Source organism: Mucilaginibacter aquariorum (assembly GCF_024498135.1).
In the GTDB taxonomy this organism is placed as follows: Bacteria; Bacteroidota; Bacteroidia; order Sphingobacteriales; family Sphingobacteriaceae; genus Mucilaginibacter; species Mucilaginibacter aquariorum.
Genome location: NZ_JANHOH010000003.1, coordinates 1 through 57,671 on the forward strand (window position 1 = coordinate 1; position 57,671 = coordinate 57,671).

At 41.0% G+C, this 57,671-nt stretch carries 53 protein-coding genes (1 of these 53 running past the window's edge); 17 read left to right on the forward strand and 36 right to left on the reverse strand.

Going from position 1 to position 57,671, the window contains the following annotated elements; all coding sequences use genetic code 11:
- Positions 1–877 precede the first annotated feature (877 nt).
- Positions 878–1,033 (reverse strand): sigma factor, encoded by a 156-nt coding sequence (locus NPE20_RS15030; protein ID WP_256539497.1) that lies wholly within the window; start codon positions 1,031–1,033, stop codon positions 878–880.
- A 987-nt stretch (positions 1,034–2,020) separates the two neighbouring features.
- Here NPE20_RS15030 and NPE20_RS15035 point away from each other — a divergent pair.
- The 8 genes from NPE20_RS15035 (at position 2,021) to NPE20_RS15070 (ending at position 11,041) form a co-directional block, all read left to right on the forward strand.
- A complete protein-coding gene (locus NPE20_RS15035) occupies positions 2,021–2,629 on the forward strand; it encodes a TetR/AcrR family transcriptional regulator (protein WP_256539498.1) in 609 nt (202 codons plus the stop codon).
- 60 nt (positions 2,630–2,689) lie between these two features.
- A complete protein-coding gene (locus NPE20_RS15040) occupies positions 2,690–4,045 on the forward strand; it encodes a TolC family protein (protein ID WP_256539499.1) in 1,356 nt (451 codons plus the stop codon).
- Between the two features lie 9 nt (positions 4,046–4,054).
- Positions 4,055–5,107, forward strand: coding sequence for an efflux RND transporter periplasmic adaptor subunit (locus tag NPE20_RS15045; protein WP_256539500.1), 1,053 nt, complete (start codon positions 4,055–4,057; stop codon positions 5,105–5,107).
- A 4-nt stretch (positions 5,108–5,111) separates the two neighbouring features.
- Positions 5,112–8,165 (forward strand): efflux RND transporter permease subunit, encoded by a 3,054-nt coding sequence (locus tag NPE20_RS15050; RefSeq protein WP_256539501.1) that lies wholly within the window; start codon positions 5,112–5,114, stop codon positions 8,163–8,165.
- Positions 8,166–8,259: 94 nt separating this feature from the next.
- The gene (locus tag NPE20_RS15055) at positions 8,260–9,036 is read left to right on the forward strand and encodes an SDR family NAD(P)-dependent oxidoreductase (protein ID WP_256539502.1); all 777 of its coding nucleotides are present in this window, start codon (positions 8,260–8,262) and stop codon (positions 9,034–9,036) included.
- A gap of 157 nt (positions 9,037–9,193) precedes the next feature.
- On the forward strand, positions 9,194–9,418 hold the full coding sequence (locus tag NPE20_RS15060; RefSeq protein WP_256539503.1) for a two-component regulator propeller domain-containing protein: 225 nt from the start codon (positions 9,194–9,196) through the stop codon (positions 9,416–9,418).
- A gap of 44 nt (positions 9,419–9,462) precedes the next feature.
- Positions 9,463–10,044, forward strand: coding sequence for a Crp/Fnr family transcriptional regulator (locus NPE20_RS15065; RefSeq protein ID WP_256539504.1), 582 nt, complete (start codon positions 9,463–9,465; stop codon positions 10,042–10,044).
- Positions 10,045–10,162: 118 nt separating this feature from the next.
- Complete coding sequence (locus NPE20_RS15070) at positions 10,163–11,041, forward strand: NmrA/HSCARG family protein (protein ID WP_256539505.1); 879 nt, start codon at positions 10,163–10,165, stop codon at positions 11,039–11,041.
- A gap of 95 nt (positions 11,042–11,136) precedes the next feature.
- On the opposite strand, the gene NPE20_RS15075 is transcribed toward NPE20_RS15070, so the two are convergent.
- The gene (locus NPE20_RS15075) at positions 11,137–11,406 is read right to left on the reverse strand and encodes a beta/alpha barrel domain-containing protein (RefSeq protein WP_256539506.1); all 270 of its coding nucleotides are present in this window, start codon (positions 11,404–11,406) and stop codon (positions 11,137–11,139) included.
- 217 nt (positions 11,407–11,623) lie between these two features.
- Here NPE20_RS15075 and NPE20_RS15080 point away from each other — a divergent pair, with 217 nt between their 5' ends.
- The 6 genes from NPE20_RS15080 to NPE20_RS15105 all read left to right on the forward strand — a co-directional run bounded on the left by NPE20_RS15080 (position 11,624) and on the right by NPE20_RS15105 (position 16,422).
- Positions 11,624–12,160, forward strand: coding sequence for a glycosyl-4,4'-diaponeurosporenoate acyltransferase CrtO family protein (locus tag NPE20_RS15080; RefSeq protein ID WP_256539507.1), 537 nt, complete (start codon positions 11,624–11,626; stop codon positions 12,158–12,160).
- Between the two features lie 261 nt (positions 12,161–12,421).
- Positions 12,422–12,769 (forward strand): DUF2200 domain-containing protein, encoded by a 348-nt coding sequence (locus NPE20_RS15085; protein WP_256539508.1) that lies wholly within the window; start codon positions 12,422–12,424, stop codon positions 12,767–12,769.
- Between the two features lie 245 nt (positions 12,770–13,014).
- The gene (locus NPE20_RS15090) at positions 13,015–13,605 is read left to right on the forward strand and encodes a TetR/AcrR family transcriptional regulator (protein ID WP_256539509.1); all 591 of its coding nucleotides are present in this window, start codon (positions 13,015–13,017) and stop codon (positions 13,603–13,605) included.
- A gap of 189 nt (positions 13,606–13,794) precedes the next feature.
- Positions 13,795–14,607 carry an SDR family NAD(P)-dependent oxidoreductase gene (locus tag NPE20_RS15095; RefSeq protein ID WP_256539510.1) on the forward strand — a complete coding sequence of 271 codons (813 nt, stop codon included), beginning with the start codon at positions 13,795–13,797 and terminating at the stop codon, positions 14,605–14,607.
- Positions 14,608–14,630: 23 nt separating this feature from the next.
- Positions 14,631–15,398, forward strand: coding sequence for an SDR family oxidoreductase (locus NPE20_RS15100; RefSeq protein WP_256539511.1), 768 nt, complete (start codon positions 14,631–14,633; stop codon positions 15,396–15,398).
- Positions 15,399–15,420: 22 nt separating this feature from the next.
- Positions 15,421–16,422 carry an NADP-dependent oxidoreductase gene (locus NPE20_RS15105; RefSeq protein ID WP_256539512.1) on the forward strand — a complete coding sequence of 334 codons (1,002 nt, stop codon included), beginning with the start codon at positions 15,421–15,423 and terminating at the stop codon, positions 16,420–16,422.
- 123 nt (positions 16,423–16,545) lie between these two features.
- On the opposite strand, the gene NPE20_RS15110 is transcribed toward NPE20_RS15105, so the two are convergent.
- The 18 genes from NPE20_RS15110 to NPE20_RS15195 form a co-directional block, all read right to left on the reverse strand.
- Entirely contained in the window at positions 16,546–17,151 is a 606-nt protein-coding gene (locus tag NPE20_RS15110; protein ID WP_256539514.1) for a glycoside hydrolase family 108 protein, read from the reverse strand.
- Positions 17,152–17,313: 162 nt separating this feature from the next.
- Positions 17,314–17,679, reverse strand: a complete 366-nt coding sequence (locus NPE20_RS15115; RefSeq protein WP_256539515.1) for a VOC family protein — start codon at positions 17,677–17,679, stop codon at positions 17,314–17,316.
- A gap of 168 nt (positions 17,680–17,847) precedes the next feature.
- On the reverse strand, positions 17,848–18,897 hold the full coding sequence (locus NPE20_RS15120) for a glycosyltransferase family 4 protein (RefSeq protein WP_256539516.1): 1,050 nt from the start codon (positions 18,895–18,897) through the stop codon (positions 17,848–17,850).
- A 503-nt stretch (positions 18,898–19,400) separates the two neighbouring features.
- Positions 19,401–20,429, reverse strand: a complete 1,029-nt coding sequence (locus NPE20_RS15125) for an LLM class flavin-dependent oxidoreductase (RefSeq protein WP_256539517.1) — start codon at positions 20,427–20,429, stop codon at positions 19,401–19,403.
- Positions 20,430–20,586: 157 nt separating this feature from the next.
- Positions 20,587–21,333, reverse strand: a complete 747-nt coding sequence (locus NPE20_RS15130) for an amidohydrolase family protein (protein ID WP_256539518.1) — start codon at positions 21,331–21,333, stop codon at positions 20,587–20,589.
- Positions 21,327–21,701 carry a hypothetical protein gene (locus tag NPE20_RS15135; RefSeq protein WP_256539519.1) on the reverse strand — a complete coding sequence of 125 codons (375 nt, stop codon included), beginning with the start codon at positions 21,699–21,701 and terminating at the stop codon, positions 21,327–21,329. The genes NPE20_RS15130 and NPE20_RS15135 overlap by 7 nt, the downstream gene beginning before the upstream one ends.
- Before the next feature lie 66 nt (positions 21,702–21,767).
- Positions 21,768–22,526 (reverse strand): DUF481 domain-containing protein, encoded by a 759-nt coding sequence (locus tag NPE20_RS15140; protein WP_256539520.1) that lies wholly within the window; start codon positions 22,524–22,526, stop codon positions 21,768–21,770.
- A gap of 198 nt (positions 22,527–22,724) precedes the next feature.
- Positions 22,725–25,196 carry a glutaminase family protein gene (locus NPE20_RS15145; RefSeq protein WP_256539521.1) on the reverse strand — a complete coding sequence of 824 codons (2,472 nt, stop codon included), beginning with the start codon at positions 25,194–25,196 and terminating at the stop codon, positions 22,725–22,727.
- Positions 25,197–25,212: 16 nt separating this feature from the next.
- A complete protein-coding gene (locus tag NPE20_RS15150) occupies positions 25,213–26,289 on the reverse strand; it encodes a glycoside hydrolase family 76 protein (protein ID WP_256539522.1) in 1,077 nt (358 codons plus the stop codon).
- A gap of 15 nt (positions 26,290–26,304) precedes the next feature.
- Positions 26,305–27,720 (reverse strand): glycoside hydrolase family 125 protein, encoded by a 1,416-nt coding sequence (locus NPE20_RS15155; protein ID WP_256539523.1) that lies wholly within the window; start codon positions 27,718–27,720, stop codon positions 26,305–26,307.
- Between the two features lie 64 nt (positions 27,721–27,784).
- Positions 27,785–28,945: a glycoside hydrolase family 76 protein gene (locus tag NPE20_RS15160; protein ID WP_256539524.1), complete on the reverse strand. Its 1,161-nt coding sequence runs from the start codon at positions 28,943–28,945 to the stop codon at positions 27,785–27,787.
- Positions 28,946–29,013: 68 nt separating this feature from the next.
- Positions 29,014–30,150: a SusE domain-containing protein gene (locus NPE20_RS15165; protein WP_256539525.1), complete on the reverse strand. Its 1,137-nt coding sequence runs from the start codon at positions 30,148–30,150 to the stop codon at positions 29,014–29,016.
- Between the two features lie 40 nt (positions 30,151–30,190).
- Positions 30,191–31,840 carry a RagB/SusD family nutrient uptake outer membrane protein gene (locus NPE20_RS15170; RefSeq protein ID WP_256539526.1) on the reverse strand — a complete coding sequence of 550 codons (1,650 nt, stop codon included), beginning with the start codon at positions 31,838–31,840 and terminating at the stop codon, positions 30,191–30,193.
- A gap of 12 nt (positions 31,841–31,852) precedes the next feature.
- Positions 31,853–35,197: a TonB-dependent receptor gene (locus NPE20_RS15175; RefSeq protein ID WP_256539527.1), complete on the reverse strand. Its 3,345-nt coding sequence runs from the start codon at positions 35,195–35,197 to the stop codon at positions 31,853–31,855.
- Between the two features lie 261 nt (positions 35,198–35,458).
- Positions 35,459–36,409, reverse strand: a complete 951-nt coding sequence (locus tag NPE20_RS15180; protein ID WP_256539528.1) for a FecR family protein — start codon at positions 36,407–36,409, stop codon at positions 35,459–35,461.
- 196 nt (positions 36,410–36,605) lie between these two features.
- The gene (locus tag NPE20_RS15185) at positions 36,606–37,529 is read right to left on the reverse strand and encodes a helix-turn-helix domain-containing protein (RefSeq protein ID WP_256539529.1); all 924 of its coding nucleotides are present in this window, start codon (positions 37,527–37,529) and stop codon (positions 36,606–36,608) included.
- Between the two features lie 72 nt (positions 37,530–37,601).
- Entirely contained in the window at positions 37,602–38,450 is an 849-nt protein-coding gene (locus NPE20_RS15190) for an SDR family NAD(P)-dependent oxidoreductase (RefSeq protein WP_256539530.1), read from the reverse strand.
- A 124-nt stretch (positions 38,451–38,574) separates the two neighbouring features.
- Positions 38,575–39,165, reverse strand: a complete 591-nt coding sequence (locus NPE20_RS15195; protein WP_256539531.1) for an RNA polymerase sigma-70 factor — start codon at positions 39,163–39,165, stop codon at positions 38,575–38,577.
- 178 nt (positions 39,166–39,343) lie between these two features.
- Between NPE20_RS15195 and NPE20_RS15200 the strand changes: the two genes are divergently transcribed.
- Together NPE20_RS15200 and NPE20_RS15205 are read left to right on the forward strand one after the other, a co-directional pair.
- Entirely contained in the window at positions 39,344–40,891 is a 1,548-nt protein-coding gene (locus NPE20_RS15200; protein ID WP_256539532.1) for an MFS transporter, read from the forward strand.
- A 97-nt stretch (positions 40,892–40,988) separates the two neighbouring features.
- Complete coding sequence (locus tag NPE20_RS15205) at positions 40,989–41,921, forward strand: hydroxypyruvate isomerase family protein (protein ID WP_256539533.1); 933 nt, start codon at positions 40,989–40,991, stop codon at positions 41,919–41,921.
- A 5-nt stretch (positions 41,922–41,926) separates the two neighbouring features.
- On the opposite strand, the gene NPE20_RS15210 is transcribed toward NPE20_RS15205, so the two are convergent.
- The 10 genes from NPE20_RS15210 to NPE20_RS15255 all read right to left on the reverse strand — a co-directional run bounded on the left by NPE20_RS15210 (position 41,927) and on the right by NPE20_RS15255 (position 52,973).
- Positions 41,927–43,126 (reverse strand): hypothetical protein, encoded by a 1,200-nt coding sequence (locus tag NPE20_RS15210; protein ID WP_256539534.1) that lies wholly within the window; start codon positions 43,124–43,126, stop codon positions 41,927–41,929.
- 74 nt (positions 43,127–43,200) lie between these two features.
- Positions 43,201–44,001 (reverse strand): helix-turn-helix domain-containing protein, encoded by an 801-nt coding sequence (locus NPE20_RS15215; protein WP_256539535.1) that lies wholly within the window; start codon positions 43,999–44,001, stop codon positions 43,201–43,203.
- Positions 44,002–44,007: 6 nt separating this feature from the next.
- Entirely contained in the window at positions 44,008–45,252 is a 1,245-nt protein-coding gene (locus NPE20_RS15220; RefSeq protein WP_256539536.1) for an RNA polymerase sigma factor, read from the reverse strand.
- Between the two features lie 67 nt (positions 45,253–45,319).
- Positions 45,320–45,661 carry a YciI family protein gene (locus NPE20_RS15225; RefSeq protein ID WP_256539537.1) on the reverse strand — a complete coding sequence of 114 codons (342 nt, stop codon included), beginning with the start codon at positions 45,659–45,661 and terminating at the stop codon, positions 45,320–45,322.
- A gap of 81 nt (positions 45,662–45,742) precedes the next feature.
- Positions 45,743–46,624 carry an oxidoreductase gene (locus NPE20_RS15230; RefSeq protein WP_256539538.1) on the reverse strand — a complete coding sequence of 294 codons (882 nt, stop codon included), beginning with the start codon at positions 46,622–46,624 and terminating at the stop codon, positions 45,743–45,745.
- A gap of 89 nt (positions 46,625–46,713) precedes the next feature.
- Positions 46,714–47,778 carry a polysaccharide deacetylase family protein gene (locus tag NPE20_RS15235; protein WP_256539539.1) on the reverse strand — a complete coding sequence of 355 codons (1,065 nt, stop codon included), beginning with the start codon at positions 47,776–47,778 and terminating at the stop codon, positions 46,714–46,716.
- A gap of 10 nt (positions 47,779–47,788) precedes the next feature.
- A complete protein-coding gene (locus tag NPE20_RS15240; RefSeq protein ID WP_256539540.1) occupies positions 47,789–49,138 on the reverse strand; it encodes a glycoside hydrolase family 140 protein in 1,350 nt (449 codons plus the stop codon).
- A gap of 7 nt (positions 49,139–49,145) precedes the next feature.
- Positions 49,146–51,305, reverse strand: a complete 2,160-nt coding sequence (locus NPE20_RS15245) for an outer membrane protein assembly factor BamB family protein (protein ID WP_256539541.1) — start codon at positions 51,303–51,305, stop codon at positions 49,146–49,148.
- 153 nt (positions 51,306–51,458) lie between these two features.
- Complete coding sequence (locus NPE20_RS15250; RefSeq protein WP_256539542.1) at positions 51,459–51,890, reverse strand: GNAT family N-acetyltransferase; 432 nt, start codon at positions 51,888–51,890, stop codon at positions 51,459–51,461.
- A gap of 222 nt (positions 51,891–52,112) precedes the next feature.
- The gene (locus tag NPE20_RS15255; RefSeq protein ID WP_256539543.1) at positions 52,113–52,973 is read right to left on the reverse strand and encodes a helix-turn-helix domain-containing protein; all 861 of its coding nucleotides are present in this window, start codon (positions 52,971–52,973) and stop codon (positions 52,113–52,115) included.
- 127 nt (positions 52,974–53,100) lie between these two features.
- On the opposite strand from NPE20_RS15255, the gene NPE20_RS15260 reads away from it, so the two are divergent.
- Positions 53,101–54,069: a phytanoyl-CoA dioxygenase family protein gene (locus tag NPE20_RS15260; protein ID WP_256539544.1), complete on the forward strand. Its 969-nt coding sequence runs from the start codon at positions 53,101–53,103 to the stop codon at positions 54,067–54,069.
- Between the two features lie 43 nt (positions 54,070–54,112).
- On the opposite strand, the gene NPE20_RS15265 is transcribed toward NPE20_RS15260, so the two are convergent.
- The 6 genes from NPE20_RS15265 to NPE20_RS15290 all read right to left on the reverse strand — a co-directional run.
- Positions 54,113–54,538 (reverse strand): MarR family winged helix-turn-helix transcriptional regulator, encoded by a 426-nt coding sequence (locus tag NPE20_RS15265; protein ID WP_256539545.1) that lies wholly within the window; start codon positions 54,536–54,538, stop codon positions 54,113–54,115.
- A gap of 71 nt (positions 54,539–54,609) precedes the next feature.
- Entirely contained in the window at positions 54,610–55,143 is a 534-nt protein-coding gene (locus NPE20_RS15270; protein ID WP_256539546.1) for a DUF4199 domain-containing protein, read from the reverse strand.
- A 115-nt stretch (positions 55,144–55,258) separates the two neighbouring features.
- Positions 55,259–55,729: a helix-turn-helix transcriptional regulator gene (locus tag NPE20_RS26860; protein ID WP_290427205.1), complete on the reverse strand. Its 471-nt coding sequence runs from the start codon at positions 55,727–55,729 to the stop codon at positions 55,259–55,261.
- Positions 55,730–55,788: 59 nt separating this feature from the next.
- Positions 55,789–56,694, reverse strand: a complete 906-nt coding sequence (locus NPE20_RS15280; protein WP_256539547.1) for an NAD(P)/FAD-dependent oxidoreductase — start codon at positions 56,692–56,694, stop codon at positions 55,789–55,791.
- A gap of 158 nt (positions 56,695–56,852) precedes the next feature.
- A complete protein-coding gene (locus tag NPE20_RS15285; RefSeq protein WP_256539548.1) occupies positions 56,853–57,392 on the reverse strand; it encodes an ATP-binding protein in 540 nt (179 codons plus the stop codon).
- Positions 57,393–57,396: 4 nt separating this feature from the next.
- On the reverse strand, positions 57,397–57,671 hold the 3' portion of the coding sequence (locus NPE20_RS15290) for an STAS domain-containing protein (protein WP_256539549.1). The gene runs 64 nt beyond the window's last position; only the last 275 of its 339 coding nucleotides appear in the window; the start codon falls outside the window, past its right edge; the stop codon is at positions 57,397–57,399.

A 57,671-nucleotide genomic window follows, 5' to 3' on the forward strand; every position in this document is an offset into this window, starting at 1 on the left:
AAGCGCTTGTTACAGATATGGTACAGTCTGACCTGCATTTAGCAAAAAAGGACGAGCACATGAAAAAGGGCGGCTTTAAAACATTAAACTATTTTGAATAGTTTAACTCATTTCGGCATTATAATCAACTCATCGTTATCGGGTCTACCGGGACAACTGGTGCGGCAAAATTAATTAGCTCAAAAGTACCTAATGAGGGGTAAAGATGCCTGGGACATATAGTGCCAGATCAGCACCCATACCAGCAATACGATTTATGAGCGTTTCCTTCTATATCGCACTAAACCCCAGCCTCTCGATCATGACGGCTTTTACAATAATGTAATACCATTTTGCAGGGATAATATTGGAAAGCACTGCAGTGCAGCCGGCATATTTTCAATGGGAAACATAAAGCCACTGAACAGGGTGGTGGGCAATAGCATGGCCATTAATGAAATGAGCATGGCCACCTGCTGCGAACTGTTTTAACTGAAATAAAAATACCCAGCGTAAGGCAGGTTATAATAAAAAGTGTACTCTCGGCAAACAACAGAAAGACATTCCCGTTCACCGGCAAATCGAGTACAAAAACACTCAGTAATAAAATAGATGCCACACGTTAATGAGCGACAGCACAAGATAAGGTACTGCTTTTGACGTAATTACCAGCAATGGCTTAAAAGGCGAAACCAGCAGAATTTCCATAGTACGGTTTCCTTTTCCTTTAACGATGGATAACCGATTGTGCCGTTCATATGAGCATAAATAGAGCCCTAGGGCTGAATAGTATTATTCTGTTTATTGCCTTCATATTATTATTAATTGTAAATGAATTTATTGCTTGAAAAGTGGCCTGCGCTTTTCAAGCCTTTGTCTTTATACGGAATACCTTCTGTCATCCATAAGGGCTTAGGTCGTCCTTTACTACAATATCCCCCTTTTTCAGCCATAGGCTAAGCATCACGTCCATCACCAGTTCTTCGGCAATTTCCTCTTCTTTTGTAAAACTAAGCGCGTATCTATATAATTTAGTAAAATAACGACGGAACAAGGCATTAATGCAACTCCGCTGCCTTCTTTACATTGCTTTAAGGGTAAATGATCCGGTAAATCTCCTAAGATATGGGACATTGTTTGCACGCAGTTTTACACGAACAAAATTATACGATGGATATAAGACGTATGTTAACTGTCTATTAAGTGATTATTAAGTAAATAAAGTGATGCAGGGCACTATTGTGAAAACGATGTTCAAAGATGTTTTAGCGTAGGGGTCGGATGTTTAAACACCGTCGATTAAGAGTAATAATGGTACTTGGACTTATCCCATATATAATAGTTATGGCGTTGCTGGTGGCGGTTACGGTTTATCCGTTTATAGCAAACTATGCCTTTACATTACTCTTCATACTCACTGATAATAAGGCGATTCGTTGCAAATCTTCCAAAAATTGGTTCGACCTTTCAATCGTTGAGAGTACGAGTCCGTGGTAAAACGAAAAATCGTTTTACCACGGACTTTTTCATTTTAACTCACTGTTAATCTGAAACATGGATCAATCGAGGAGTTTACTAAACGCGTTCGATGCTCGTTTCCTTCAAGCACCCATTTTTTCAGGAAAGTCGAACTTTTCTTATTTCCTTTAGTAGAGTAATAATTATTTCTACCTCATCATTTACGAGTTTTCGCTATCTCTGGTAGAGTCTTCCTTATTATTGAATGTCACAAAGTAAGCAGGTCAAAAAACTCCTTTCATTATGCGGTTATAGTAATAGTTGTGGCCAGGACAATCGCAAAAATGGCAATCATAAACCATATACATAGACGGTCATCCCCTTTCCGTGATGTGAACTTTATCGTCCAATGTTTTCTGTTTTTAATGTCAGCTTTTAAAATGACACTTGTTATTTTTGTTTTATTGAACACTGTTCTATAAATTTGTATCGGCTTTAAATTATTCTAGGCAATCATGAAAAAAAGGATTGAAATTTAACCACACGAACGACGATCTTATATTTTTATCTTACCATCATTTAAATGAGCATAGCAGAACGAAAACAGGAAGAGAAGCAGGAAATGCATAAGCACATCCTCAATGGGGCGCGTAAAATTTTTTTAGAGAAAGGCTATGAAAAAACCAGCATGCGTAATATTGCCCAGGAGATCAACTATAGTCCGGGCTCGCTATACTTTTATTTCAGGGACAAAAGTGAAATTTTCCACGAATTGCATAAGGAGGGCTTTCGTTTGCTGCTTAACCAGTTAAAAGTACTGGAAAAGGTCGGCGATCCCTTTGAGCGGTTAAAGGCCTCCGGCCGGGTTTTTATTCAGTTTGCGCGGGAGAACAAAGATTATTACAACCTGATGTTTATTGTTGACGAACCTGTAAAAGAATCCCTGCCTGAAGGGTTCCAGATTGGCGAAGAGGCGATCAGTTATATGCAGGGAATGGTAAAGGAATGTCAACAGAAAGGCAAATTCAAGGATATGGACACAGAATATTTTACTTTCCTGATCATTTCCGTGGTACATGGCATCTGCGCACTTTTCTGTAAACACCGCAATACCAGCTTTACTGGTAAAACCGATGACGAGTTGATGGAGAACGGCTATGAGGCTTTTGTGGCTTTACTCGAAAAGAGTTAGCATATTTTTTTAGCAAATATTGAACAGTGTTCAAATTTATAACAACGATTAATTAACATCATGAAAAATCGAACCTTTTATTACTTCGCCCCCATCCTAATGGCAATTTTTGCCACTCAGATGGTGTATGGGCAGGGCAAGCTGGACGCATACATTCAGGAAGGACTTGCCACGAATCAAAGCATCAAACAACAAAACTTTGTGCTTGAAAAAAGTGTGTATGCACTCAAGGAAGCCAAAAGTATGTTCCTGCCGGAGGTTACTTTTTCTACCACTTACACAAAGGCAAACGGAGGGCGTACGATAGATTTCCCGACCGGCGACCTGTTCAACGGCGTTTACGCTACGCTGAACCAGCTGACGGGTACTAACGCTTTTCCGCAGCTGCAAAACCAAAAGATTCTGCTCAATCCGGACAATTTCTATGATGCCAAATTCCGCACGACCCTTCCCATCCTGAATGCGGAACTGATCTATAACAAGCGGATCAAAAAGCAGCAGGTAGACCTGCAAAAAGCCGAGGTATTGCTTTATAAGCGCGAACTGGTCAAAGAGATCAAAACGGCTTATTACAGTTACCAGAAAGCCGTGTATGCGACCGGTATTTACGAATCTTCACTTCGTTTGGTTGAAGAAGGCCAAAGGATCAATACCAAGCTGTACGAAAACAGCAAAGTGAACCGCACCGTCGTGCTCCGAAGCCAGAACGAAGTGTCGAAGATCAATGCTTCGCTCACCGGTTCCAGGAAAACTGCAGAATCGGCCCGCTATTATTTTAACTTCCTGCTGAACCGTCCGCTTACCGATAGTGTCATATTAGATGATATCAAAACACTTCCTGCCAGGGACCAACTGCTTGGAAACAGCGTTACCGGTAGAGAGGAGTTGTCAAAGTTACGAATAGCTAAAGACATTAACGGCAACCTGACCGGGCTGGCCAAATCCTATATCGTACCCAAGTTAGGAACCTTTATCGACCTGGGTTCGCAGGCCTTTGACTGGAAGTTCAACAGTAACAGCCGTTACTACTTGTTTGGAATTTCCCTGGAATGGAACCTTTTCTCTTCCGGAAAAAACAATTACCGGGTAAAACAGGCGATTGCCGACCGGGAGGCTCTGGCATCACAAACCGATTACGTACAACAGCAATTGTTTACGGAATTAAAGGTACGCCAGGCCAGCATGCAAAGCGCCATCGCGCAATACGAGGCAGCACAATCCCAATTAAAAACCAGTCAGATCTATTACGGGGATATGCTGAAGTTATACAAACAAGGCATGGCGATCTACATCGAACTGCTGGATGCCCAGAACCAGTGGATAGATGCGCAGCTTCACGCCAATATTGCTCTTTACGACACCTGGATCGCAGATGCCGCGATCGAACGCGCCAATGCCAGTTTCACCATTCAATAAAAACCCATCATGAAAAAAATAAAATTATTCAGTCTTGTTGCAGCCACTCTTATAGTCGTTGCATCCTGCAAAGAAAAATCCAAAGAAAAAGATCCTATTGGCGCACCGGATATCATTTCCGTTAAGGTTTCCAAGGTATCTGTTTTAGGCGTACCAGACCGCATTACTGCCACCGGCCTGGTCAGTACGGAGGATGAAGCCAAATACGCCTTCAAGATAGGCGGCGTGATCAGCCGCATCCTGGTACAGGAAGGCCAGTTCTTTAAACAGGGACAGTTGCTGGCAACCCTCAATTCCACCGAAATTTCAGCAGGTTTGGCGCAATCCAGTTTGGGCGTAGAAAAAGCGCAGCGTGACTATAACCGGGCACTTAATCTTTACAAAGACAGTGTTTACACTTTGGAACAATTGCAGAATACCAAAACAGCTTTAGATGTTGCCAAAAAATCCAGGGAAGCGACAGCTTTTAATGAGCGTTATTCGAAAATATACGCGGCATCTGACGGCTTTGTAAGCAAGAAGATAGCGAACGAAGGCGAAGTAATTGCCGAAGGAATGCCGGTGCTCCTTATAAACTCTACCGAACAGCACAACAGTTATTCGCTTAAAGTGGGTGTTACTGACCGGGAATGGGCCATTATTAAGCCCGCACAAACAGCCAAAGTAACGCTCGACGGCTATGCAGGTCAAACCTTTAATGCCACTGTGTTCCGTAAGTCGCAGGCAGCTGATCGTGAATTGGGCTCGTTCCAGATCGAACTTAAGCTGCAATTAAACGGTGCAAAGCCTGCGGTGGGCATGTTTGGCAAAGCCGAGATCGCTACACATCAGGATGAAAGCGTAATGGTAATTCCCTATGCGTCGCTGGTAGAGGCCGATGGCAACAAAGGATTTGTATTTACGACCGTAGGATTAAACCGGGTGAAACGGGTGCCGGTCAGCATTTTGAAATTCGATAATGAAAATGTTTATCTCAAAGATAAATTGGAAGGTATAGACCAGATCGTAGTTTCCAACAGCGCCTACCTCAACGAACAGTCTTTTATCAAAATTATTAAGTAAGGCCATGAAGATCACAAATTTTGCCGTTAAGAACTATCAGTTCACGCTGATCATATTCCTTTTGGTGGCAGTTGTCGGCCTGCTGACACTGTTCACTATGCCCCGTTCGGAAGATCCGACCACGCACCCGCCGCAGTATATCATTACGGTCATTTACCCGGGTACCAGTCCCAAGGATATGGAAGAGCAGGTAGTAAAGCCTATCGAAAATAAGATCTACGGGCTGGAAAATATTGAAAAGATCCTCACTACCGTAGAAGACGGCGTGGCGGTTATCCAACCTAAATTCAAATACGGTGTGGATGTAGACAATAAATACCAGGAAATTTCCACCGAGATAAATGCTTTGAAAAACAGCGAACTTCCCAAGGATATTTACCTGATCAAAACAGAAAAGGTTTCCTCATCAGATGTAAAGGTAATACAGGTTGCCCTGGTTTCCGACAATGCTTCTGGTAAAATGCTGCGGGACGAAGCAGACATCTTAAAAACACAATTAGAGAAAATTACCAACCTGAAAGAGGTGAAATATTTTGGTATGCCCGAGCAGGAGATCCGCATTGATATGCAGCTGGATAAACTGGCGCAACTCAAGATACCGCTTAATGTGGTCATGGGTAGTTTGCAAAGCGAAGCGGCAGATATTCCCGGAGGCAGCATTAACCTGGACAGCAAGGTGTTTAACGTCAAAACCAGCGGCAAATTCAAAAACACCGATGATGTGGCCAATACGGTTATTTATAATGCCAACGGCAAGATCATTTATTTGAAAGATGTGGCCACGGTAAGTTATAAGGACGGTACGGTCAACCACATCACACGGATAAATGGGCACCGTTGTGTGCTGGTTACAGCGGCTATGAAAGACAATGTGAATATTGCCAGCGTTCAGAAAGAATATTTACCGGTACTGGAAGCGTTTGGCAAAACCTTGCCGGAAAATATCCACATGGTCAAAAACTTTGACCAGGCTAATATGGTATCCGAGCGTTTGGGCCATTTGGGTTTTGATTTTAGTTTGGCCATTGTGCTGGTCGTGATCACTTTGCTGCCATTAGGCTTCAGGGCTTCCCTGATCGTAATGATCTCTATCCCGCTCTCCTTAGCACTTGGACTTATTGCCATGAATCTGTTGGGCTATTCATTGAACCAGCTGAGTATTGTCGGGCTGGTGGTCGCTTTAGGATTGCTGGTAGATGACAGTATCGTCGTCGTAGAAAATATTGAACGCTGGCTTAGGGAAGGGCATTCCCGTACGGATGCCATTTTTAAGGGAACGAAACAGATCGGTGCCGCTGTTGTTGGCTGTACCGCTACGCTGGTTATCGCATTCCTTCCGCTTGCTTTTTTACCCGATGTGGCCGGTGAATTTATCCGGAGCCTGCCGATGGCGGTAATGACCAGCGTTCTGGCATCTATGATCGTCGCTTTGACGCTTGTACCTTTCCTGGGTAGCCGGATGTTAAAAACCCATACGCATGGCGAGGGTAACTTCTTTTTAAAACACCTGCAAAGGTTTCTGACCAGATCTTACAGCCGCGTTATGCCGCTTGCCCTAAAATGGCCGAAAGCAACTATCGGCATATCATTAGCCTTAAGCGGACTGGCATTTTTCCTGTTCACATTAACCGGATTTAAACTTTTCCCCACGTCGGAAAAACCGATGTTCCTGATCAATATCAAAATGCCCCTACAGGCAGATATACCGGAAAGCGACCGGGCAACTAAACTGGTGGAAGGAGAATTGAAAAAACATAAAGAGATTGTTTATTACACCTCTAACGTAGGTAAAGGTAACCCACAGATCTATTACAATGTTCATCAGCAGGATGTAAAACCTGATTTTGCCCAGGTATTTGTCCAGTTGGATGATGAAGCTAAACCTGGCGAAAAAACAGATCTGATCAAACGATTGAGAAAGAAATTCAACGACTTCCCCTATGCTAGGATCGAAATAAAGGATTTTGAACAGGGAACACCTATCGAAGCAAATATTGTGGTAAGAGTATTCGGCGAGAACCAGGATACCTTACGATCCCTTTCATTTAAAGTGGAAGAGATCCTGAAGAAACACCCGGGCACATTCTTCGTCAATAACGAACTCAATACTTACAAATCCGACGTTAAAATAAAGATCGATAAGGAGAAGGCCCGTACTTTGGGTGTCCTAACCAGTGATGTAGACAAAGTCATCCGTATGGCGGTAGCGGGGCTGACCGTAGGGGATTATATTGATGACCGGGGCGATTCACGCAACGTAGTGATCACCATGCCCAGGGATAAGTTTTCCAATTTAAATGCACTTAAAAAACTTTATGTCAACAATGTGCAGGGCATCCCGGTGCTGGTAGACCAGATCGCTACGATCTCTTTTGAAACTTCACCCACCGCGATCAACCACTTTAATAAATCACGGTTTGCCAAGGTTACTTCCCTCACTAAAGAGCATGTACTGGCCAATGATATTCTCAAAGACGTCGTTCCGCAGTTAAATAATTTAAAGATGCCACCGGGCTATTCTTACAAGCTCTCCGGCGAGGCCGAGTCAGAAGGTGATGCGCTTGGCGGTAATTTTCTATCGGTGATCATATTAAGCACCTTCCTTTTCATCGGTGTATTGCTGCTGCAGTTTAAAACCTTTAAAGGGATCATTATTGTACTATCGATCATACCCCTGGGAGTTCTTGGCGGCGTGGTATTCCTGCTCTTCACCGGCAACCCTATGTCGCTGGTATCAATCATTGGTTTCATCGGGCTATCAGGTATACAGGTTAAAAATTCGCTGCTACTGGTTGATTTTACCAACCAGTTGCGCATGGAAGGACATAGTATCGATGAGGCCATCAGCATGGCCGGCGAAACCCGCTTTCTGCCGGTAGTGCTTACATCCATTACGGCCATTTGTGGCTTGCTGCCTATTGCCCTGAACCCTAATCCGCTTATCGCGCCATTAGCTATCGTATTGATCGGCGGATTGATCAGTTCTACCATCCTATCGAGGATTGTAACGCCGGTAATGTATAAACTGATACCGCCGAGCATTGAAGATGATTTATAATAAATGAATTAGAAAACTGTAAAAAACACATTGAAGAAGCTGATTATTAACACATTTTAAAATTCAAAAATCACTAACATAAATTTTAATCCACATGAAAGAATACATATTGCTCACCGGCGCATCATCCGGTATTGGCTACGAAATGGCCAATCAATTAGCAGCCAAAAGCTTGAATCTGATATTGGTTGCCCGCACTGAAACCAAATTGCAGCAAATGCAAACTGAACTAACAAACAAGTATGGCATATTGGTTCGATATTTCGTTGCAGATCTCTTTGATGTAAATGCTGCTAAAGACCTTTACAAAAATATCCAACAAGAAAATTTATTAGTAACCCACCTGGTGAATAATGCAGGTGTAGGCAACTATGGTAATTTTATTGAAACGTCATTGGAAGAAGAACTGAGCATGATCGAATTAAATATCTCCAGTTTGGTAGTACTTACCAAGCTCTTTGCAAAAGATATGGTCAGTCGCAAATCTGGTAGAATTATGAACATAGGATCACTGCTTTCATTTTTGCCATTTCCATATTTTGCAGTTTACTCTTCTACCAAAGCTTTCGTAAAGGCGTTTAGTGAAACGCTTGCTGCCGAATTGGATGGCACCGGCGTTATCCTTACATCGCTTTACCCCGGCACGGTAGATACAGGCTTTACCACAGAGAAGATGCAATCTACAAATCTTCATAAAACCAAGCCAATGCATCCCAAAGTTGTGGCAGCGCAAGGAGTGAAACACCTTTTACATGGAAAAGGGAAAAAAGTAGTTGGCTTTCAAAACTGGTTGAACTCAAAACTGTCAAGTTTTGTCCCTGATCTTATTATGATGAAGATAAAAAAGAATCTCGCAAGTATTAAATCGTGATTCTTTATAAATTAAATACCCAATACAATGAAAACGACAACACTATCAAGCATAACGTCAAGATTTTATTTACAAAGTTTACATTTTAGTTTACAATCCTGATTCTTCGGGCGGAAAGATCTCAAGGTAATTTCGCTGAATCAATTTTAATTAGGATATGAAAAATAAAAGAAACGTTTTTTACAGCCTGCTTATCATACTGGCAGGAGTAATTTATTCTCCCGTACAGGCTCAGCAAAAAAATGGCGCTCAAGATGTAGTTGAAACCAGAGACGTAACGACTTCTCACGGACCCAATCGCATTGTTCGTACAATCAAGCAAGATAGAAAGGGCAACATTTGGATTGCTTCATGGGAAGGTATTTCGAGCTACATTACGTAGCATTCTTTATATCTTTGCATTGGTTTAATTTATTATCAAAAACAATGCACAGCAAGCTTTTAGACTACATCAGGCAACATGCTACGTTGCCGCTTTCAAGTGATGAAGAAGGGTTAATTGTAGCTGCTTTTCAACCAAAAAAACTGAGAAAAAAGCAATATTTTTTGGAAGAAGGCAATGTGTGTAAATACGTTGGTTTTATTGTAAAAGGTGCAATGCGACAATACAGCGTAGATGACAAAGGTGCTGAGCATATTGTACATTTATATATTGAAAATTATTGGGTAAGCGACCGTGAAAGTGCTGTTATGCTTACTCCATCGAAATATAATATTGATACCTGGGAAGATACTGAACTACTCATTGCTAAAGTAGCAGATATGCTGGATCTGATAGAAAGAGTACCTTCATTTGGACAAATGACAAGATTAATGGACCAAAGAAGTTTCATTGTTTCGCAACGAAGATTGAATTCTACCATTAGCAATACAGCAGAAAAACGCTATGAAGAATTTGCCGATAACCACCCTCAATTTATTCAACGATTCCCTCAGCATCTCATTGCTTCTTTTTTGGGCATAACTAAAGAAACTTTAAGCAGAATTAGAAAACAAGCAATTAAATAAATTCTATTCTAATTTTTGATTTTACTAAAGCGTTGATAAATATCAACGCTTTTTTTTATCATTTATCATCGTTTCGGGGCGTGCTGTTGCTGCAATTTTACATCATAAAACAAAACAGATGAAAAAGCAAACAATAGTAGTAATTGGAGCAACAGGTGCACAAGGTAAGGGGATTGTAAATACCCTTGTGAATGAAGGCTCTTTCAATGTAAGAGCAGTAACCCGTAACCCAGAAAAATATACAGGCAAGGCAAATGAAGCAGTTTATGCAGATCTAAAAGATTTACAATCCTTAAAAGATGCTTTTACAAATGCTTATGGTGTATTTGTGGTAACCAACTTTTGGGAAGGTGCCGACGAAATTACTGAGGGTAAAAATGCTGTTGAAGCAGCAAAAGCAGCAGGATTGCAACATTTTATTTGGTCAACACTTCCGGATGTGGAGATCATTAGTGAAGGAGTATTTGAAGTGCCTCATTTTAGTAGCAAAGCCAAGGTAGATGATCTGGTAAAAAGCGCGGGGTTCAAATATACAACATTTGTTCAGCCGCCGTTTTATTTTCAAAACCTTATTGGAATGCTGAGGCCACAGCCAAAACAAGACGGTACAACCGGTTGGACATTACCAATTGACCCAACAAAAAAAGCGATTCACATGTCTGACATTAATGACCTGGGAAAAGTAGTTGCGGGTGCATTTTTGCAGCCCGAAAAAGTTGGAAACGGTAATTACCTTGCCATGGCAACGGGATTGTACAGTTTTAATGATATTATAGAAGCCTATAAAGCTAATGGCAAAGAGCACAGCTTTTCACAAGTACCAGCTGAAATATTTTCAACTTTTTTTGAAGGAGCAAAGGAGTTAGCAGAGATGTTTGGATATTTTGAAAAGCACACTTACATGGGGCCAGATTCAACATCACGAATTGAATTGGCAAAAGAAACTGCCACCCACAAATTTGTACCACTACAGGAATGGCTGAGTAAAAACAATTAAGAAAGATGGGCTCTATAAGCCGTAATAAAGAGGGTTGCTCTTTGAGCAACCTTCTTTAGGTTTTCAGTACAGGATTACTTACTCTGATCAACCTTTCAAGAATGGATAATCGTATATCCCATTTCTCCCCCACCATACATGGTAGCTCCATCTGGTACATTCAACTCGGCATTTAATTCAAAGCGCCTTGGCAAATCGGGGTTTGCTAAAAATAATGAACCGTAAGAAACCATTTTCGCAATTCCCCTTTTCAATTCAGCTTCTCCGCTTTCTTTATTGAACCCGACATTTGCGATGACGAGGTGTTTACTCACACTGCCGAATGTTTCTATAGCATCCTTCGGATAGGGCTGTAGTAAATTCAAAGATCATTGCAAGAAGATAAATGGTTAATACGTCCAAGGTTATGTAAATTTCTTAAAGTTTAAGTCAATATATTATTTTAATAATTTAGATTATTATGCTATCATCAAAACATAAAATTGTACAACTTAATTAAATGCAATTTTCGGTTTTAGCATCGCAGCCTATTGTATATTTGAGAGTTGAGCAACATCTTAGAATCCTAAACGAAAGTAATAAATGAGAAAACCTTTAATTTTAATTTCAATCGCAATAATTACAATTGGCGCAATTAGTGCCCTGGTTTATTATATTAGAATGGATGGTCTATCGTTCGCCTGGGCACTAAATTTTCTATTGATGCTATGTGTACTTGCATTTACTGAATCACTAAAAAGCCAACTTACTTCTTCTTACTATAATGAAAAGAAATGGGAACAGAGAGGAAAAATATATAAACATGTTGGAATAAATTTTTTCAGAAAACTATTGGTTTGGATTGGTTGGGAAAAACTAAATAAAAAATCTAACCCAATAGAAAAGAACACCAAAGCTTTGATGAATTTACATTATCAAACAAAAAAATCTGAACTGGGTCATGTAATTATCTTCTTTATAGTACTGGGATTTAATGTTTTCGTGGCATTCAAATTTGGGGTTCTCAAGTCTTTGTGGTTACTAATATTAAATGTCTTACTAAACCTTTATCCAATTTTTCTTCAGCGATATAATCGGCCACGAATAGAAAGAGCTATAAATTTAAGTAAACGGGGATAACGACGCTCGCACAATATCGGTTTGGCAATATGGCGGGTTAATGCTAAGTTTAAGTTCAGTTTTTCAATTTACCTTTAGTGTAAGTGAATTTCATGCCCAGATTGATCTCTTTGGGATGTAGCCGACAAATAAACCTAATTTCACAATGATCCGCCTTTGTTATTTCAATCCTATTCGATACCGCGCCCAGAATGGTTCGCACAAAATGTAATTCCATCTCTGATGTAAAACGAATAACTTTAAAAATTAATTACAGATAAAATGAACACAAGAATATATAAAATGTCTTTTGCGGGGGTTTATCCACTTTACATTCAAAAAGCGGAGAGAAAAGGACGCACTAAAGATGAAGTGGATGAGATCATATTTTGGTTGACAGGGTATGATAAACAAACATTTCAGCAACATATCGACAACAAAACCAACTTTGAAACCTTTTTTGCCCAGGCACCACAAATAAATCCAAATGTTTCCAAAATTACAGGCGTGATCTGTGGTTACCGCGTGGAAGAGATCGAAGACGAACTCATGCAAAAGATTCGCTATTTGGATAAGCTAATTGACGAATTGGCAAAAGGAAGGGCAATGGATAAGATTTTAAGGAAGTAGGTGATGGTAGCGAAGCCGGATCTATTCTGACTGGTTTTCCAACAAAATTGAATTTCTAAAGAGCTGTACGATGTTAAGGGTGCAGGACATGTATTCATTTTTAATCACTACGAAAGTTGACGCAAAACCTACTGTGTTTCAATCATTAAACAATTGTCATCTTCAGCTCATAAAGAAGCGGACGATGATTTAAATATTTTAAAATAAACTTTTTAGTATATTTTTGTGCTGTCAATTTAAGTGATATGACTACGAAGGCAGAAAGAACAAAACAATTTATTTTGGAAACAGCGGCCCCTATCTTTAACCGGAAAGGTATATCCGGCGCTAATATAGACGATGTGCTGGATGCTACTAAATTAACCAAAGGATGTTTATATGGGCATTTTGAAAGCAAGGAAGATCTGGCCTTACAGGTTGTTGAGTACATGCTGCAAAATAATGCCGAAAAAATGATGATAAACATCAACAGAGGCAAAACAGCTAAAGCAAAGGTTTTTGCTTACCTCGACTATTACAAGGATCCATTGGAAACGCATATTAAAGGCGGGTGCCCGGTATTTAACATGGCTGTAGAAGCCGATGATAATAACCCTGCAGTAAAAGAAAAGGTAACAGAAGTACTTCGTCAGGGACAGGAATTGTTTGTCAGCATACTAAATCAGGGAATGAAAAACGGTGAGTTCACAAATAAACTTGATGCTGTTGGTTATGCTTTTAAAGCCGTAGCTGCAGTAGAGGGCGCTGTAGTATTGTGCAGGATGATGAACGCGGCAAAGCCAATGCATGGCTTGATCAAGAACCTGAAAGCAGAATTAGAAAGCTATACCATTTAATTTTTTTTCAATTAAAATATACTTTTTAGTATATTTTAATTGAAAACTACCTTTAACTGATTGAGGAGATGAGCAGACCAAGACTTAGATAAATTTGTTAGGGAAGTATAATCAAATGGTTGAGACGCGCACCAAAATAGACTAAAAAGTATAAAATAAAAAAGACGATATAACAAAGAAATAAAAATCATGCAATTAAAAGGAAAAACAGTATTAGTCACAGGTGCCTCATCAGGCATCGGGCTGCTTGTAGCCAGCAAGCTCCACGAAAATGGTTACAAGGTAATCGGCACAAGCCGGGATCCGAAAAAACACCAGGCAAAATTACCATTTAAGGTACTGCCGTTGGATCTGAATGATGTCCATTCCATAGCATCATTTGGCAAGCATCTGTTCAGTGAGATAGAACAGTTAGATGTGCTGATCAACAATGCAGGTTACTTAGTAAACGGACTTGCCGAGGAAACCCCTATTGAGTTAGGCAGGCAGCAGTTTGAAACCAACTTTTGGGGAACCATCAAATTAACCAACGAGTTACTTCCCTATTTCAGAAACCAGAAACACGGAAAAATAATTACCATTGGTTCCCTATTGGGCTTAGTGAGTCTGCCAAATGTGGCCTACTACGCGGCTTCCAAACATGCTCTCGAAGGTTATTTTAAAGCACTTAGGTTTGAATTGAACCAGTTTAACATCAAGGTGGTTATGGTTGAGCCGATCGCGTTCAAAACCAATATTGGCGAAAGTGGAACTGTTGCAAAAGGAACCATCACAGACTATGATCTATTCCGGCAAAAGATAATCGCGTACACCAAAAAATCATTTGATAACGCACCCGAACCTACGCCGGTCATCAACACTTTACTGCAAACAGTGAAGGAAAAAGATCCAAAGTTTAGTTACCCTGTTGGAAAGGGATCATCAATTATACTCCTGCTTCAACATTTCGCCTATAAGGTTTTCGAAAAATCCATTCTTAAGTCGGTTAACGCTTCAAAATAGAATCAACAAAAGAAATAAAAATCATGCAATTAAAAGGAAAAACGGTATTGATCACGGGTGGTGCATCAGGTATCGGGCTGGAAGCAGCAAAACAATTTTTAGCCAACGGCGCCAGTGTGATCATCACCGGCAGAAACCAGGGAAAATTAGATGAAGCACGGAAACTTTATCCGGCAATTACAGCCATTAAAAGTGATGTATCAGACGCTGACGATGCGCAAACATTATTTAACCGGGTACAACAATTGGGCGGTATAGATATTTTATATAATAATGCCGGGGTATTAACCGACCCGATCAACCTCGGAACAGCAAACGGTCAGCATTTTGAGGACGCGGCGTACGAAATAAACGTCAATTACCTGGGCGTGATCCGGCTTAACAACCTGTTTATCGATATGCTGAAATCAAGGAAAGAAAGCGCGATCATCAACACCACTTCCTTACTCAGTTATGTCCCTTCATTGCTGGAAGCAACTTACGCGGCATCCAAAGTGGCATTACAGTTTTACACCAAAGCACTGAGAAAGCACCTGCAAATTTTGAACAGCAGCGTAAAGGTTTTTGAACTTTTACCTCCGCTTGTTGCCACGGGAATGACTGCTGACATGAACGGCAAAAAATTGACCACGGCAGATATGGTGAAAGCGTTTATTGCAGGCCTTAAGAAGGATCAGCTCACTATCCGTATAGGTGATACAAAAACAGTGTATATATTGAACCGGCTTTTCCCAAAAATGACTTTTAACTTAGCTAATCCTAAAAAAAGTTACAAAGTAATAGCCACATAGAAATCACGCTAACCATAAAAAAATGAAAGCATTTATCATAGACAAATATAAAAGCAAGGATGACGGGCGCATTGGGCAAATACCTGTTCCGGAACCGAAACCAGATGAAGTATTGGTAGAAGTACACGCTGCCGGTATAAACCTCCTGGATTCTAAAATTAGAAGCGGGGAGTTCAAACTCATTTTGCCTTATAAAACACCCTTTGTTTTGGGCCATGACGTTGCGGGTGTTGTAACTAAAGTGGGAACCCATGTACAACAATTTAAAGTTGGAGATGAGGTTTATGCGCGACCTGCAGATTATCACATTGGAACGTTTGCGGAATTTATTGCAATTAAGGAAGCAGATGTGGCCATTAAGCCGGAAAAACTGACCATGGAAGAAGCGGCGTCTATCCCCCTGGTTGGCCTTACCGCCTGGCAAGCCCTGATCGAAAGAGGGAACCTGCAGAAAGGGCAAAAAGTTTTTATCCAGGCGGGCTCGGGCGGTGTAGGCACGTTTGCTATTCAGTTGGCTAAGCACCTGGGCGCTACTGTGTCTACAACTACAAGTGCAGCCAACACCAAGTTAGTAAAAAGCCTGGGGGCAGATGTTGTTATCGATTACAAAAAAGATGACTTTGAGAAAATTCTTCATGATTATGATCTGGTTTTGAATAGTCAGGATGGGAAAACACTCGAAAAATCGCTGCATGTGTTAAAGGCAGGTGGAAAACTGATCTCGATCTCTGGCCCGCCTGATCCCGGCTTTGCGGAAGAAATCGGAGCTCCCTGGTTTGTGAAATTAATTATGCGCCTTTTGAGTTCGGGAGTAAGAAAGAAAGCTAAAAGGCTTAAGATAAATTTTTCCTTTCTTTTTATGAGGGCGAACGGAGAGCAATTAAAGGAAATTACCTCTCTTATAAATTCCGGCGCCATAATACCGGTTGTAGACAAAGTTTTCTCGTTCGAATCTATCAAAGAAGCGATGACCTATGTTGAAAGCGGCCGTGCCAAGGGAAAAGTGGTTATCAAAATTAAATAACAGCGTTATTGCTATAATGCATCGACTAAAAATACTTAAAAAGTATTCCTGCTCGTGGTTATAATTAACCCCTAATAATATGATTATTAGGGGTTTGTTTTAATAAGATCGTTTACCTATTAATTATACCTGATAAGGTTTAAGCCTGCTTAACCAGCTTGCTAAAAATTGCTTTTGTGAACCCGTTGCCAATGAATGGTAATAAGTTTCCCTTAATTGGTTATACTTTTTATAAATAGCTTCACCAGGCATTGAATTTATAGCATCAAGCGATTTTTTACCAATATCCCCGTCGCTAACTAAAGCCGGAGCTCCAGCCGGTCTAATATCATTATAAGCATTTTGTAACCTTTTGGCTGCTGTGCCGGTGCCGGAATTAACACCAAAGTCATAAACACTATTTGCTAACTGCTGGTCGTCTATAAAATCTAACTGATTTACATTCCAAAAGTTTTGTTTATAAAATTGCGAGATAAGATCATTGACAGGCTCTGTGGCAACCCGGGCAGAGGCGTTGATCCACCCAGCCAACGTGAATTTGTTTTTAATTTCAGCTGATTGCCCCGGATATTGATTTTTGTATTTATCAATAAATTCCCAGCCCTTCCAGTTTGGCCAAAAGTTTCTGGCAATGCCCGCATATGTCTCTCCCCCCCTATCTGATGGGTTGTTTGCATAACCGCCTTCGTTACGCCCGGTTATTTTTTCCGCTATCTTAAATTCTGCCATGGTACAAAAAATTATTATGTAAAAAAATAACCTCCTAAATAGATGTTAAGGAGTGGTGTGGTATAATTGGTGTTGTGATAATAGGCTTATAAGTATGAAGATAATAATAATATTTCCTAACAAAAATAGTTCACATATAGCCAACAGCAGCTATTAATTTAACTATTTGTAAAATTCTCCAAAATGCCAGAGGATCCCCGATGGGTCATGAACAAAACATTCTCTACCCCAGCCATTTACTCTAATTGGAGTTAATTTTACACCTTTATATTTAGTTGTAAGATCTAAAGCTAAAAGCTCGTTCCAATGCCGGGCAACATCTTCAACCTCCAAAAAAACCATTGTGTTGTCTATCCAATCCTTAACGTACGCATCTTGTAAATAAAACCCTAAACCATCCGTTTGAAAGTAAGACATGTTATAAGACAAAACCCTTTCCTGAAAGCCCAGGTCCAGGTAAAAACTTCTCGACAGTTCAAAATTCTCAGCCCCTATAAATGGTCGGATAGATTTCGCTTTATGTTCCATTACTTTCTCGTTTAATGTGGTTAATCTTTGCTGGGGGATGTTGTGGCGACATCAAAAAACGCGCGGCCCTAACTAATGTGAAGATAAAAAGTTTATTCGTTATTTCCTTTCTTCACAGCAGCGACTTAAATGCCGGGCATCGTCAAGCCCTTTATGAGTTTTCTATTTTCAAAATATAACTTTCCTAAATACTTTCTGGTAAAGTTCCATATGCCTTAACGAGTTACTATAAATATCGTAATTACCTTCTACTTCTTTCTTCAATACCAAAGCTTTTTTTAAAGCCAAGCTATAATTGTCTATCACGTTTTTTACTGCTAAATGAAAAGTGCTTACATCTGCAACATAGCTATTTTCGTTGTTTAATATTGCGGGGATGCTTCCTACCGGTGTTGCAATAACGGGGACACCGGCGGCACCAGCTTCCAGCAATGCTACGGGCATTCCTTCCCATAACGATGGCATAATTAAGCAGTGCGATTGGGAAAGTAGTTCAGGTATATCCTTCCTGTATCCCAGGAAATTAAAATAATCTTCGATCTTATTTTCGGCGATCTTTTTTACAAGCTGATCTTTTAACCCTCCTACACCAACAACATTAATTATAAAAGAATACTCTTCTTTCAAAAGCAGCACCAGGTCAACAAAATAGAATGGGTTTTTCTGCTCTTCCATGCGGCCTACAACCAAAATTGTAAACAACTCCGGGGGATTGTGCGGCTGTTGAAACCTGGAAATATCAATTCCGTTAGAGATAACCACAGAATCAGATTTTTGATACCACTGCCTTGAATTTTCTGAAAGAATTATATCGGCATTTCTTAAGGGCCTGGTTAAGAAAAGTATAACCCTGCGATACCAACGCTTTACATAATTATTATTCAAAGTAAAAACCAGTGGCACTGAAGGTTTTAAAAGTTTTATAAAACAGCCAAACATTGCTGCATGGAACATATGCGCATGGATCAATACCTCTTTATTATCATTTACAATAGCTAAGAGTTTTTTAAAACCAGCTACAACTTGCGTAGGTTTATTAACCCCCAACGATATTGTAGTAATTCCATTATCAATAAATTTCTGTTTTATTATGTCAATATCACTTATACTTATAACATATACTTTATAGCCCTGAAGCTTAGTTTGATTAGCCAACTCTAAAACAAAATGCTCGGCTCCGCCACTTCCTAAACCAATTAATAAATGAATTATGGTCATTATTTACATTTTAAATTGTTATGTTTTTAAAGGGATTCCTTAATAAAAGACGTCTGATAAGTATCGAATCAAATAAACACAGTAAGTAAAGTACTTGCTGTAAATCATCCTCGCGTCCGAAACATTTCGGTTTCCTATGAATGATCGAATTAACGGCGCTTTTAATATATTACTTGCCTGGCTTTAATTGCGGCTGATCGTTTCGGGGTAGATGATTTGGTGATCGGTTAAGTATACCCGGTTCAACTAAAGTTGAATAAAGATAAATGCTTAATAGATAAATTTGTTACACAATAAGTTACACAATAAAATGCAACTATATGCTTTCCTGCCTCACACCTATTGTAATTAATTTATAATTAAGAAGATAAGCTACCGGCTTTTGTATTAGTTTCATTGCCATATAATGAGGCAATATGCTGCTAGTTTTTTTGACACAAGATTGCGGTTGGTGTGTTATTCACCAGATATAATTGATTCTCTTTTTTAGATTATATAAGAGTCTATTTAGTATGCTGATTAACCAACGGGATTAAACGCTGGCCAATTAATTCAATAGATTGTAATAGTTTAGCCTGCGGTAGTGCCGCCTGGTCCATTTGAAATGTAACCCTGGAAACCCCGCCTAACGCTTCACTATGACGAATTATTTTTTCGGCTACTTCTTCCGGGCTGCCTATTAATAACGCGCCTGTGGGGCCGGTTTGCGCATCATATTGCGTGCGGGTAACGGGTGGCCATCCACGTTCCTTACCTATTCTGGTAAATACTTCTGCGTATCCGGGATAAAAATCATCGGTGGCCTCTTTTGTTGTGTTCCCTACGTAACCAATGGAATGCAAACCAACTTTTAAACGATCGGGCGAATGACCAGCTTTTTCTCCTGCCTCGCGATAAAGATCAATCAGCGGCCTAAAGCGGTGCGTTTCGCCGCCAATAATAGCAACCATTAAAGGCAGCCCTAAAATGCCGGCCCTAACAAATGATTGAGGAGTGCCACCAACACCTAACCAGACAGGCATTGATGATTGAACAGGCCGTGGATAAATGGATTGATTATGCAGTGGTGCACGATACTTGCCCGACCAGGTAATGGTTTCATTATCCCTGATCTTTAATAACAGATCAAGCTTTTCGGCGAAAAGCGAGTCGTAGTCTTCCAGTTTATAACCAAAAAGCGGATAGGCCTCTATGAATGAGCCGCGCCCGGCCACAATTTCTGCACGCCCATTAGAGATAAGATCTAAAGTAGCGAAATTTTGGAATACCCTTACCGGGTCGGCCGCACTGATAACGGTTACCGCACTTGTTAAGCGGATACGTTTGGTACGTGCCGCTGCTGCTGCAAGTATCATAGTTGGTGCCGAATCTAAAAACTCTTTCCGGTGATGCTCCCCAATACCAAATACGTCCAGCCCTGCTTTATCTGCATGTTCAATCCGTTCCAGTAATTGGCTAATTACATCGGCGTTAGTTTTATCCTTTGTATCATTGAACATCGCCGCGGCGAAGCTATCTATCCCTATTTCCATGTTACAATTTAAATTGATGTTTAAACAAGTATCTACAAGTGTAGGTATATTTTGCTGTAAAAAGAACAGCAGTTATTCTTTTGAATAACTGCTGACAATTGCTTACCGCTATAACTTTAGATTACAGAGCAAAACCTCTATTAATCTTATTTAATTATTACACACCCTTTGAAAGCCATTTTTGGGCGTTTATATAATAGATCTTATCTACAACCTTTTTTGGCAATTTTAACCCCTTAAGCCTCCCAAATCCTTTTAGGGTGATGGTATCATTGGTCACATAAAATTTCCAGTCGCTAACCCATTCGGCATGTATATCTTTTTCTAATTCTGTTTTATTTGAAGTTGCATTAACCGCCCTGTCTGTTCCATAAACCAATCTATCCTGATATTTAACAAAAAAATCGTGGGTTTTTTGCCAGTTATTTAATGCGTGCAATTGTAAATTAGACATTCGCGACAGATCGACACTCATATTCGGATACTTATCCAGCCGCTTTGCCAGCTCATCAAGGCTCCACTCTAAGCTTCCTAAATGTGCCCCTATAAATTTTAAATGGGAATGCTTCTTCAGCATATTATCCCTTGCATCCATTTGATCCTGATACGAGGGGTATTCAGGGTGCAGGTACATATGATACTCGGGATGGGCGCCATAATAATCCCTGCTGAATATCATTTTATCAAGTGGTAACCAGCAATCTTTAGGTTCACCGTTATGACCTATTACGGGGATATTATTTTTTTCGAGATAGCTTATAATAGAATCAATTCTTGGGTTATCAACCATCACAAACTTTCCGTTTTTATCCCGCAGGTCCATCCCAATATTCTTCCATATTTTAACAGCCCTTGCACCCTGCGAAAATGAATGCTTCAGATCGGCTATGGTTTTTTCTACCAATCGCTGCTATTCCAATCCTTTACAGAAAAAGTAGTGGCGAAGGCCATCTGATCAGGGAACTTCCCGAGGTCAGAGATGCCAATTTTTTGTTGCTTCGCCATAGTTAATCCAAATGGCCTGTCGTCAACAATATCTAAAAACTTAAAGTTATCTTTTTGGGCCTGGTTTATAAAAGTGGTTTCGTTTGTGTTAATATGAATGTGAACATCAAACTTTTTAACCGAGCTAAAATCTTCAGCAGTATAATAAACCGCTTCCGCCTGCTTCGTTTTAACAGGCCCGGTGTGGGTATGCATAGAACCATTTAACAGGCCGGGGAACGATAGCGATAATATGCCTAATGATGCGAATCTAAAAAAACTATTCATGATGGATTGAAAGTACACAAAGAAAAAGTATATATTATATCGTCCCATATATAATTAGCTACTAACTTAAAACCACTTCTCAATCGTTAGGCCATATGTAAACAGCAAGTTTTCACTGCTGGTGCGGTTAACACGGTTATAATTAAGTGAAGTGGTAAGGCTCAGCCACTTTTGTAGTTTAAAAGATAGGTTGGTGGTTGACCGTATAATGTAATCGCTCCCCCTATCGAACGAATTTTGCAGAAAATTCGATCCATCTATTATTACCCTGTTTTTGATATTAAACCTAAAAGATAGCCTGAACGAATTGCGGTAGGTTTCATAAACATCACGGGTGTTGTTGGCAAGCATCAGATCGCTTGTGTCGAACAGTATGCCGTCGCTAATATTCAGGTATGTATTTTCACTATCAAATAAACTGTAAGCAACGCCCGCCCCTGCCAGCAGTTGGTTATTAATTTTTAACGAATAACTGGTATTGTAATTGGCCAGTCCCCAGTAAAAAAAGTGTGGAAACGTTTTATACAGGTTAAAATCGAGCGCGGTAGAAAAATCATTATTGCTAACGTTGCCGTTTTGCTTACCGTAGATCCAATTATTAGTAAAATTTAGCGATACGCTTTTCTTTTTAATATTAAACTTAAAAGCGTTATTTAACAGGTAAGCCGTACCATCATTTGTTTTATTGATTGAGCCCGAAGACAGGAAAGCGGTATGGTAACGTGTAGTATCGTTAAACTGCGCATAGGCGGCGTTGCAACTTAATATAGCCACACATAATACTATCGTTTTTAATACATTAAACTGGTTTGTTTTTTTCGGCATGCATGATATATTACTCCATGTAACCTAAATACAGTGATTACAGTAAAGATTAACAGGCTAACTAATAAATTGGTTTTATTTCAATTCCTTATCATTCTCTCATTAGCTTCCCTCCTAACTGATAGTATGTTAAAACAAAAGCCCGGTCGCATAATTTTTGCGCCGGGCTTTTGTTTGATTATTGATTTGGTGATCTGATTACTTTTTTAACCATTGTTGTTCCAGTATTTTCATAAAATACCCTCCTACCACACTACGTGCCTGGAAACCCACTTGTTTTCCGTTAGTAGTTTCGTGCCAGTCGCTTATAGGCACATGTGATGATGTTTCGATAGCATATTTATAAATAGGATCTGTTAAGGCTTTAAAATCTTGCGGATTATCGGCCAAGGTTGCTGTCCATACTATCCAGTCAGATTTTGTATAGGTTTTACGGCTATCCAACGGCAAGCCATATTCGTTTTGTTTTGTCAGATAGTATTTTATCTCTTTTGTGTAAACCTCTTTAGGGAACAGGTTAAGGCCAAGCAGCTTATCCCACACAAGGTTATATTTTTGGCTCCAGGTATCAGGTTTTTCAAAAACCAGCGAATAGTGGTCGCCGGCATCGGCCATTTTCATCCACTTAGCTACAAAATCTTTTGCAATGCCGTGGTACTTAATAGCGGTAGCTTTATCGCCCTGCATATCAGCCAGCATAGCATAGGCAGCAATACCGTTTATAGCTTTTAATGATAAGTTTGCATTACGAGCCAAATGCCCCGCAAAATCGTCGGTACAAAGCTGGTTAGCCGGGTCAAGCCCTTCTTTTGTTAAATAATCAACCCAGGTAGTTAAAGTGGCCCAGTGCTTTTTAGCATAATTGGCATTACCCTCAGCTTTAGCTATGGCGGCAACCAGCAGCAACATATTGCCGGATTCTTCAACAGGCATTCCCTCGCCATAAGTTTGTCCGTTTGCAAACGGATAGGTACCCAGATCATGCGCTGCAAACGGATGTTTAAATTTACCTGTTTCGCTAAACTCAAAAATACCGTTCAGCATACCTTCTGCAAGCTTTGGATTGTATATTAAAAACAAAGGTGCCGATGGATAAGTAACATCAACCGTATTGATGAAACCACCGCTAAAGTTTTCTTTAGATAACCATAGTATTTCGCCTTTAGGGCTTTGCGCCAAAATATGGGCCGCAATTGCCTGCCGATAAGCAATAGCGCAAAGTTTAGCATACGCTAAACCGCCTGCTGCAGATGCCTTAACATTCATGGCGTTATCAAATGCTTTACATTTAGCAATAATGCTCTTATAATCTATAGCAGCTTGTTTTAATTCGCCGATAATGGTTTTGTTGCCATTTTTGTTCCACCATGGCCTAAGGTTTTTACCAAAGTACTGTACAGAGTATATATCGTCGTAGCCTATCTCCATAAACTTCTCTACTGCCATGTTACCAACTTTACCAAACGGGATAACGGTGTTTAAAAAAGCGTCCTCGCCACCTTTTGCGGTAGCCACTGTTGGTGTGCTTGTAAACGAACCAACCGACTGGCTGTTATTAGTAATAAATTGTGTTGCTTTTGCAGATACCGGCGCAGCTACATACATATAACCCCAATCTATCCGCATGTCGTCGCCTTTCTTTTGCAGTATGGGTTGCTCTTTGGTACCCGCCTTTAAAATCGACAGGTCATTTGCTATATATTTTTGCGTTATAACCGCCTGGTTGGGCTTATAACGCGCCACATCTGCCGAAGCACCAAAATAAACTTTCACATTATGCGGTTGGCCATTATTTGATTTTACGCTGTAGCTAACATAAGTAACCGGCCTTGATAACAGATCAAGGTTATCCATTAATAATGGCGAAGTAAATGTTACCTGCAGATCTGCTTTACCACAGGTAAAATTGTAAACGGTTTGCGTAGCATTAACAATTACGCCGGTTTGTTTGGCTACTTTCAAATCTTTGTTTACAACAGGCTTTATTTCATCTGCCAAACCTGCATCAAGCCATGCGCCGCCGCCTGTATTTACACAATGCATAGCCAGCACGTTCTCGCCTTCTTTTAACTTACCGGCAATGTCACCTTTTGTTTCAACAGGCACTAAGTCGCCATTTGCACCGGTACTTACGTTTATCTTTTCACCGTTCAAATACACTTCGGCATCATCATCATGATGAAGTTTAAGGATCAGCTTATTTATCGGTGTTGTTTTCTTGTAGATGAAAGTCCGGCGCACCCAAAGGTCACGGGTTTTCCAAAGCGTTTTGGCCATCTTAGGATCATCGCTAAATGGAGCGGTGCCGGTTTTCCATTTTTCGTCATTAAAACCCTGGTTCTCCCAACCATCAGCAGGTTTGGTTTCGGTAAATTTACAGGTGTATGGTTTGGTATCACCATCGGCTAAAACCGTACGATAAGACATAGGCTCTTTACCCAAAAAGCGATATGTTTCGCCATCCACCTTTATTAAACCCAGTAAAGATTGGTTCTTGCCCGTCCAATGGCGTGTTGTAGATTCGTTCAGATTATCTGTAAACGACCATACGCTAAAATAGGTATTATGCGTAATAAGCGGATACGCAGGCGCTTTGGTAGCCTGGGCATTTGCAAAATTGCTGACAAACACGCCAGCAAGCAGGCAAACAATTTTTAAAGGGCTTTTCATAAGTATATGTATATAATTAGTATTCGGATTTTAATTTTTGTAAACGGGCATAGGTTTCCAGCATGGCTGCCTGGTCAATTAAGGTCTTAACTTTCCTGGTACCTATCAAGTTTTGCTCGTCTTTCTCGTCTTTCCATACGCGCTCGGCATCATCAATAATAAACTGCAGCTGTTTTTTGTTTTTATCTACCTTGTATAGCTCTAAATAGCCACGTATCAGCACAGCGTTAAACCAATAATTATTGGGCAATTTACCATTACTGTAGAAATATTTTTCTGAAGCTACGGCTACATTACGGGCATCATCAAGATATTTTTTATCCTTAGTGATATTATATAGCACCACACCAGCTTGCAGCATAGTACCTGCATTATAGGTATAATATGCCGAATCAATTTTTAACGATGGCAATTTAATAGCATCATAATAAACCCCATTAGTGGCAAGCAGGTTTTTCTTTGTCCAGTTGTAAACCTTAATAGCTGTATCTAAGTAAGCCTTCTCTTTAGTAGCCTGATATAAACGAAGCGCCACTAAAATCCCCGGCCCGTTAGAGCAGGTATTTTTACCTTTTAGGTTTCCTTCTTCCCAGTAAAAACCACCGCCGGCAACATCGTTTAAACCGGTTAGCAGGAAGCGATAGATCATTTTTGAGGTTTCCAGGTATTGCTTATTATGGGTACGGCCATAAGCATCCATCAGGGCGATAGCAATCCATTCGTTATCGTCATAAAAACGAGGGTCGGTTTTTTCTTTTACTACCATGGCCTGGTAACCCGGCGCGGGTGGGCGGGCGGTATAATACTGGTCAATGGCCTTCATTACCGGTGCAATGTAATGTTTTGAAGGCTCCAGCACCTCCATCTCATTAGCGGCTTGTATCATAGCGCATAACGGCCACAGGAACGAGTGGTTACCTTTATTTTCGGTAACGTTGTTTGTTTCCATGTACAAACCGGCCTTTTCATCATAAAGCTTATCGTAAATATTTTTATTGATAAGCTGGATGCGGCTTTTATAATCAACAGTTTGCGCTATGGAACTAAAAGCCATGGCAAAGCCCAGTATCACGGTTAATGATAGGTATTTCATAGGGTTATGAATATATTAAGCCAGTATGTGCGGCTTTTGTGTGTATGTTTCCCAAAGCAGTTCGCCAAACAGGGTATTAGCCCAGGCAAACCATTTACGGGTGAATTTAGTGGGGTCGTTTTTATGGAATGACTCATGCATAAAGCCTGTACCGCCATGCGTTTTGCGCAAGGTTTCAATACATTCTTTTATTTCAGCATCATCATTACTTGTTATCGCACGGATAATAATACTTATCGGCCATATCATATCTTTACCAATATGCGGGCCACCTATACCCTCGCCTGCTGTTCCTTTAAAAAAGAAGGGGTTATTTAGCGATAAAAGCATTTTACGGGTGTTAATATAAACCGGATCGGTATTTTTTACAGCGTCCAGATAAGGCATACCTAACAGGCTGGGCACATTGGCATCGTCCATTAAGTTATAACTGCCAAAGCCATTTACTTCGTAGGCGTAGATCTTACCATAATCAGGGTGATCTATTACAGCATGTTTTTGCAGTGCTGCATCTACTTCGGCAGCAAGGGCAAGCAATTCTGCGGATAAAGCGTCGTCTTTAGAAATAGTTTTCACCATTTCTGCTGATTGCTTTAAGCTGGTTACCGCGAAAAAGTTTGATGGTATCAGGTAAGAATAAATTGTAGCGTCATCACTTGGGCGGAAGGCAGAACAGATCAAACCAACAGGTTTAACAGGATAGCCATAACCATTCATAGGCACACCATCGGTAGCCCATGCTGTTTTACGCTGGAACGAGTACGGTCCGTCGTTCTCTTTGCGCTGCTGTTCTTTAAAAGTTTTCAGCACACTTTGTATGGCGGTTTTCCAACGGGCGTCAAACGGCGTTGAATCACCGGTAAGCTTCCAGTATTTATAGGCCAGGCGTATAGGGTAACAAAGCGAGTCTATCTCCCACTTACGCTCGTGCAAACCGGGCTTCATATCGGTAACATCATCCTTCCATTCTCCTACTTTATTAGCATCGTCATAAAAAGCATTGGCATATGGGTCGCGTAAAATACAGGTAACCTGGCGATTGATAACACCGGCAACTAACTTTTTAAGGTCGGCATCTTTATTAATGAAAGCAATGTACGGCCAAACCTGCGCACTGCTATCACGCAGCCACATGGCATCAATATCGCCGGTAATTACATAGGTATCAGGCTTGTTGTTTGCTAACTTATAAGTTACGGTGGTATCCAGCGTGTTTGGGAAACAGTTCTCAAAAAGCCAACCCAACTCCGGGTTCTTTACTTTCGATTTAAATTCTGTTATCGCTTTTTCAACTGATACACTTTTAAACTTTCTGGCTGATACAGGCACCCGTACTACCGGGAACGCCGCATTAGCTGCAAACGAAAACTTGTTCATTAATACACCTGCACCTAATAAAGTGGTGCTTCCAATAAATTGCCTTCTCTTCATAGTCTCAAAATAGGTAAAAAAAAATCTTCCGGGCAAATATAACCCGGAAGATCCATCTCAGTGTTTAAAATTTGCCGGCTGCTTTTAACGTGGCTGCGGCCTCCATCGTCGTAACTCCACTTATTTGTGTAGTTAGGTCTGTTGTGCCGGATGGTTTTGCTTTCCAATCCGGACTAACCATAAAATCTGGTCTGCTTATTCCCTTGACAAACAGGGTTTCGGCATTATATTTTAAGAACTTCGCGTATGCAGCGCGGTCTGTAGGCGATACATCCTCTTTTAAAGTTAAAAGAGTAAGGTACCTAACTAAAATACCTTTAAACAAACCACCATCGCCCTGGCCTTCGCTTTTAAGCAAGCCACCCGGCGATATATCCAAATCTTTAATAGTTGCGGTGGCTGTACGCACAGCATCGCTCAGGTAAGAGCCATCGCCTGTAACGTTATATAGCTCCAGCGCTGCACCGATAAATGTACCCTGGTTATAGGTGAATTTATTCTTGCTGATCTGGCCGTCATGGTTACCATTAATACCATCCCAAACAATACCGCTTGATGGGTCAACAAGGGTACTTTTTAACCAGGTGTATAACTCTTTTGCCAACGTAAGGTCGGCCTCATTTTTTTGCAGGCGATAAAGGCGCGCGGCAAATATAATAGCAGGTGCATTAGCCGGGGTGTTTTTATAGTCGAGCTGCGATTTACGCCATGCTATACCACCACCCTGGTTTGTATTAACACCTGTTTTAATATCTGTCCACAACGTACCGGCAGCGGCAAGGTAATCAGGATCGTTTGTGGCTTCGTAAGCACGCAGGGTTGACAGCGCCAGCCACTCCATATCGTCATAATACTCGTTCTGCAGTTTATTGCCATTGCTGATGCGTGTACCATTAAGAAGCGATTTTATGCGTTGTTTGTAGATCTCGTTTTTTGTACGCAGGTATGCATCAATAAGCACATCCATGGTATGGGCTTGCGGCCAATAATTATAGTTGGTATTGCCGCTATTATTCTGGATAAAGTAATTACCATTTGCCGACAGGAACGTAGCATACGTTTTGTCCTGCAGGGTATCTGATGTAGCGGCATAAGTGTAATCAATTACAGCCGATGGTTTGTTACCATATAATGGAAATGGTTTATCCTTTAAGCAGGAAGTAAGCATAACAGGGATAAGCCCCGCCAGTGCCACTTTTTTTATATGTTGGGTTATGCTGTTCATAAACTAAAGTTTGATGATTTAAAGTTTGCAAAGCCTTAAAAGCTTTGCAAACAAAATTTTTATGCAGATTATTTACCGGTTACAGTGTGCATATATGCAGGTACGTCCGCATTAAACATTACTTTGATATCCGCGTTCTTTTTATGAAAGTCGTGGTTAAACTTGTAGGTAAAATCCCATTGTGAGTTATTTACAGGCACCATGTAGTAATATGACGGTGGTGTACTTGCTGTTGCAGCACTGTTATCCGCATTTGTGCTACCAAAAAACTGGTCAGTAGCTGATCCATCAGCATTTTTGAAGCTGAACCTAAATTTATAGCGTTCATCAAGGCCCCAAGATGCCTCATATAGGTTGATAGTTTGATTATCTATCTCCCATGTACCATTGCTTGTATACGGAAGATCGAACCAGAACTTGTTATCAGGAGAAAACCATAAACTTACCTTTGTAACCTCGGCAGTTGTGAATAACGCATCGGCGAAGCTTACATTTATCCTCATCACCTTTTTATTGCCTGTAACAGTAGTTGCGCCGCCTTCAACAAGTTTGGCACCATCATAAGAAAAAATTAAAGGACTACCGGTTTTACCATCAACAAGGTGGTATTCGCCTGCTTTTAAAGAAGTATAGATCTCAAACTTACCATCAGGTGTCTTTTTGAATTTAACCGCTTTGCTTAAATCATCGCCACCTTCGGTTGCGCTGCCTGTAAGATAAACTGCATCCGGAACCTCAAAACCGGTAGGGCGTTCAACTTCAAATGTGCGTACCAGATCTGTGTTTTGTACGTTGATGCCTTTTGATGACCGCACAGTCCATTTAATTTTACCCGATTCCTGTGGTTTGATGCCATTAAGGGTGGCAATCTTATTCAGGTCGCTGTATGACAGGGTAAGTTTGTTGTATAAACCGTTACCATCTGAAGGCACCGAATAAAGGGGCTTCGAAAAATCTCCGCCCTCTTTATCAAATGCCACCTCATACAAAACCAAACCATTATCTTCTGCACGGGCCTGCTCCCACTCGAAAGAAAGGGAACCCGATGCACCGGAAGGAATCTTAACGTACTTGCCATCTTCTGGCAAAAACAAATTGCTTACCGCTGATACTTTTGTGCTGCCAAGTGTTTTGTCTTTTTTGCAGCCTGATATTACAACCAGTGCTACGATACCTGCAAGCAGGCTATAAAAAATATTTTTCATGATCTTAATTGATTATAATTTTTTTAAATACTTATTTTAATTACCAACCCGGGTTTTGTGTAAGGTTCGGATCAACCGCCCTCTCATCTCTTGGTACCGGCCATAAATAATTTTTGTTTTTATCAAACGTGCGCAGGTTGGCACGTATATAACCATTATCTACACCGGCAGGGCCAAATTTGGCACCATGCGCCCAGCCGCTCAGTACGGTTTCAGCGGTTTTCCAGCGGCGGATATCAAATATGCGTAAGCCTTCCATTGCCAGCTCCACACGGCGTTCGTCACGTATTATATTGCGCAACGATGCCTGATCGCCTGCCGGGAAGTTTAATGCTTCGGTAGCAGTAAAGCCCGCACGTGAACGAATTGCTTTGATGGTTTTGTCCCATACACCGGCATCCATTTGGTTTAGTTCGTTTTTAGCTTCGGCGTACATTAACAGCACATCAGCATAACGGATCAATATCAGGTTTAAGCCCGAGCCAAAATCTGCAACAGTAGATGTAGGATCAAAGTATTTACGTGTATAATAACCTGTTGGCGATGATGTAGCACCCGGTGCATATTCATCAAAGTGTTTTGTAGCATCCGGATTAGGATCACTGCCAGGTTTGGTATAAATAGTTTTGATGCTGTTATCGCGATCTTTCCACTGGTATAAATGATACACAACAGTATTGGTTAAACGGGGGTCGCGGTTTACATATGGGTTGTTTTCGTCATAACCAGAACCTGCTTCACCCGGTTTTTTGCCATTAGTCATCAAATAGCTATTAACCAATTCCTGGGTTGGGGCAATTGCATTTAACCTGCCGCCAACTGATATTGGCGCCATATCCCTAAAATCGCTGTATGACCTGTTAGCAACCGAAGGTGGTAAATATTGCAGATCGAATATAACCTCGCTATTGTATTCGTTTTGAGGCAAAAACAGGCCTTCGTACGAATTAAATAAGGCGTAGTTGCCGTTTGCTGTATTACCTATCAATTTTTCGCACTCGGTTACCACATCGGCCCAGCGGCTTTCATAAAGTAATACCCTTGCTTTTAATGCCACTGCTGCACCCTTGGTTACCCGGCCACGGTCGGCATCTGCTAAAGCGGTGTTTACAGGTAATGAGGCGGCGGCTTCGTCAAGCTCTTTTAAAATAAAAGCTACAACATCAGCTTTAGGTGTACGTGCTATTACTTTTGATTCGTCTATTGTCAGATCCTTCTCAATTAGCGGAACATCACCCCACCATGTCTCCAGCAGGTAGTAATGCCATGCACGGATAAACCTTGCCTCAGCTTTCATACGTGCTTTTAATGTAGCATCCATAGAGGTAACCTTGTCAACATTTTCTAAAAAGATGTTACAGGTTTTTATCCCGCGATAATGATCGCCCCACTCGCCTTTTAAACGGCCTAACGATGGGTCGTAAGTGCCGGCTGCAAGCGATGCAACACCGTTATTATCGCCACGGCCATTGTAAGCGTTGTCAGACATCGCTTCCATCGAAAAGAAGTAACTGCTATTGGATATCTGCGAATAAGCAGTATTTAAAACATTATTTGCTTTATCTGTAGTAGTCCAGTAATTGGCATCTGTAAACTTATTTTCAGGTGCCAGATCAAGCTTTTTACATGCCGATAACGCGGTTATCAGCATAAGCGCCAAGCCTATTTTATTGATATTAATTTTTTTCATGTCTGTGTAGATTTAAAGGGATATATCAATACCAAAACCATAATAGATAGGCAGAGGGTATGACCTACCACTGTTTGCACCACCGGCGGTTACGTTGCCACCCAACTCGGTCGACTCAGGATCGATGAACTTCATGCCCGAAAACGTAAGAACGTTTTGGCCGGTTAGGTAAGTCCTTACTTTCTTCATCCCGATCTTTTTAGAGATACCCTGTGGCAAAGTATAGCCTATTTGTATGTTTTTAACCCTTAAGTACGATCCATCAAACAAATACATATCAGAACCACGGCGGAAGTTATTCTCGTTAGACTGGCTGCCGCTTGCCGCAAGGCGAGGGTAACGTGCATTAGGGTTTTGTGGTGTCCAGTAATCTAACTGGTGCTGGTAAATAACCTGCGAGTAGTTTACGTGGAAAGGTTCCACCTGCTCACCCCTAACAAACATGCTGCGTTTGCCCACACCTTGTAAAAACAGGTTAAGGTCAAAACCTTTAACAGCTACGTTGTAAGTAAAGCCAAAAGTTAAACGAGGGAAGCCGTTACCTAATACAAACTTGTCGTTATCGTCAATAATACCGTCTTTGTTGATATCTACATAGCGGTTGTCGCCTGGCTGTATGTTAAGGCCGGCCGGTTTAGGGCCATTATTTATATCATCCAAATTTTGGAAGTAACCATCGCGCACCAGGCCAACGTACGAACCGATAGGCAAACCAACCTTGTTGATGATCTGCATCTCGTCGTAACTTTTTAATTGGTCGCCGCCTTCAAGCTTTAATACTTTGTTTTTGGTATCAGCTACGTTAAATGCAAAGCTGTGGTTAAACGCGCCTGTTCTTAAACGATAGTTGATATTAAGCTCCCAACCGCGGTTTTGCACCTCACCTGCATTATAATCAGGCAGGCCGGCACCAAATGTGCCCGGTACAACCGGCGGTAATAAAATATCGCGGGTAATTTTGTTGAAATAATCAGCAGATACGGTAAGCGCGTTTTTAAAGAATGTTGCATCAACACCCACGTTAAACGTAGCGGCGCGTTCCCAACGGATATTCGGATTAGCGAAACCTATTGTAGCTGTACTTTGAGCCAGGTTGTTAAAGCTGTAAAAGCTATCTGTTGATACCCCAAAAGTATTTAGGAACTGGTAATCGCCAACGTTTTGATTACCTAAGATACCGTATGAGGCACGTAACTTAAGGTCGCCAAATTTATCGCGATAATTTTGCATAAAATCCTCTTCGGTTATACGGTAACCCACAGTTCCGGAAGGGAAGAACGCGTTACGGTAATTTTTAGCGAATTTTGAAGAAGCATCAAGCCTAAAATCAAACTCACCATAGTATTTATTTTTGAATGAGTATGAAGCACGCCCGAATACAGAGTTAAGGCTGCTTTCACTTTTGTTATTATTTGTACCTGTAGATGAAGTTTCGATTATTGTACCTGTAATTGGCGTACCTAATTCAGGGTCGGTAAATTTCAGGCGCAGGTAATTACTCTCGTTATTGGTAGATTCATTTGCCACACCAACCAACACATCAACATTATGATCTTTTGCAAATGTTTTGGTGTATTGCGCCAGGAATTGTGAATTGATGAACAGGTTTTTATTATTTTCATCATTAGTGTTCCTGTCTGAACCGTAAGTACCTTTTGGTAAATAATTAACCTGTATAACACGGCCAAACATATGGTTCGATAGTAACGTACCACCAAACACACCTTTCAGCTTCAAATCTTTAGTTATACCCAACTCCGCGGTAAGGTTTCCAAATATGTTATCGTTATCGCGTTTGCGGAAACCACCTTTTTCAAGAATACCAAGCGGGTTAAATTCAGCCAATACATCATTGGTTAGGTAGTTACCCTGATCATCTTTTATTTTGTAATAGGTTGGCGTTCTGCCTGCATCTACAATAAGCGTCCCGGTGTTAAAGGAATGTTCTTTTATTTCGGTACGGGTATAAGCTAAGATACTGGTCAGCTTTAACCTGCCAAACTCGCTGCTCAAGTTCATGCGGTAATTGTAGCGCCTTAAACCATAATCGGGGCCAACCAGGTTACTACGCTGATCAAGCACCCCGGCTGATACCAGGTAGGTTGAGTTAGCGCTACCGCCCGATAAGCTCAGGTTGTGATTTTGCTGAACCGCATTTTGTAAAATAGCATCCAGGAACCATGGCTGATCGCCCTGTTGCTGAAACTGGCGAATTTGCTCTGGGCTGTAAATAGGTGTTAAACCTGCATTTACAACTGCCTGGTTACGTAAAATGGCATTTTCGAAAGAGTGTACTGGCTTATATCCAACATGCGGCACCTGCAAACCAGCTTGCCCGTTATAAGTAAGAACAGCGCCCGCATTCTTCTTACCTTTTTTTGTGGTAACCAATATTACACCATTAGCTGCACGCGAACCGTATATGGCAGCGCTACCCGCATCTTTCAATACCGATACACTTTCTATATCCTGCGGGTTAAGCAGGTTAAGGTCGCCGCCTGTTATACCATCAATAACGGTTAGCGGATTGTTGTTACCAAACGTACTTACACCACGAATGTTAATGGTTTGATAAGCGCCCGGCTCGTTACTGGTTTGTTGAATAATTAAGTTTGGCGAAGTACCCTGCAAAGCCTGTGTTAAGTTAACGGCGGGTTTGCCTTCAATTGCAGCAGCAGTGATCTGGTCAACCGCGCCAATAACATTTACACGCTTTTGTGTGCCATAACCTACCACAACAACCTCGTTAAGAGAATTTTGTGCAGCCACTAATTGTACATTAATGCCGGTAGTTTGTCCGTTAAGCGGTACCTCTTTTGTGGTAAAACCTATAAAGCTGAATACCAGAGTACCATCGGCATTTGGCAGGTCTAAAACAAAATTACCGTTAACATCGGTAACCGTGCCTAAGTTTGTGCCTTTAAGCTTTACGCTTACGCCCGGCAAAGGTAAATTGGTATCATCAAGTACCTTACCCTGTACCTTTATTGCTTTTACAGCTTCCTTTGAAAGGCCGGTGTATGTAGTAGCGGCTTCAGCCCTATCGCTGATAACTACAACGTCATCAATAATTCTGTAACCAAGGCTAAATGGAGTTAAAACCTCGTCAAGCACCTCCTTGATGCTTTTATTAGTTACATTTAGATCAACCCTGAATGACGGCTTTAGTAAGTTATCCGCGTAAGCGAATTTTACTTGTTTATCGGCCGATAATTTTTCGAGCGCATCGGTCAGCTTCATGTTTTTCAACTTAAGCGTTACCTGTTGCTCTAAAAATTTCTGGCCATAAGTATTGTTTGCAACGGCCGTAAAGCACATTAAGCAAACAACAAAGCAGGCAAGCGAGGTAAATTTCATTAATATTAATACATAACGAACTACTCCATTTGAAAATAGAGATATATTCATAGATTTGAATAAATTAAAGTGTTTGAAATTCAAGTGCAGCGTTCTGAATTCGACCTCTAAACGTACACTTAATAATAACCCGGCATTTTAATGACCCTGTTTCAAATCTCATTGAACAGGGTTTTTTTATGTATTTATGTCATCATCTGTTTTTAATTTAGGTTAATTGATAATTGGTTTATCTTTAATAATAATTGGTTTTTTTCTTTATTAACAGCCTTTGCCTTTTAAACGGTACCCCTCTCCCTCTGCAATGGCTTTACCCTTTACCAGCTTTGATATGATCTTCACTATGTTTTGTAAGGATACATTTGTAAAATTGGCCGATATAGAACATTTCGTCAGATTAGCATCGGCCTTTATCAGGATATTAAACCGGTGCTTTATAGCGTTTAGCACCTCGGGTAATGGCATATTTTTCACAATAAAATCGCCGTCTTTCCAGCCGCTAAGGGCGTTCACATCTACGCCTTGGGTTGTGATAGCGCTGTGATCTTTCTTATTAACTATAACCTCTTCGGCAGGTGTAAGAAAAACTGTTTTGGCCTGTGCCGCAACAACGCCAACTTTACCGGTAGCTACATCAACCTTTACAAAATTGTCTTCGGGGTATGCTTTTACATTAAAGCTGGTACCTAATACCTGGGTTTTTATGTTACCTGTATGAACAATGAATGATTTTTTAGCATCGTGCACAACTTCTAAAAAAGCCTCACCTACCAATGTAATTTCTCTTTTATTGCCACGGAAAGTTTCGGGATAGCTTAATTTACTACCCCCGTTTAGCCAAACTTTTGTGCCATCGGCAAGGGTTAGGTTAGTTACATGGCCGTTAGTAGCTATTATTTGCTTTTGCACTATAGGCGATACAACATCAAGCACCTGGCTGCGGTATTGGAACAGCAATGCTGAGAAAGATGCCATTGCAAATAATGATGCGGCAACCATCCATTTTTTACGACGACCCGCAGACTTAACCGGCAATGCATCAATATTGCTGATAATGCGGTTATATACCTCATCGCTATCAAAACCTGCATCCTGGCCGGCCTTTGGCTGTTGGTTAAGCTGCAGGTCGTCAAAATATTTGGTCACAAGTTTTTCCTGCAAAGAGCGGTCTTTGGCCTGGATTTTTTTTCTCAGAAAAGTAAACTTTCTCATGGTTTATATATGTAAGATGCAATTGCGGAGGCCTACCCCCTAAGCAGAGTGAAAATATTTTTATTTGTAAGGTAGGGATATCACATGCTTTTTCGATTGCACAGGTTTATAGCACATGATTATGCACTGATACATCGAATCGGAGGGATTACATCGTATACCTGCCTTGCCTTAGCTCAGCAGTTTTGCCGCCTGATTAGTTAAAAGAGCGTCGGAACTCTAATGGCGATAGGTTAGTCTTAGTTTTGAATAGCTTACTAAAGGATTGTGGGTGTTCAAAACCCAGTTCGTAGGCAACTTCACTTACAGATAAGCTGGTGGTAGATAGTTTTTCCTTCGCTTTTTCTATAAGCTTATAGTGGATGTGTTGCTGCGCGTTTTGCCCGGTTAGGGAACGCAGCATATCACTTAAATAACTTGGCGAAATATTTAAGTGTTCTGAAAGGTATTGAACCGTTGGGACTCCCTGGTTTAATGATTTTGTATTGTTGAAATACTCGTCTAAAATTTCTTCCAGTTTTTGTAACAGATCGTTATTTACCGCTTTGCGGGTAATAAACTGGCGTTTGTAAAAGCGGTTTGCGTAATTTAATAATAACTCTATCTGTGAAATAATAACATCCTGGCTAAAATCATCTATCCTGCTGTTCAACTCATCTTCAATGATCTTAAAAATGGAAATGATGGTTTCCTTTTCCTTGTCTGACAGGTGTAAGGTTTCATTTGTAGCATAAGAAAAGAAGCCATATTGCTTTATTTTTTTTGCTAAAGGATAGCTCCCAAAAAAATCCGGATGTATTAATAAAGTGTATTGAGAACATATTTCCTCATCAGTGATGCCATGGTTGCCAATAACCTGGTTAGGTGCAGCAAATAACAAGCCCCCTTCATCAAAATCATAATAACCCTGACCGTATCTTAACTTACCACCCAGGTTTGGTTTATACGAAATTTTATAAAAATGGAGTACATGAGAGTAAGGCAAATTGCTTAAGATGATCCGGTTTTTTGCACCATCTATCAAGCTAATTAACGGATGCGCAGGGGCAGGCAAACCGAAGGCCCGGTGCATATCTGATAACGATTCCATTTTAATATGGCCTATCTCTTCCTTTTTCATTTTTAAATTTAACGCAATTATAACCGGCAATGCTGTTCAATGCCAGTTATAATTAAATTATTTACCTACAGATTACTTTGAAACACCCTGCGCTGTTTTAGCAACAGCGTCCCATTCCTCCCAGGAAGCCAGTCTTTCAGTATATGCGGCGCGCACCCATGGTAAATTATTACTGCCCAAATTAATACGCAAAGGCGGGTTTTCGGCATCAACTATTTTAAAGATCGCTTCAGGTGTTGCATCGGGATCGCCTTTTTCCATCTCCCCTAATCCATTAAAAAATTGCGTTTTAAAATCCTGGTAAATATCAAGGCCCGCTGCAAATTTTAAAGAATCTTGCGTACCGAACTCGGTAGCATAAGCACCAGGCTCTATAATAGTTACCTTAATGCCGAAATCTTTAACTTCTAAAGCTAAACTTTCGTGAATAGCCTCGAACGCCCATTTGGTAGAACAGTAATAGCCAATCACCGGTAATACTACATGCCCAAGATTGCTGGATGTACCAAGGATGTGGCCTCCGCCTTGCTCACGCAGCAATGGCAACGCCGCCTGGATAACAGCAACCGGGCCTAAAACGTTGGTTTCATACATGGCCTTTATTTCATCAGCACTGCATTCCTCAATGGTGCCCACCAGCGAATAGCCGGCATTGTTAAGTACGATATCCAGCCTGCCGAAATGGGCGTGTGCCTGCGCCACAGTTGCCTTCACCTGATTAGGGTTGGTCACGTCAAGCTCTAATGTCAGCACATTTGCGCCATACTTTTCTTTAAGATCGGCGATACTTTCCAACTTACGTGCTGTAGCAACTACCTTGTCGCCACGCTTTAGCGCCGCGTCGGCCCAAACCCGTCCAAAACCGCGGGAAGCACCTGTAATAAACCAAACCTTACCTGAATTATCATTTTGATGTGTCATGATTTTTTTAAATTAATGATACATCAAAGGTCAACAGATGCTATTAACTGCTTGTAGCCTAATCGAGCGATTTTGTAGCCAAATTGAGAACGTACGGTATCAGGAGAAGTTAATGTAGGTGGAGTTAGCTTTCTGCTATCAGGATCAAAGCGGCGATTATCATGGGCAGGTAATCGGTAAGGCCGGCGCGTAAATAGCGCAGTGCAATGGTCATTTGGTTTTCAACCGTTTTTATGGAGATATTTAAACGGGAAGCTATCTCTTTGTTAGACAGGTATTCTTTACGGCTAAGTGTAAATATCTGCCGGCATTTTTCAGGCAGGCGCTCTACGTTATTTTCCAGTATAGTGCTAATGTCGTTTTGCAGTAGCTTACTATCCGTAGCGTATTTTTCGGTAAGCATGGCAATAGCCGAAAGATCAAGCGTGGCTTTTTGCGTGCGGATATACATCAACACCCGGTTTTTAATGGCCACCTTTAGGTACCACTCTAACGAGGATATATTCAGGTTGTTTCTCTTCGTCCAAAGATCTATAAATAATTCCTGCACCAGATCTTCGCAGATAGCCTTATCGCGAAAAAGGTTATAGGCTACATGATAAATTTTGGGCGAATATTTATTGTACAGCATTTCAAACGCCTTACGGTCATCCAGCCTTAACAGAGCTAATAATTCTGCATCTGGCCACATTTGATATTCCTTTTCTGGAAGCATAAATGGACGGTAATTGGTTTGTGTAATTGGTAAGGCATAATTACAAAGTTTATTTTAAATAAAAAATAGCTTAGTGTATTTTACATGCTCTGTTCCACATTAAATAATTGAACATATGGAACAGCCTACAATAGTTTTACCATGCGTTTTCAGTAAGTTTACTTTATAAACCTTTGATATGGCAACAGTTGCATTGGGTAGTAAAGCCGGTAAATGGATAATGGTGTCGTCCATTATGGCATCGGCAATGGCGTTTATTGATAGCACTGCGCTTAATGTGGTGTTGCCATCGCTCCAAAAAAGCCTCAACGCAAGCGGAACCGATCTGTTTTGGATATTGAATGCCTATCTGCTTATGTTGGCGGCGCTCATACTCATTGGCGGTTCGCTGGGCGATAGGCTTGGCCGTAAAAAGGTATTTATGGCTGGCATTTTTATTTTTATCCTGGGTTCGGCGGCTTGCGGTTTTGCGCCGAGTGTTACGCTGCTTGTGGTGTTCAGGATGCTGCAGGGTATTGGGGGTGCGCTCATGATCCCGGGCAGTTTATCGCTCATCTCCTCTTCTATCAATCCAAAAGAACGTGGCAAGGCCATTGGCACCTGGAGCGCCTTTACAACAGTGGTTACTATGGGCGGCCCTATATTGGGTGGCGCCTTTGGCGATGCAGGCCTGTGGCGTTATATCTTTTTTATAAACATCCCTATCGGCGTAGCTGCATTGTTCATATTAGCCAGGGAAGTAAAAGAAATAAAGGATGAAGACGGCGTCCAAGGCTTGGATTTTGCCGGTGCTATAGCTATTGCATTGGGTTTGGCTGCCCTTACTTTCGGCTTTTTGCGAATACCCGCTGTAGGTTTAAATAATTGGCAGGTATACAGTTCATTAGGCGGGGGCCTGTTTTTACTGTTAGTTTTTCTAATTATCGAAAAGAAAAGCAAATACCCCATGATGCCTTTGCAGCTATTTAGCAACTTAACCTTTAGCGGCGCTAATTTGCTTACTTTTTTCCTTTATGCAGGTTTGGGTGCCGGTATGCTTTTCCTGGGGTTGAACATGGTACAGGTGCAGGGTTATAGTCAGCTGCAATCCGGTTTAACTTTCCTCCCATTTACGGTTTTAATGATAACCCTTGCCCGCTTTGCAGGCGCACAGGCCGATAAACATGGCCCGAGGCTATTATTAATATGCGGCCCGGCTATTGCAGGCGCAGGATTGCTTATTTTATCGTTTGTGAAGCAAACCGCAGGCCCGGCAGACTACTGGACAACATTTTTCCCGGGGATACTGGTTTTTGGGTTGGGCATGTCGCTCACTGTAGCGCCGCTTACAACCGCGGTAATGGGTTCGGTAAGCGACCATTTTTCGGGAACGGCATCGGGCGTAAACAATGCACTTACCCGTATAGCCAGTGTTTTTGCTAACGCGATATTAGGCGCGCTGGCCGTATTGTTTTTTTCGGGGGCGCTGCAGGGAGAGCTTAAAAATATAAAGCTGGATAGTAAGCAAAAACAAGTTATAGAAAAGCAGTCAATTAATTTGGGGAATGCTAAAGTACCCGAAGGTTTTGAGGGAAAAGACAAAGCAGTTATTGAAAAAGCTTACAAAGAAAGTTTTATCTCCGCCTTTGGTAAAATCATGCAGATATCGGCGTTTTCAGGTTTTCTAGGGGCGTTAATGGCCGTTTTTTTCATCAAAAATAGCGCAGTAAAAAAGGGCAAGGAGTAATGTGCTACCGTTCTTAAATTCATTAAATAATATTAGCGTGTAGTAATCTTCATAAAAAATTGGATATTACACCACCAAATATTTATACCTCCAAACCATGGATAGAAGCAGCTTTTTAAAAAATAGTTTATTGGCATCGGGTGCTTTATTGGCCGGTAACGCGGTTTTAGCAAGTACCACCACAAGTTGCAATAATGATATAGCCATTGCCCCCGGCAAGCCCTTTAATATGAACTATGGCCCACACGATGGGATGTTCAAAAATTCGGCAGGCGCCAATTTCCTTGATCAGATCCAATTTATGTACGATCAGGGTTTCCGCAGCATTGAAGATAACGGCATGAGCAGCAGAACCCCGGCCGAGCAGGAAAAAATTGGCAATCTACTGGCTAAACGGGGTATGGCAATGGGTGTTTTTGTATTGGATAAAGGCGGCAACGGTGCCAACACCTTAGCTGCCGGCAAACAGGAATACATTGATATTTTTTTAAAAGGCTGCCGGCAGGCTGTAGAGGTTTCTAAAAGATGCGGTGGTAAATTAGCTACAGTAGTACCAGGCGATTTTGCAAGGAACCTTCCGTTGGATATTCAGAATGCCAATGTAATTACAGCATTAAGAAAAGGTGCCGAAATTTTAGAGCCACACGGCATTGTTATGGTGCTGGAGCCCTTAAGCGATACGCCCGATCTGTATTTAAGAACATCGGCACAAACTTATATGATATGTAAAGGGGTAAATAGCCCGTCGTGCAAAATATTGTATGATATGTACCACATGCAAAAGAATGAGGGGAACATGATCAACAATATTAAACTTACCTGGGATGAGATAGCCTACTTCCAGATAGGTGACAATCCCGGTCGTAACGAGCCTACAACCGGTGAAGTGAACTACAAGAACATCTTTAAATTTCTGCACGAGAGAGGCTACAAGGGTGTATTAGGTATGGAACATGGTAACTCCCGCCCGGGCAAAGAAGGCGAGCTGCGTGTAATTGAAGCTTACCGGGAAAGCGATAAGTTTTTGTAGAAGTACTATTTGTGTAAAGGCTCGTAAGCGTATACAATATGATAAGGCGTGTTTTTTAACTTGGCCGACAGTTGCCCTATCCCCAAATTTTCGGCTTGTGGGGTTGGCTCACATACCGAGTAAGCTTTGCCTTTGTACACAATAGGATCACCTATGGGCTTGCTAAATTCAACCGCCATGGTAATATGTGTGGGATACAACAAGGCAATCATAGGCAAATTATAGATCTCTTTCACCAAATAAAAGAACAGAGCTGCACGGTCATCACAATCGCTATAGTTTGAGGCAAGGGTCTCGCCCGGCGAAAGGCGTTTTTCCTTACCAAAATTATCATTATCGTTCTCGTAAAGGAAAGCATAACGGGTAAAACGCATCAGATAGTCTACTCCCTTTTTCTCGTCCATACCCTTCATATTCTTCTTTAACAGCGGGATAAGTGACCCGTAGGTTTCTTTACTTAATGGGATATTAAAATATGTTTCAAAACTAACACTGGGGTAATTATTAAATGCTTTTTCCTGATCGGTATTTAGCTTTATTTTGAAAGAATATGTTTTATGATCATACACAAAAGACATTTGTTTTTCAATATCATGCTCGGGTTTAAAGTCGGGCATCATAGTAACCTTGTATGAAAATGCTTTTGTTGCTGCTGCGATCGGGATGTTTACCGGTATAGGCGGGTCGTTATTCAGATCGGCCTTAGCATAATCATGATAGTTTAGGCAAACAAACTGCTTTCCATCAACCATAAAGTATGGTATATCGCTGATATCCTCGTTATTGTAAACATAAAATGTAAGCTTTTGATGGGATAATGCCAGCCGTGCATCATAACCAGACTTATTGAGCATGAACCACTTATAAAATGTATATCTGCCGTAATTAACTTCTTTAGGGCTTATTTGCTGCGCCACCCTGCGAATCAGCTGATAATACAGCCAATCGTTTAGTTGATGCTCTTGTTTATAGCTTACAAGCGAATCGATAATGGGTTGATAATTGCCTGCATTAATAGCTGTATAACTTTTTATAAATGCTTCTGCACTAAGCTGCTGAGGCAGGTCAATTAAAACAGAATTATCAACCTTAACCAGGAAAGGGTCTTTATAAAAGTCTACACGCACTTCTTGCCCCTGCCCTTTAACTTTGGTAAATGACAGCACAAGCAGTACTGAAAGCAAAAAGTAAGAAAGCCTGCGCATGGCTTAATAATTTGGTTACATTAAATATACGTTATTTTAACGATTACATAACATAAAAAATTATTATTTAAAGGCTATACTCTTGATGGCGAAACACCAAATTTATTCTTAAAAGCAAACGAAAAATGCGACAGATCTTCAAAACCCAGTTCCAGGTAAACATCAGATGGCGCCTTGCCTTTTTCTTTTATCAGGTAATGCGCTTCCTGTAACCTGCGTTGCTGCAACCACCGGCTTGGTGTGCTGTTAAATATATTTTCAAAATCTCGTTTAAAAGTAGCCAGGCTGCGGCCGGTGAGATAAGCAAATCTTTTTAGCTGCACATTAAAGTGGAAGTTCTTTTCCATAAACCCTTCCAGATCTATTTTACCGGGTTCGCTAAAATCAAACAGCACATCTTTTAAGTCGGGATTGCTTTGTAATAAGATCAATATAAGCTCGCGAAGTTTTAAGGTTTGCAGCTTTTCGTTTATTACTATCCCCTCTTGCTGATAGGGCAGCAACGAATCCATATAACTTTTAAATATGGGTTCACTTTTGGGGATGATTATTGTATCTCCTTTGTAATGCGATGATGCTTTGTAGCCGTATTCGATGCTAAAATCGCGCAGTGTTTCCTGGTCAAGATAAACCGATACCGATTTAAATTCGCCATTGGGTGGTGGCTGCTTTAAAAACTTAACCAGGTTGTTGCGCCTGATGAACCTGTAATCGCCCGGGTTAAAAATATATTGTTTTTGACCATCGTTCATGGTAAGTGTACCCGAAATTTGATAACTAAACACGTGTTCGGGAACAAACTGTTCGCCCTCGCGACTGCGGGTAAAGTAACAGGAGTACGTTATTTTAGGACTATTTTCTAATTCGCGTGGCATTGTTTTTCAGTTTGATTGAACACTTAGTTCACCTATTTTATTTGATATAATAGTTTTATCAGCTGCCGATTTGGCCAATTTTAATGCATCTTTAAAATGCATCAAGGCTTTAACGTTATCAATATTTGTATAAAGCTCGCCTAAAAGGGAGTGAAAAAGGTGGTTATCTACAAGTTTTAATTTTTCGGCGGCTATAATTGCTTCTGGCTTTCCATTAGCTTTTGATAGCGCGTAGGTACGGTTCAGTGCCGCCATGGGCGAATATTCTATTTGCAATAATTGATTATACAACTGTAAAATGCTCTCCCATTTCTGCCCGGTATCTTCTTTTATTGTATGCCAGTAAGCAATATTAGCTTCTAAATGGTATTTTGATATTTCGTCTCCACGGGATGCCTGGCTCAGATAATCCATCCCCTTGTTTATTAACTCTTTGTTCCACAGATCCGTATTCTGATCCTGGTATAAAACAGTATCGCCGTTTTTATCCGTCCGGGCTTCAAACCTTGAAGCATGAAAACACATTAAAGACATTAATGCATTTACCGAAGGTTCATCAGTAGAGGGATTCTCGATAAGCAGATGCGTTAAACGCATGGCTTCCAAACAAAGGTCCTGCCGCAGGGTAATATTCTGGCTGGAAGAGTAATACCCCTCGTTAAAAAGAAGATACAGGGTTATCAATACAATTTCGAGGCGTTTATTTATTTCCTGCTTATTTGGAAATTCAATTTTCACCTTCTCTGTCCGCAGAGTTTCTTTAGCCCTAAATAACCGCTTGTTGATGGTTTCTTTATTGGTTAAAAAGGCATCGGCAATTTCCTCAATACCAAAACCGCAAAGTATCCGCAGGGATAAACCTATCTGCGCATTAACCGGTATGGCAGGATGGCAAATAGCGAACATCATTTGCAACTGGCTGTCCACAATGTTTTTTTCGGACAGGTCTATCTCTATTTCGCCGGTGCTGGTGGCAAACGAATTGCTTATTTGAGCAACTATTTTTTGATGAAATAGTGCATCGCGCTTAAAATAGTCTTTAGCTTTATTTGAGGCAACTTTATAAAGCCAGGCAACCGGGTTTTCCGGCAAGCCTTTATGCCCCCATGTTTCAGATGCCAACAGGAATGTATCGCTTGCAATATCTTCGGCGATCTCTATATGCGAGATGCCAAAAAGCTTACACAGCACAGCGGTTATTTTCCTGTACTCGGTTCTGAATAAATGTGGTATTAATTCTTGTTGCTCCATAATAAAGCCAAAAGCCCTTGTAAATTCACAAAGGCTTTTGGGTTATTTTAACTATTACCTATGGCCCTTACATTACGTTTATTTCGCGCACCTCAACGTTGCCACCGTAATTAAAAACAGGGCAACCGCTTGCCAGTTCAACAGCTTCGTCAATTGAATCGGCTTTAACAATGGTGTAGCCGCCAATTAGCTCCTTAATTTCGGTGTATGGGCCATCTGTAACTACATTGTTTGGCCTTACAACTTTGCCGCCGCTTGCTAAACTGCTACCCCGGTCGCTTAATTTGTTTTGAGCAGCAATACCGCCAACCCAATCCATCCATTTTTTTGTTAAAGCCTGCAATTCTTCGGGGGATCCTTTAGGGATATTTTCGAAGTCGTTTCTGAAAACAAATAAGAAATCTTTCATTTTGTTAAATTTTAATTGTTAAAACCTAATGACGATCGGCTTTTACAATATTGGACAAAATAAAAACATTTCTTTTAAATATTATTTTTTCAGGGTGAGATACCTTTTTCCTTGTTCTGATTCCAGGAAATTTTCGGCATCGTCATGATCTGTTGAAATACTCACCGATTCCCATTTTTCCAACTCGGCTAATTTTGCTGCTTCAGAGTATTTTACAATTGCCACTGCCTCGCTGCCTAATAGCAAATGTAATGGTGGCTCTGGCTGTTCAACAATGTCTATCATCACTTTTGCCGCTTTATCAGGGTCGCCCATTGGAGTAAAACTGCCGCTTTTAAAGAAATTAGCCCTTTGATTAACCGTATCATAACCTTCAATTTCGCGGGCATAATCCATTGAGTCGCCGGCCCAATCTGTACGGAAACCACCGGGCTCAATACAAGTCACCTTGATACCAAAAGATGCTACCTCAATAGCCAATCCTTCACTAAAGCCGCTTAAACCAAACTTAGCTGCCTGATAAATAGTTACGCCACCACTACCTACGCGGCCACCTATCGAGCTTATCTGCAAAATATGCCCCGAACGTTGTTTACGCATATAAGGTAATACCGCACGGGTTATTTCAATTGGTGCGTATAAATTTGTTTCCAGCTGACTGCGGACCTGCTCATCGGTAAAAGCTTCTACAGCTCCTGTAATACCAAAACCAGCATTATTTACCAATACATCTATCCTGCCAAAATGATCGACTGTATCTGCAACGGCCTGGTACACCTCATCGTGTTGGGTAACATCCAGCGATATTGGGAAGATCTGGTCGGGATACTTCTCTACCAGATCTTTTAATTTATCGGTATTACGGGCTGTGGCCGCTACTTTTTCGCCTTTTGCAAGTACTGCCTCTGTTAAGCTGCGTCCCAATCCGCGGGAGCTGCCTGTTATAAACCAAACTTTTGTCATTGTTTTAATTGTTATTTGTTTAAAACAAAGGTAGGCTGTACAAGAAGTTACAGCTTTGTTGAAAGGTTCAATCTGTTTTGTTAAAACGTTCAGGATTTACTTTTTTGTTGATGTTTAAGTTGGTTAAAACATAATACTATTTTATCACTACCGGGTATGGCGTTAAATACTACTTTTCTTTTATCCATCACAAAATCAGTTCGCTTGCCGTTCTGCATAATGCTTTTAATCTTATGCCCATTTGTATTCAGGTTAATAGTTAAAGGCTGGTCAAAATCTTTGCTGTTACTTAGCGTATCTGTAAGGGATAACTCCCAACTTTTAGTGGTGCGGCTAATTACAGTTAGTTTAGCACAGTTACGCTCTTTATGGTATTGTATCACATTTTTAAATGGCGCTATCCATAGGTCGGTTTTACGTTGCTCCAATTCGGCCAAATGTTCTTTAAATACAGCTTCGGGGGTAATGATCCAACCATCGGCAATACCATGATATGTTGGGCAGAACCAGCCGCCATCTGCAATGGTCTGGTCAATGTATTTGCCAAAATCAGTCATGGAGGCAGAATCGGCAATCATTGCGCTGTTAACGTTGTAATAATCATCGTTCGTTTTGGCAAAATCGTATTTATTGTAGGCATAAGGTTTGTTTTGCGTGGCCCTCGTCCCTATAAACAATTTGCTTATAGTTTGCCTGATACCTTTGTCCTTTTCGGTATTACCGCCGCCTTCGCCAAAGGGATAAGCATGAGTTATAACCTTTTGCGAGGGCACATAATCGTTTATCAATTTGTTAGATCCTATGCTTTCAATAGTGATGCTATCAAGCGGTATATTTTTAAAATGCGGATGCGTAATACAGTGGTTGGCTATCTCATTGCCTGCTAATGCTGCCTTGTTCACCAGATCCCAGTTTTGCAGCTGGCTGTCAATGGTTTTAACGGTAACAAAAAACGTAGATTTAAAACCATGCTGCATTAGCAATGGCAACGCTACATAAAATTGACCGCGAAGGCCATCATCAAATGTGAGCGTTACCGCGGCCTTTTTGTTATTGAACCATGGCGCAATGGTATAATCGAGCTTAGCTGCCTTTTGTGCGAAGCAGCAAAAGCTTACAAATCCACTTAATATAAAGCAGGTTAAAAATTTCACAATCAAATATTTATAATTTCTGATATTGTTTAGCGGCATCATCTAAAACCAAAACCCAATCCTGCCCATAACCATTTGATGGTGGTGTGAATTTGTTGTTCTGTTTGTTTGATACAGTACCGATGTCCTCTGTTTTTCCATCGCGCGGGTTATACCAGTAAGCATTTAGGTTTGTGCCGGATATCTTGTTAGCCACCACGGTAAAAGGTTTCCCGGCAGCAGAATATACAAACAGGTAATCTTTACCACGGGCAGCCTGTACACGTTCAGCGGGGCTGTTATTTCCTTCCAATACGGCCGATTGGTCGGGTATCCTATCCAGCATGGGGTGCGATTCCATTAGCTTGTGTACATAGCGCATTTGATTTGCTCCGGGCAGGTCTACAGCTTCGTACCAAAACATGTGCGGACCATTAACCGGTTCGTGTTTGAGCGAATACATCTGCCAGATATCGTGGCAGCCATAAGTATGCCCAAACGCCCCCGAAAGCAAATCCAGATAGGCAGATTTTCTTACATCATAAGCACTTGAAGTACCCAGATCTTTTACATTAAAGCAAACGGGGTGGTCTTCGTAAATAGGTTCGCCATCAATAGTGGGTTTTGTGGGTATGGTGTTGTACGAAGCATTTATCCTGTCGTAAACAGGCACATCCCGGCAATGGCCGGTCTGGAACATATTAAAGGTAAACCAGTCCTCGTTCCTGAACCACTCTGCCGATCCTAACTCATTTGGCTGGCAATGATAGGTAATTACAGCTTTATTATCAGTAACCTTCATAATTGCCTTACCCATAGCGCGCCAAACGGCAATATCCTTCTCGTCGCGGGGCTGGCGGTCGCCCCCTAAGATCCAGATGATGTTTGTTTTGTTCTTATAACGTTTTGCCAGCCAGGTTGCATAAATAGCCGCATTTTGTTCATTCAATATCTCGGGGCCTTTACCCCAGGTGCTGGCGTTGAGCTTATCTCCCCATGTAGGCAGTAAACCTATGCTGATGCCATACTCAGCAGCTTTATTAATAATATAATCTACATGCTCAAAGTACTTTTCATTCGGTTTGGTCAGGTCTTCATTGATCAATGGCTTATCACCATAAGCGTTTGGGTCGCGGATACCATCCATCTCGGCCAATGCCACCGCCTGTACAAGAGTAAAGCCCTGTTCGCTGCGTTTTTTTAGGTATTTATCAGCGTCCTCGCGGTTTAGGCGATGGAAAAGTTCCCATGCGGTATCCCCCATCCAAAAAAATGGTTTACCGGCTTTTAGGATGTAGTGCTTATCCGCACTAACACTAAACTGCGCCGGGGCTATTTGTGCTATCGCGATAAAAATAGCGAGCGAGACTAATTTTTTCATATGATCATCAATTAGGCAATGCAAAAGCCACAAAGCTATCGCCCGATCTGGTATTCATCTTACCGCCACCACAGGCAATTACAATATATTGTTTACCACTAATTTCATAAATAGAAGGGGTTGCATAACCCGGTGCGGGCAATGTAACCTCCCAAAGCAATTTACCGGTCTTTTTATTAAATGCCCGGAACTTACCATCTTTGGTAGCCGCTATAAAGAGCAAGCCGCCTTTAGTAATAACCGATGCCCCATAATTTTCGGTGCCCGATTGCTCTTTACCATGCGGAAACTCCGGATCATTACCCAGGGTTTGTTTCCATACATATTTGCCGGTATTCAGGTCGATGGCATTCAATGTACCCCAGGGTGGTGATATAGCCGGATATCCCTCTTTGCTTAGGAATTTGTTATAACCCACAATTGAATAAGGCACTTTAAACGGATCATCTTTATGGCTATCTGCATCTACAAACGGCTTATGCTGTTCTGCTTTAACATTTAAAATAAACGATGCAATAGCTTTACGCTCAACGGCTTTTAACTGTCTGAAGGCCGGCATCATCCTCCTGCCCGATTGCAGCAGGGTATCAAACGAGGCGGTAGAGTATTTTTTGTTGATATTAATAAGGGACGGGAATGTACCCGAGCCTTTACGATCCACACCATGGCAGGTCATACAACTGGCCTTGAACAAACGTTGACCTGCCTCCAAATTAGTTTCGTTAGCGGCGGCTTTAGTTTGAATAGGAATAGCTTGTATCACCCATGCCATTTGGTTAGCGTTTATGTATAAAATGCCGGTTTCCGGATCATATGATGGGCCGCCCCATTCTGCGCCACCATCTAAACCGGGAAAAACTACAGTGCCTTGTAACGACGGCGCGTTAAACATATGGTCGTTTTTATAGCTTCTTAACGCTTTTAATACTTGTTGTTTGGAGGAATCAGGCAGATATGGGTTTATCTCTTTTTCTGTCATCAGCTGCCTCATAAAAGGTGCAGGCAGGGTTGGATAGGGTTGTGTGGGTGAAAGTTTCTCGCCTACCAGATCGGTAAAGGTTGGTACAGGTTTTTCTAAAATATCATAAACAGGCAAACCTGTGTCCCTATTAAAGGTAAACACAAAGCCCGATTTTGTGGTGATAGCCACCGCATCGATATCTATGCCGTCCTTTTTAATAGTTACCAATGCTGGTGCCGATGGAATATCCCTATCCCAAACATCATGGTGCACATCCTGAAAGTGCCAAATTAGTTTCCCGCTTTTTGCATCTAAAGCTAACAGGCAATCAGCATACAGGTTATTACCTAAACGTTTGCCGCCATACCAATCGTAAGAGGCAGACCCGGTACAGCCGTAAACAATTCCCCGTTTTACATCCATACTAAAGCCGCTCCATACATTTGCACCGCCTATAAATTTATAAGCGTTGGGGTCGTCCCATGATTCATACCCGTCTTCGCCGGGGTAAGGTATAGTATGAAAGATCCAAAGCTGCTTCCCTGTACGCACATTATAAGCCCGGATATGGCCCGGGGCAGCATGCTGGCCTTCATCTACCCTTGTACCTGTAATTAATATATCGTTATAAATAATGGGTGGAGATGAGGCGGTAACAAAAAGGTCTTTTACATCCCGCCCAAGTCCGTCATGCAGGTCAAGTTTGCCCTTATCGCCAAAGCTGTTAACTGTTTTACCGGTAGTAGCGTTAATACAATACAGGTATGACCCCGCGGTGTAGAAAATCCTTTTATCATCCTCATTGCCCCAATAGGCAACGCCCCTTGAGTTATTCATGATAAAGAACATGCGCTTATCCTTAGCCAGCGAATCAAAGGGGTTAAACTGCCATTTCTCTTTACCTGTAGCGGCATCAATGGCAAACAATTTCATTTTTGGAGTAGTGCCGTACATGGTACCGTCAACTACGATGGGGTTACATTGTATTTGTGAGTGGTTAGCCGAGTCGGCATCGCGGGTATGATATGTCCAGGCTACCTGCAACTGTTTAACATTGGTAGTATCTACCTCTGTTAATGATGAATAATGGATATTCTCGTTAGAACCTTTATACTGAGGCCATGATCTGTAATCTTTTTTTTGGTTACAGGCACAGGCTAATACAAGTACAGCAGCCATAAGCGGCAGACCGATAATTTTCTTCATTTATAATTGGTTGGGTGAACCAAGATAAATATAAATTTTATACTGCGGATTACGGCCTGCTTAATCTCAGCATTTTATACCGCCGCACGCCGGTTCGTAAAAGAAAAAAGCCGCTGATCAAAGCGGCTTTAGTAGGTTAGGTTTATTCGTATTTTACTTATTTTTTATAACAAGATCGTTCACATTATCCAACAGGAAACAATGCGTAAAATTGGTCATCCCAGTTTTGGGATAATAGTTTACTGCGGCAGGTGCAGCAAGCAATATTAACTTGGCTTGTGGCGAGTGCTTTTTTGTTTCGGCAATTAAACGCACACCAATACCCATTTTTTGATAGGCTTCGTCAACAGCCAGATCTGACAGATAGGTGCAGAAACCAAAGTCGGTTAATGCCCTTGACACCCCCACCAGTTTACCATCTATACGGGCGGTTACTATCAGGTTGGCATTTTGCAGCATAGCTTGTATACGGTCGGCATCATCAATTGGCCTGCGCTCGCCCAATGTGCTGCGGCTTAGCACATCAATAAACTCATCTGAATTAAGCGTTAATTCGCGTTGAAAAACAACTTCTGAAATGGACATTTTTAGGAGTTTAAATTATGAATGAAACTATTTTATAGTGATACTTCAAATTTTATAATTCTGCTAATAAGTTATATAGTCCAATAAATATAAACGCTTTAGTCCAGATATAAAGGGGCAATTTGTGAACCTCTTATACGAAATCTCATTTCAAATTACCTGGTTACGGTTTTAGTTATAAAGCGCCCCAATAGATATTCCCTTACTATTTGAATCAACTAATCAACTCTTTTTTAACGCATTGAGCCAGTCGCTTTTAAATACGGAGGGATTTTTCCCAACTATTTTATTAAACAGTTTATTAAAATAGGATAAGCTCTCAAAACCAATAGCATAACAGGTTTCTGTAATATTGCTTCCCTGCATTATCAGGTTCTTGGCACGCTCTATTCTGTACTGGTTTACAAAATCGGTAAACGTCATGTTGGTTTGCCTTTTAAAGTAGCGACAAAAAGCGGCAGTGGTTAAGTGTACTTTGGCGGCAACCACATTAACATCGGGCTTTTGGTGATAGTTGGCATCTATATATTCATAAATGGCCCCCATTCTTATCTTATCCTTTAAAATAAATTCTTTACTGCTTTGGTCTGTATTCAAGATTTCGGTATCTGATGAATGGGCAAGCAGGTTAAAAATATCTATCAGTTCCATCAACTGCTTGTAAGAACTTAAGCCATTTAGCTGTTTTAGCCGTTCTACTACCCTGGCCTTTGTTTCACCGCTAAAGGCAATACCATGGTCGGCTTGTTTAAATAAACGGTGTATAGCCGCAAACTCGGGCGATGTACCAATAGCAGCACCCAAAAAATCGGTACGAAGCTGTATCACTATCTGGTGATAATCGCTTCTGAGGCGGTAATCAAAATTAAGATGGGGAAGGTTACTGCCGATGAATACCAGATCGCTTTGAGTATATCCGGATATATGCGAGCCCACATGACGAATACCTGCATCGGCTTCTACGTATACCAGCTCAAACTCGGGGTGATAGTGCCACAGAAAGGTGTTGCGTAACCGTGGCGAGAAAAGCTTAAAAGATTTACCCGGCTCAAACTCTATCCGCTCTAATTGTATCTTATCCATCGCCCTGTTGATTTAATACAACATATAAATCTATAAATAAAATCAATACAGAGCAAATATTGGTCATTATGCAGAATATTGAGGTTTATTACCTGCTGTACCTTTGAATTATCAAACCAACAAAATTATGAGAACAGAAACTATGACACCGGCCATGAAAGCTAATGAAGCACATAAAGTTATACCGGGTAACCCTTCAACCGCAACATCAAGCCAAATAAAACTTAACGACCGTAGTAATGGTAAGCCGCTGCAGGTACTAAGCGAGGCCGATTGGAAATTTTGGGTGGATAATGGCTATGTGATCATCAAAAACGCCGTCCCCAAAAAACAGGTGGAAAAATTGGCCAATTACCTTTGGGAATATGAGGGCAAAGATGCTAACGATATAGAAAGCTGGTATAAAAAGCCCAATGCGCAAATGCAAATGGCCGAACTGAATAATACCGGCATGGTAGAGATATACAACCACCAGTTTATGTGGAATAACCGCCAGTTTCCAAAAGTGCATAAGGCTTTTGCTGATGTTTGGGGAACAGAAAAGCTATGGGTAACTATTGATCGTGCCAATCTTAACTTCCCTCTTAGGCCCGGCTTTGAGTACAAAGGATTTATCCATTGGGATTATGACCCCGAAACTAAACCGCAGAACGTGCAGGGCGTACTGGCACTGGCCGACCAAACCGATGAAACTATGGGCGGCTTTCAATGTGTGCCTGAACTGTACCGTACTTACGATACCTGGAAACTAACACAACCTGACGACCGGGACCATTACAAACCCGATACCACAGGTTTTAAAATTGAAAAGGTAAAATTGGAAGCCGGCGACCTTTTGATATTTAACAGCCTTGAACCGCATGGTATACGTGCAAATACAAGTGGCAATAAGGTTCGCATTGCACAATATATTTCTATGATGCCTGCGCAGGAAGAGAACGAAGAACTAAGACAATGGCGCATAAACAGCTGGCAAAGCCGCGAAGCCATGCAAGGCTATGCTTTCCCCGGCGACCCAATGGAACGGGAGAAAAAGAACCCGGTTGCAGAACTTTCGCCATTAGGTAAAAAGTTACTGGGCTTAGATAAATGGTAATTTATTTAGGCAAAAAAAGCCTGTGTAGCTACACAGGCTTTTCTTATTTTAACGAGATGCAGAGCTTCTGCAGATTTTCGCGAAATTTTTGATAGTTAGCAATCCCCAACCTGCTTTCCCATTGGCGTTCAAAATCGTAATTTATTTGCCGGCTCATGTTTTGCAAGGATATGCCTTTATCAGTCAGAAAAAACAAAACCCCTCTCTTATCCCTGCTATCGGCCGCCCGTTTTAAATAACCCCAATCCTCTAATTGGTAAACTAACGCGCTCATAGATTGCTTGGTTATTTTGGCGTGCCCGGCCAGTTCGGTAATACGAGAGCCTTCTTCATTTATATATTGGAAAATATAGCCATGCGATGGTCGTATTTCCGGGAAGCCGGCATTGTTAAGCTGAGTATGCAGATTAATAACCAGATCGTCCAATAAGCTTTTTAAATGCGTACCAATGCTTTTAAAATCATCCATAATTATTACAAATATAGTAAGGATGGCTGACTTTACAGCGAAATTAAATCCGGTATAATCACATATATAAATTAAGCAACAACTACGTTATCGTTTTTTGCTTTACGTTTTAGTATAAGTGCGGTAATAACAGACACGATCAGCCCTACAGGTAATATTTCCAAATAGGTAAACAGCACAACCCATATAAAGGAACTGTACATACTTTTCATAGAGCTTATCTCTTTTACCTGAGCAGCAATATCAGCGGCACTTGCACCGCTGCTTTGTGCCTTCTGAATTTCATGTGCTGCATACTTGTCCATAAAATCGGGCATGAACAGGTAATAATCTACCAGCCATGCCAACACATACATAGTTGAAGCAATGAGGGATATGTATAAGCCTATTTTAAATGCCTTACCAAAACTGATAACACCATTATTGTACTTATCGCGATAGTTTTTAATGCCAACAAAAATAAGCGAAAACGCAAGTAACATTGAGGCATAGCCCAATATCATACTGTGGTTACCGCTCTCATAGCACCATGCCATGCCGATGATCATCAAGACAGATACAATAAGCCCGGAGATGAGTCCAAATACAATTACATTCTTTTTCATTGCGATTTAATTTAATGTTTATACCTCAAAATTGAACTATCGTACCCATTTTCCGTTCATACTTTAGGGTGATTTTGATATAAGTTAGGATTTTTCATACTAAAGAATGAGGAGGTTAGGGTATCAGGCACAACTTTTTGGCCTTATCAACCGCTTGTGTACGCCGCTGTACCTCCAATTTTTCAAATACTTTAGATGAGTGTGTTTTTATGGTATTTAATGATACAAACAAATGCTCGGCAATTTGGTGGTTACTTAAGCCTTGCGCCATTAACTGTAATACCTCCAGTTCGCGTTTGCTCAGGCCAACGCGCGTAAGTTCCTTATCATCCAAAACAAACTCGTCGCTTTTTACAAATACTTCCTTTTCTACAATTATGGTATTAGTTTTTGGCCGGGTAAGTTTAATAGCCAGCCAAATACCCAGTAAGGTAAATATAATAGCCAACGCCCCGGCATAAAGTTCAAGTGCATGGTCAATGATAATAAAACGCCACTCCAGCCATTTCATTAAAAATAATAAAACAGCCAGCGATGAGCCATAAAGTATTACGGATCGGTTTCGTATCCAAAAATTCAAAGTCATTTATGCCTAATTGATGTTTAAAAATAGCACAATCGGCGGCTTAATCAAAAACAGAGCAGTTAAAATTCCTCGTCTATCAGCGTTTTATTGATAATGACGCCCGCCATCAGGCCAGTTGCCATGGCATTGGCTAAACCTCTCATCGGCGAGCTGTTGTCGCCCGCGGCATATACGCCTGGTACCGATGTAGCTCCAAAACCATCAACCTCTATACGCCCCGCGGCATCGATAATGCAACCTAATTGCTGTGGGATGTTTGTATGTTGCTCAAATGGCACACGCGAAAATATTGCATCAACAGGATAGTTATTACCATTGGTTAATTCTATGTTTTGTACATGGCCATTATTGTGGTTTATACCAGCAACTTTTGTTTCAACAATATTAATATGGTGTTTCCGCAACTGTTGCTGCTGTTCCGCACTAAGCGTGGAAGTGCCACTGGTGAACAGGGTTATATCTTTGCTCCAATTGCTAATGAGTTTTGCATATTCAAACCCTTCATCGCCATTACCAAAAACGGCCAACTTTTGTCCGTATACTTCATAGCCATGGCAATACGGACAATGAATAACAGATACTCCCCAACAATCAGCAAAACCGGGCATATCGGGCATTATATCCTTTATACCTGTGGCAAACAAGATCTTTTTCGCTTTAACAGTCCTGGCATTTGCCATAATTATTTCAAAATATCCTTCATTTTGTACAACGGCTGTTACATCATCTACGATAAGTTCAACCGTTTTGTAAAGAGCAAGCTGCTCTCGGGCTTTGGCAGCGATGGCAGCAGGTGTTTCGCCATCGTGGGTGATCAAATTATGAGCCTGTGGTGCTGTTTTATTGCAAGGTTGCCCGTTATCTATAACCAGCACATTACGTACCGATCTACCCAAAGTCATGGCGGCTGATAAACCGGCATAACTTCCTCCTATTATCACAACGTCGTATGCTATGTGTCCCATAAATAAATAGTTTAAGTGTTAAAAATTACAACTGTTATTGATTTAGATTTTCAATTTTTATTATTGCATCAAAGTTGCATTTATAAAAATAAAACAATGTGTTTTTATTGCAATAATTGTAATTACAGGAAAGATGAAGTAAAGTGGGTTAATGGCCGCTAAAAGGTAACCGTAAAATGGTTGGTGCAGGTATCAATATCAAATTCGTAATCAAATGTATCGCAGGCACGGGTAATTATCATTAAACCAAAATGCTCGGCAAGGCTGCTAATGTTAACCGGGTTTGTTTCTTCGGTCTCTTCAATAAAAAACCGCAAGCGGCAATTGTTATGCAATTTTGCTTTCAAAATTGCACTGCTATCACCGTAAATAGTAATTATTTCATCGGTATGGTGCCTGCCGGGTAATGGCCACTCCAACAGGTTTTCACCGCAGCGCACAGCTAAACCATTCCCGGTATCTGTTTTTCTGATGTTGATCTTATTGCCCGCTGTTCCTATTTTAAGTACTGTTTTATCTTGCCCGGAGTGTTTTAAAGAGTTGGTGAGTAACTCAACCAAAATCATTTTCAGTTTAAATTCCGTGCTTTCATCAATCTGTATGCTTTGCCTTACGTGCTCAATAACCGCCAGCACTAATGGGTATAAGCCATCGGCATCGTTATTAAATACAAACTTTTTAGAACTGCTATCAGGCATATTATTAGCTTTTATTAATCGCCGCTTCAACTGCCGAGGCATGTATGTTAAATGCCTTATTGAGCCTAATCAATTGAAACAAACCGGCTACATCTTTATTTAAGCCCGCTACATCAATTTCGGCTTTATTGGCTATGGCATATTTAAGAGAAGAAACCAATGCCCCTAAAAAGGAACTATCAACATACATTACTTTTTCAAAATTCACAATAATGTATTTGTTGCCTTTATCTATTAGCGCGGCCATCTCGTTCTTAAAATTGTCAGACACGGTTAAAT

Coding starts and splice junctions, on each gene's coding strand:
- NPE20_RS15035 (WP_256539498.1), top strand. CDS start 2,021: ATGAGCATAGCAGAACGAAAACAGGAAGAGAAGCAGGAAATGCATAAG.
- NPE20_RS15040 (WP_256539499.1), top strand. CDS start 2,690: ATGAAAAATCGAACCTTTTATTACTTCGCCCCCATCCTAATGGCAATT.
- NPE20_RS15045 (WP_256539500.1), top strand. CDS start 4,055: ATGAAAAAAATAAAATTATTCAGTCTTGTTGCAGCCACTCTTATAGTC.
- NPE20_RS15050 (WP_256539501.1), top strand. CDS start 5,112: ATGAAGATCACAAATTTTGCCGTTAAGAACTATCAGTTCACGCTGATC.
- NPE20_RS15055 (WP_256539502.1), top strand. CDS start 8,260: ATGAAAGAATACATATTGCTCACCGGCGCATCATCCGGTATTGGCTAC.
- NPE20_RS15060 (WP_256539503.1), top strand. CDS start 9,194: ATGAAAAATAAAAGAAACGTTTTTTACAGCCTGCTTATCATACTGGCA.
- NPE20_RS15065 (WP_256539504.1), top strand. CDS start 9,463: ATGCACAGCAAGCTTTTAGACTACATCAGGCAACATGCTACGTTGCCG.
- NPE20_RS15070 (WP_256539505.1), top strand. CDS start 10,163: ATGAAAAAGCAAACAATAGTAGTAATTGGAGCAACAGGTGCACAAGGT.
- NPE20_RS15080 (WP_256539507.1), top strand. CDS start 11,624: ATGAGAAAACCTTTAATTTTAATTTCAATCGCAATAATTACAATTGGC.
- NPE20_RS15085 (WP_256539508.1), top strand. CDS start 12,422: ATGAACACAAGAATATATAAAATGTCTTTTGCGGGGGTTTATCCACTT.
- NPE20_RS15090 (WP_256539509.1), top strand. CDS start 13,015: ATGACTACGAAGGCAGAAAGAACAAAACAATTTATTTTGGAAACAGCG.
- NPE20_RS15095 (WP_256539510.1), top strand. CDS start 13,795: ATGCAATTAAAAGGAAAAACAGTATTAGTCACAGGTGCCTCATCAGGC.
- NPE20_RS15100 (WP_256539511.1), top strand. CDS start 14,631: ATGCAATTAAAAGGAAAAACGGTATTGATCACGGGTGGTGCATCAGGT.
- NPE20_RS15105 (WP_256539512.1), top strand. CDS start 15,421: ATGAAAGCATTTATCATAGACAAATATAAAAGCAAGGATGACGGGCGC.
- NPE20_RS15110 (WP_256539514.1), bottom strand. CDS start 17,151: ATGGCAGAATTTAAGATAGCGGAAAAAATAACCGGGCGTAACGAAGGC.
- NPE20_RS15115 (WP_256539515.1), bottom strand. CDS start 17,679: ATGGAACATAAAGCGAAATCTATCCGACCATTTATAGGGGCTGAGAAT.
- NPE20_RS15120 (WP_256539516.1), bottom strand. CDS start 18,897: ATGACCATAATTCATTTATTAATTGGTTTAGGAAGTGGCGGAGCCGAG.
- NPE20_RS15125 (WP_256539517.1), bottom strand. CDS start 20,429: ATGGAAATAGGGATAGATAGCTTCGCCGCGGCGATGTTCAATGATACA.
- NPE20_RS15135 (WP_256539519.1), bottom strand. CDS start 21,701: ATGAATAGTTTTTTTAGATTCGCATCATTAGGCATATTATCGCTATCG.
- NPE20_RS15140 (WP_256539520.1), bottom strand. CDS start 22,526: ATGCCGAAAAAAACAAACCAGTTTAATGTATTAAAAACGATAGTATTA.
- NPE20_RS15145 (WP_256539521.1), bottom strand. CDS start 25,196: ATGAAAAGCCCTTTAAAAATTGTTTGCCTGCTTGCTGGCGTGTTTGTC.
- NPE20_RS15150 (WP_256539522.1), bottom strand. CDS start 26,289: ATGAAATACCTATCATTAACCGTGATACTGGGCTTTGCCATGGCTTTT.
- NPE20_RS15155 (WP_256539523.1), bottom strand. CDS start 27,720: ATGAAGAGAAGGCAATTTATTGGAAGCACCACTTTATTAGGTGCAGGT.
- NPE20_RS15160 (WP_256539524.1), bottom strand. CDS start 28,945: ATGAACAGCATAACCCAACATATAAAAAAAGTGGCACTGGCGGGGCTT.
- NPE20_RS15165 (WP_256539525.1), bottom strand. CDS start 30,150: ATGAAAAATATTTTTTATAGCCTGCTTGCAGGTATCGTAGCACTGGTT.
- NPE20_RS15170 (WP_256539526.1), bottom strand. CDS start 31,840: ATGAAAAAAATTAATATCAATAAAATAGGCTTGGCGCTTATGCTGATA.
- NPE20_RS15175 (WP_256539527.1), bottom strand. CDS start 35,197: ATGAAATTTACCTCGCTTGCCTGCTTTGTTGTTTGCTTAATGTGCTTT.
- NPE20_RS15180 (WP_256539528.1), bottom strand. CDS start 36,409: ATGAGAAAGTTTACTTTTCTGAGAAAAAAAATCCAGGCCAAAGACCGC.
- NPE20_RS15185 (WP_256539529.1), bottom strand. CDS start 37,529: ATGAAAAAGGAAGAGATAGGCCATATTAAAATGGAATCGTTATCAGAT.
- NPE20_RS15190 (WP_256539530.1), bottom strand. CDS start 38,450: ATGACACATCAAAATGATAATTCAGGTAAGGTTTGGTTTATTACAGGT.
- NPE20_RS15195 (WP_256539531.1), bottom strand. CDS start 39,165: ATGCTTCCAGAAAAGGAATATCAAATGTGGCCAGATGCAGAATTATTA.
- NPE20_RS15200 (WP_256539532.1), top strand. CDS start 39,344: ATGGCAACAGTTGCATTGGGTAGTAAAGCCGGTAAATGGATAATGGTG.
- NPE20_RS15205 (WP_256539533.1), top strand. CDS start 40,989: ATGGATAGAAGCAGCTTTTTAAAAAATAGTTTATTGGCATCGGGTGCT.
- NPE20_RS15210 (WP_256539534.1), bottom strand. CDS start 43,126: ATGCGCAGGCTTTCTTACTTTTTGCTTTCAGTACTGCTTGTGCTGTCA.
- NPE20_RS15215 (WP_256539535.1), bottom strand. CDS start 44,001: ATGCCACGCGAATTAGAAAATAGTCCTAAAATAACGTACTCCTGTTAC.
- NPE20_RS15220 (WP_256539536.1), bottom strand. CDS start 45,252: ATGGAGCAACAAGAATTAATACCACATTTATTCAGAACCGAGTACAGG.
- NPE20_RS15225 (WP_256539537.1), bottom strand. CDS start 45,661: ATGAAAGATTTCTTATTTGTTTTCAGAAACGACTTCGAAAATATCCCT.
- NPE20_RS15230 (WP_256539538.1), bottom strand. CDS start 46,624: ATGACAAAAGTTTGGTTTATAACAGGCAGCTCCCGCGGATTGGGACGC.
- NPE20_RS15240 (WP_256539540.1), bottom strand. CDS start 49,138: ATGAAAAAATTAGTCTCGCTCGCTATTTTTATCGCGATAGCACAAATA.
- NPE20_RS15245 (WP_256539541.1), bottom strand. CDS start 51,305: ATGAAGAAAATTATCGGTCTGCCGCTTATGGCTGCTGTACTTGTATTA.
- NPE20_RS15250 (WP_256539542.1), bottom strand. CDS start 51,890: ATGTCCATTTCAGAAGTTGTTTTTCAACGCGAATTAACGCTTAATTCA.
- NPE20_RS15255 (WP_256539543.1), bottom strand. CDS start 52,973: ATGGATAAGATACAATTAGAGCGGATAGAGTTTGAGCCGGGTAAATCT.
- NPE20_RS15260 (WP_256539544.1), top strand. CDS start 53,101: ATGAGAACAGAAACTATGACACCGGCCATGAAAGCTAATGAAGCACAT.
- NPE20_RS15265 (WP_256539545.1), bottom strand. CDS start 54,538: ATGGATGATTTTAAAAGCATTGGTACGCATTTAAAAAGCTTATTGGAC.
- NPE20_RS15270 (WP_256539546.1), bottom strand. CDS start 55,143: ATGAAAAAGAATGTAATTGTATTTGGACTCATCTCCGGGCTTATTGTA.
- NPE20_RS26860 (WP_290427205.1), bottom strand. CDS start 55,729: ATGACTTTGAATTTTTGGATACGAAACCGATCCGTAATACTTTATGGC.
- NPE20_RS15280 (WP_256539547.1), bottom strand. CDS start 56,694: ATGGGACACATAGCATACGACGTTGTGATAATAGGAGGAAGTTATGCC.
- NPE20_RS15285 (WP_256539548.1), bottom strand. CDS start 57,392: ATGCCTGATAGCAGTTCTAAAAAGTTTGTATTTAATAACGATGCCGAT.